At 72.5% G+C, this 56,100-nt stretch carries 53 protein-coding genes (1 of these 53 only partly in view); 22 read left to right on the top strand and 31 right to left on the bottom strand.

Translation table 11 applies throughout. The features are described from left to right. Positions 1-3,055: the 5' portion of a GAF domain-containing protein gene (locus tag D3272_RS28270; protein ID WP_129217073.1), read on the bottom strand. Its footprint begins 17 nt before the window's first position; the window shows 3,055 of its 3,072 coding nt (coding positions 1-3,055); it begins with the start codon at positions 3,053-3,055; its stop codon lies off the left edge, out of view. A gap of 268 nt (positions 3,056-3,323) precedes the next feature. On the opposite strand from D3272_RS28270, the gene D3272_RS00260 reads away from it, so the two are divergent. Further along, positions 3,324-3,719: a DUF3303 domain-containing protein gene (locus D3272_RS00260; RefSeq protein ID WP_129217072.1), complete on the top strand. Its 396-nt coding sequence runs from the start codon at positions 3,324-3,326 to the stop codon at positions 3,717-3,719. Here the strand turns inward: D3272_RS00260 and D3272_RS00255 are convergent. The 3 genes from D3272_RS00255 to D3272_RS00245 all read right to left on the bottom strand — a co-directional run bounded on the left by D3272_RS00255 (position 3,701) and on the right by D3272_RS00245 (position 5,913). Beyond that, entirely contained in the window at positions 3,701-4,675 is a 975-nt protein-coding gene (locus D3272_RS00255) for a hypothetical protein (RefSeq protein WP_129217071.1), read from the bottom strand. The two genes, D3272_RS00260 and D3272_RS00255, sit on opposite strands and share 19 nt — an antisense overlap. A 133-nt stretch (positions 4,676-4,808) precedes the next feature. Then, the gene (locus D3272_RS00250) at positions 4,809-5,216 is read right to left on the bottom strand and encodes a DUF6481 family protein (RefSeq protein WP_129217070.1); all 408 of its coding nucleotides are present in this window, start codon (positions 5,214-5,216) and stop codon (positions 4,809-4,811) included. 193 nt (positions 5,217-5,409) lie between these two features. Next, the gene (locus tag D3272_RS00245) at positions 5,410-5,913 is read right to left on the bottom strand and encodes a DUF983 domain-containing protein (protein WP_129217069.1); all 504 of its coding nucleotides are present in this window, start codon (positions 5,911-5,913) and stop codon (positions 5,410-5,412) included. Positions 5,914-6,125: 212 nt separating this feature from the next. Here D3272_RS00245 and folE point away from each other — a divergent pair, with 212 nt between their 5' ends. The 3 genes from folE (at position 6,126) to D3272_RS00230 (ending at position 9,762) form a co-directional block, all read left to right on the top strand. Continuing rightward, positions 6,126-6,797: a GTP cyclohydrolase I gene (gene folE / locus D3272_RS00240; protein WP_129217068.1), complete on the top strand. Its 672-nt coding sequence runs from the start codon at positions 6,126-6,128 to the stop codon at positions 6,795-6,797. A 5-nt stretch (positions 6,798-6,802) separates the two neighbouring features. Continuing rightward, entirely contained in the window at positions 6,803-7,270 is a 468-nt protein-coding gene (locus D3272_RS00235; RefSeq protein ID WP_129217067.1) for a 6-pyruvoyl trahydropterin synthase family protein, read from the top strand. 62 nt (positions 7,271-7,332) lie between these two features. Continuing rightward, entirely contained in the window at positions 7,333-9,762 is a 2,430-nt protein-coding gene (locus tag D3272_RS00230) for a putative bifunctional diguanylate cyclase/phosphodiesterase (protein ID WP_129217066.1), read from the top strand. A 4-nt stretch (positions 9,763-9,766) separates the two neighbouring features. Here the strand turns inward: D3272_RS00230 and D3272_RS00225 are convergent, their stop codons facing one another. Then, positions 9,767-10,183, bottom strand: a complete 417-nt coding sequence (locus D3272_RS00225; RefSeq protein WP_129217065.1) for a DUF4174 domain-containing protein — start codon at positions 10,181-10,183, stop codon at positions 9,767-9,769. 116 nt (positions 10,184-10,299) lie between these two features. On the opposite strand from D3272_RS00225, the gene D3272_RS00220 reads away from it, so the two are divergent. Together D3272_RS00220 and D3272_RS00215 are read left to right on the top strand one after the other, a co-directional pair. Continuing rightward, positions 10,300-11,319, top strand: coding sequence for an MBL fold metallo-hydrolase (locus D3272_RS00220; RefSeq protein ID WP_129217064.1), 1,020 nt, complete (start codon positions 10,300-10,302; stop codon positions 11,317-11,319). A 271-nt stretch (positions 11,320-11,590) separates the two neighbouring features. Further along, the gene (locus D3272_RS00215; protein ID WP_129217063.1) at positions 11,591-11,923 is read left to right on the top strand and encodes a hypothetical protein; all 333 of its coding nucleotides are present in this window, start codon (positions 11,591-11,593) and stop codon (positions 11,921-11,923) included. Positions 11,924-12,018: 95 nt separating this feature from the next. Here the strand turns inward: D3272_RS00215 and D3272_RS00210 are convergent, their stop codons facing one another. The 4 genes from D3272_RS00210 to mutS all read right to left on the bottom strand — a co-directional run bounded on the left by D3272_RS00210 (position 12,019) and on the right by mutS (position 17,075). Further along, on the bottom strand, positions 12,019-13,053 hold the full coding sequence (locus D3272_RS00210; protein ID WP_129217062.1) for a response regulator: 1,035 nt from the start codon (positions 13,051-13,053) through the stop codon (positions 12,019-12,021). A gap of 114 nt (positions 13,054-13,167) precedes the next feature. Beyond that, positions 13,168-13,746 carry a uracil-DNA glycosylase gene (locus D3272_RS00205; RefSeq protein WP_245496297.1) on the bottom strand — a complete coding sequence of 193 codons (579 nt, stop codon included), beginning with the start codon at positions 13,744-13,746 and terminating at the stop codon, positions 13,168-13,170. A gap of 174 nt (positions 13,747-13,920) precedes the next feature. Further along, a complete protein-coding gene (locus tag D3272_RS00200) occupies positions 13,921-14,172 on the bottom strand; it encodes a DUF3297 family protein (protein WP_129217061.1) in 252 nt (83 codons plus the stop codon). A gap of 71 nt (positions 14,173-14,243) precedes the next feature. Beyond that, positions 14,244-17,075 (bottom strand): DNA mismatch repair protein MutS, encoded by a 2,832-nt coding sequence (gene mutS, locus D3272_RS00195; RefSeq protein WP_129217060.1) that lies wholly within the window; start codon positions 17,073-17,075, stop codon positions 14,244-14,246. 165 nt (positions 17,076-17,240) lie between these two features. Between mutS and D3272_RS00190 the strand changes: the two genes are divergently transcribed. Both D3272_RS00190 and D3272_RS00185 read left to right on the top strand, forming a co-directional pair. Next, entirely contained in the window at positions 17,241-18,296 is a 1,056-nt protein-coding gene (locus D3272_RS00190) for a histone deacetylase family protein (RefSeq protein ID WP_129217059.1), read from the top strand. Then, a complete protein-coding gene (locus D3272_RS00185; protein WP_129217058.1) occupies positions 18,293-19,459 on the top strand; it encodes an aminotransferase in 1,167 nt (388 codons plus the stop codon). Before D3272_RS00190 ends, D3272_RS00185 begins: the two co-directional genes overlap by 4 nt. A 44-nt stretch (positions 19,460-19,503) precedes the next feature. On the opposite strand, the gene phnN is transcribed toward D3272_RS00185, so the two are convergent. Genes phnN through phnG form a run of 10 tightly spaced genes read right to left on the bottom strand, consistent with a single transcriptional unit; the run spans position 19,504 to position 27,201 of the window. Further along, positions 19,504-20,076, bottom strand: coding sequence for a phosphonate metabolism protein/1,5-bisphosphokinase (PRPP-forming) PhnN (gene phnN, locus D3272_RS00180; protein ID WP_129217057.1), 573 nt, complete (start codon positions 20,074-20,076; stop codon positions 19,504-19,506). Further along, positions 20,066-21,205 (bottom strand): alpha-D-ribose 1-methylphosphonate 5-triphosphate diphosphatase, encoded by a 1,140-nt coding sequence (locus D3272_RS00175; RefSeq protein WP_207210100.1) that lies wholly within the window; start codon positions 21,203-21,205, stop codon positions 20,066-20,068. Before D3272_RS00175 ends, phnN begins: the two co-directional genes overlap by 11 nt. Positions 21,206-21,243: 38 nt before the next feature. Then, the gene (locus tag D3272_RS00170; protein WP_129217055.1) at positions 21,244-21,939 is read right to left on the bottom strand and encodes a DUF1045 domain-containing protein; all 696 of its coding nucleotides are present in this window, start codon (positions 21,937-21,939) and stop codon (positions 21,244-21,246) included. Then, the gene (locus D3272_RS00165) at positions 21,939-22,562 is read right to left on the bottom strand and encodes a DapH/DapD/GlmU-related protein (protein ID WP_129217432.1); all 624 of its coding nucleotides are present in this window, start codon (positions 22,560-22,562) and stop codon (positions 21,939-21,941) included. Before D3272_RS00165 ends, D3272_RS00170 begins: the two co-directional genes overlap by 1 nt. A gap of 22 nt (positions 22,563-22,584) precedes the next feature. Next, a complete protein-coding gene (gene phnL, locus D3272_RS00160; RefSeq protein WP_129217054.1) occupies positions 22,585-23,337 on the bottom strand; it encodes a phosphonate C-P lyase system protein PhnL in 753 nt (250 codons plus the stop codon). Positions 23,338-23,339: 2 nt separating this feature from the next. Continuing rightward, positions 23,340-24,155 (bottom strand): phosphonate C-P lyase system protein PhnK, encoded by an 816-nt coding sequence (gene phnK / locus D3272_RS00155; RefSeq protein WP_129217053.1) that lies wholly within the window; start codon positions 24,153-24,155, stop codon positions 23,340-23,342. Then, the gene (locus D3272_RS00150; protein WP_129217431.1) at positions 24,152-25,009 is read right to left on the bottom strand and encodes an alpha-D-ribose 1-methylphosphonate 5-phosphate C-P-lyase PhnJ; all 858 of its coding nucleotides are present in this window, start codon (positions 25,007-25,009) and stop codon (positions 24,152-24,154) included. The genes phnK and D3272_RS00150 overlap by 4 nt, the downstream gene beginning before the upstream one ends. 11 nt (positions 25,010-25,020) lie before the next feature. Continuing rightward, the gene (locus D3272_RS00145; RefSeq protein WP_129217052.1) at positions 25,021-26,115 is read right to left on the bottom strand and encodes a carbon-phosphorus lyase complex subunit; all 1,095 of its coding nucleotides are present in this window, start codon (positions 26,113-26,115) and stop codon (positions 25,021-25,023) included. A gap of 4 nt (positions 26,116-26,119) precedes the next feature. Then, positions 26,120-26,743: a phosphonate C-P lyase system protein PhnH gene (gene phnH / locus D3272_RS00140; RefSeq protein WP_129217051.1), complete on the bottom strand. Its 624-nt coding sequence runs from the start codon at positions 26,741-26,743 to the stop codon at positions 26,120-26,122. After that, the gene (gene phnG / locus D3272_RS00135) at positions 26,743-27,201 is read right to left on the bottom strand and encodes a phosphonate C-P lyase system protein PhnG (RefSeq protein WP_245496296.1); all 459 of its coding nucleotides are present in this window, start codon (positions 27,199-27,201) and stop codon (positions 26,743-26,745) included. Before phnG ends, phnH begins: the two co-directional genes overlap by 1 nt. Before the next feature lie 43 nt (positions 27,202-27,244). On the opposite strand from phnG, the gene phnF reads away from it, so the two are divergent. After that, positions 27,245-28,030 carry a phosphonate metabolism transcriptional regulator PhnF gene (phnF, locus tag D3272_RS00130; RefSeq protein WP_245496295.1) on the top strand — a complete coding sequence of 262 codons (786 nt, stop codon included), beginning with the start codon at positions 27,245-27,247 and terminating at the stop codon, positions 28,028-28,030. A 48-nt stretch (positions 28,031-28,078) separates the two neighbouring features. Here phnF and phnE (D3272_RS00125) read toward each other — a convergent pair whose 3' ends face one another. From phnE (D3272_RS00125) to D3272_RS00105, 5 genes are all read right to left on the bottom strand, one after another. After that, entirely contained in the window at positions 28,079-28,855 is a 777-nt protein-coding gene (gene phnE, locus D3272_RS00125; protein WP_129217428.1) for a phosphonate ABC transporter, permease protein PhnE, read from the bottom strand. A 59-nt stretch (positions 28,856-28,914) separates the two neighbouring features. Next, positions 28,915-29,823 carry a phosphonate ABC transporter, permease protein PhnE gene (phnE, locus tag D3272_RS00120; protein ID WP_129217050.1) on the bottom strand — a complete coding sequence of 303 codons (909 nt, stop codon included), beginning with the start codon at positions 29,821-29,823 and terminating at the stop codon, positions 28,915-28,917. 7 nt (positions 29,824-29,830) lie between these two features. Beyond that, positions 29,831-30,772 carry a phosphonate ABC transporter substrate-binding protein gene (phnD, locus tag D3272_RS00115; protein WP_129217049.1) on the bottom strand — a complete coding sequence of 314 codons (942 nt, stop codon included), beginning with the start codon at positions 30,770-30,772 and terminating at the stop codon, positions 29,831-29,833. Between the two features lie 40 nt (positions 30,773-30,812). Next, a complete protein-coding gene (gene phnC, locus D3272_RS00110; protein ID WP_129217048.1) occupies positions 30,813-31,616 on the bottom strand; it encodes a phosphonate ABC transporter ATP-binding protein in 804 nt (267 codons plus the stop codon). Positions 31,617-31,803: 187 nt separating this feature from the next. Then, complete coding sequence (locus tag D3272_RS00105) at positions 31,804-34,512, bottom strand: GMC family oxidoreductase (protein ID WP_129217047.1); 2,709 nt, start codon at positions 34,510-34,512, stop codon at positions 31,804-31,806. 455 nt (positions 34,513-34,967) lie between these two features. On the opposite strand from D3272_RS00105, the gene D3272_RS00100 reads away from it, so the two are divergent. Continuing rightward, positions 34,968-35,189, top strand: a complete 222-nt coding sequence (locus D3272_RS00100) for a DUF6894 family protein (RefSeq protein ID WP_129217046.1) — start codon at positions 34,968-34,970, stop codon at positions 35,187-35,189. 77 nt (positions 35,190-35,266) lie between these two features. On the opposite strand, the gene D3272_RS00095 is transcribed toward D3272_RS00100, so the two are convergent. Next, positions 35,267-35,581 carry a hypothetical protein gene (locus D3272_RS00095; RefSeq protein ID WP_129217045.1) on the bottom strand — a complete coding sequence of 105 codons (315 nt, stop codon included), beginning with the start codon at positions 35,579-35,581 and terminating at the stop codon, positions 35,267-35,269. Positions 35,582-36,065: 484 nt separating this feature from the next. Between D3272_RS00095 and D3272_RS00090 the strand changes: the two genes are divergently transcribed. From D3272_RS00090 to D3272_RS00080, 3 genes are all read left to right on the top strand, one after another. After that, the gene (locus D3272_RS00090) at positions 36,066-36,791 is read left to right on the top strand and encodes a hypothetical protein (protein ID WP_129217044.1); all 726 of its coding nucleotides are present in this window, start codon (positions 36,066-36,068) and stop codon (positions 36,789-36,791) included. A gap of 80 nt (positions 36,792-36,871) precedes the next feature. Further along, entirely contained in the window at positions 36,872-38,347 is a 1,476-nt protein-coding gene (locus D3272_RS00085) for a mannose-1-phosphate guanylyltransferase/mannose-6-phosphate isomerase (RefSeq protein ID WP_129217043.1), read from the top strand. A gap of 33 nt (positions 38,348-38,380) precedes the next feature. Further along, on the top strand, positions 38,381-39,805 hold the full coding sequence (locus tag D3272_RS00080; RefSeq protein WP_129217042.1) for a hypothetical protein: 1,425 nt from the start codon (positions 38,381-38,383) through the stop codon (positions 39,803-39,805). Positions 39,806-39,937: 132 nt separating this feature from the next. Here D3272_RS00080 and D3272_RS00075 read toward each other — a convergent pair whose 3' ends face one another. Then, complete coding sequence (locus D3272_RS00075; protein WP_129217041.1) at positions 39,938-41,035, bottom strand: glycosyltransferase; 1,098 nt, start codon at positions 41,033-41,035, stop codon at positions 39,938-39,940. A 296-nt stretch (positions 41,036-41,331) separates the two neighbouring features. Here D3272_RS00075 and D3272_RS00070 point away from each other — a divergent pair, with 296 nt between their 5' ends. From D3272_RS00070 to D3272_RS00045, 6 genes are all read left to right on the top strand, one after another. After that, positions 41,332-42,024, top strand: coding sequence for a sugar transferase (locus tag D3272_RS00070; RefSeq protein WP_245496294.1), 693 nt, complete (start codon positions 41,332-41,334; stop codon positions 42,022-42,024). Then, positions 42,024-42,872: a hypothetical protein gene (locus D3272_RS00065; protein ID WP_129217040.1), complete on the top strand. Its 849-nt coding sequence runs from the start codon at positions 42,024-42,026 to the stop codon at positions 42,870-42,872. Before D3272_RS00070 ends, D3272_RS00065 begins: the two co-directional genes overlap by 1 nt. Continuing rightward, positions 42,869-43,951, top strand: coding sequence for a glycosyltransferase family 4 protein (locus D3272_RS00060; RefSeq protein WP_245496293.1), 1,083 nt, complete (start codon positions 42,869-42,871; stop codon positions 43,949-43,951). The genes D3272_RS00065 and D3272_RS00060 overlap by 4 nt, the downstream gene beginning before the upstream one ends. Before the next feature lie 62 nt (positions 43,952-44,013). Further along, the gene (locus D3272_RS00055) at positions 44,014-45,147 is read left to right on the top strand and encodes a glycosyltransferase family 4 protein (protein ID WP_129217039.1); all 1,134 of its coding nucleotides are present in this window, start codon (positions 44,014-44,016) and stop codon (positions 45,145-45,147) included. A gap of 26 nt (positions 45,148-45,173) precedes the next feature. Beyond that, the gene (locus D3272_RS00050; protein ID WP_245496292.1) at positions 45,174-46,058 is read left to right on the top strand and encodes a glycosyltransferase family 2 protein; all 885 of its coding nucleotides are present in this window, start codon (positions 45,174-45,176) and stop codon (positions 46,056-46,058) included. Continuing rightward, the gene (locus tag D3272_RS00045; RefSeq protein ID WP_129217037.1) at positions 46,055-47,788 is read left to right on the top strand and encodes a tyrosine-protein kinase domain-containing protein; all 1,734 of its coding nucleotides are present in this window, start codon (positions 46,055-46,057) and stop codon (positions 47,786-47,788) included. The genes D3272_RS00050 and D3272_RS00045 overlap by 4 nt, the downstream gene beginning before the upstream one ends. Positions 47,789-47,830: 42 nt before the next feature. Here the strand turns inward: D3272_RS00045 and folD are convergent, their stop codons facing one another. From folD to D3272_RS00020, 5 genes are all read right to left on the bottom strand, one after another. Beyond that, positions 47,831-48,718 (bottom strand): bifunctional methylenetetrahydrofolate dehydrogenase/methenyltetrahydrofolate cyclohydrolase FolD, encoded by an 888-nt coding sequence (gene folD / locus D3272_RS00040; RefSeq protein WP_129217036.1) that lies wholly within the window; start codon positions 48,716-48,718, stop codon positions 47,831-47,833. Between the two features lie 2 nt (positions 48,719-48,720). After that, positions 48,721-49,620: a formyltetrahydrofolate deformylase gene (purU, locus tag D3272_RS00035; RefSeq protein ID WP_129217035.1), complete on the bottom strand. Its 900-nt coding sequence runs from the start codon at positions 49,618-49,620 to the stop codon at positions 48,721-48,723. A gap of 178 nt (positions 49,621-49,798) precedes the next feature. Next, the gene (locus D3272_RS00030) at positions 49,799-50,005 is read right to left on the bottom strand and encodes a hypothetical protein (protein WP_129217034.1); all 207 of its coding nucleotides are present in this window, start codon (positions 50,003-50,005) and stop codon (positions 49,799-49,801) included. A 117-nt stretch (positions 50,006-50,122) separates the two neighbouring features. Then, complete coding sequence (locus tag D3272_RS00025; RefSeq protein ID WP_129217033.1) at positions 50,123-50,872, bottom strand: hypothetical protein; 750 nt, start codon at positions 50,870-50,872, stop codon at positions 50,123-50,125. 201 nt (positions 50,873-51,073) lie between these two features. Then, positions 51,074-52,759: a sensor histidine kinase gene (locus D3272_RS00020; protein WP_129217032.1), complete on the bottom strand. Its 1,686-nt coding sequence runs from the start codon at positions 52,757-52,759 to the stop codon at positions 51,074-51,076. A 398-nt stretch (positions 52,760-53,157) separates the two neighbouring features. On the opposite strand from D3272_RS00020, the gene D3272_RS00015 reads away from it, so the two are divergent. From D3272_RS00015 to D3272_RS00005, 3 genes are all read left to right on the top strand, one after another. After that, positions 53,158-54,489 (top strand): MFS transporter, encoded by a 1,332-nt coding sequence (locus D3272_RS00015; RefSeq protein ID WP_129217031.1) that lies wholly within the window; start codon positions 53,158-53,160, stop codon positions 54,487-54,489. 417 nt (positions 54,490-54,906) lie between these two features. After that, positions 54,907-55,413, top strand: a complete 507-nt coding sequence (locus tag D3272_RS00010; protein WP_129217030.1) for a Panacea domain-containing protein — start codon at positions 54,907-54,909, stop codon at positions 55,411-55,413. A gap of 10 nt (positions 55,414-55,423) precedes the next feature. Further along, positions 55,424-56,100 (top strand): hypothetical protein (locus tag D3272_RS00005; RefSeq protein ID WP_207210091.1); only part of this gene is annotated, 677 nt, incomplete at its 3' end.

Genomic DNA, 56,100 nt, shown 5'->3' with positions numbered 1-56,100 from the left:
CCGGCTCCGCTTCGGCCGGTCGCAGCGTGGGCAGGCGCAGCGTGAAGCTGGTGCCGGCGCCGAACCGGCTCTCGACCGCCACGGTGCCGCCGAGCAGCACGGCGAGGGCGCGGGTGAGGGCGAGGCCGAGGCCCGTGCCGCCGAACCTGCGCGTCGTGGTCTCGTCGGCCTGGGCGAAGCGTTGGAACAGGCGTCCGACCTGCTCCTCCGTCATGCCGATGCCGGTGTCGGAGACGCGGAACACCACGGCGTCGTCCTGGCGCGTCACCCCCAGCGTGATGCGCCCCGCTTCGGTGAACTTCGCGGCATTGCCGAGGAGGTTCAGCAGGCACTGACGGATCTTGACGCCGTCCGAGCGCAGCAGGCCGGCATCCGCCGCGACGTCGAGGTCGAGCCGATTCCCCTTGCGGTGCACGAGCGTCGCCACCGTTTCGGCCACGTCGCGGGCCAGCGCCGCGGCATCCACCTCCTCGTCGACGACGTCCATGCGGCCGGCCTCGACCTTGCTGAGGTCGAGCACGTCGTTGATGAGGCCGAGCAGGTGGCGGGCATTGGACTTGATCTTGCCGAGGTCGCCCAGCATCTCGCGGTGGCCGAGGTCGTCGAGGTCTTCTTCCAGCATCTCGCTGTAGCCGATGACGGCCGAGAGCGGCGTGCGCAGCTCGTGGCTCATGTTGGCCAGGAAGGCGCTCTTGGCGCGGTTGGCCCCCTCGGCCGCCTCCTTGGCGGCGGACAGCTCGATCTCGGCGAGCTTGCGCTCGGTGATGTCCTGCACCACGCCGACGAGGCGCGGGGCCAGCCCGCCGCCGTCGAACCGCCGGGCGACCCGGCGGATCCAGCGCTGGGCCCCGTCGTCGGCGCGGCGGATGCGGTATTCCGCTATCGGGGGCGCCGACGGGTTGCGGCGGGTTTCGGGCGTGTGCACGAGGGCGCGGTCCGCCTCCGCCACGAGGTCGGTGAAGGTGGCGGTGGAGCAGGACCGGGTGTCGGGCAGGCCGAACAGGCGGAACATGCCGGCGGAGGCTTCCACCTCGTCGCGCTCGAAATCCACCTCGAAGGTGCCGATGCCGCCGACCTCCTGGGCGAGGAGCAGCCGCGTTTCGCTCTGCCGCAGCGCCACCTCGGCCCGGGCCCGGTCCATGGCGTCCTGGGTGCGGGTGGCGACCTCCTTCATCAGTCGCATCTCGTGGGCGCCCCACCGGCGCGGCACCTCCGCCTGCGCCAGCGCCACGGCGAGCAGCCGCCCGCCTTCGGTGACGGGTACGGCCAGCATGGCCCGGATTCCGACCGCGGCATGGGCCGAAGCGGTCGCGGCCCCGGCGCGCGGGTCTGCGGCGACGTCGTCCGACACCAGCATCCGTCCGGCCCGCAACTCGCCGCTCCACGCGGGACCGAGATCGTCGAGCCCGAACCGCAGCGGGCCGCCGGAGGGGGCGCCGTCCCGCTCCCACCGGCCCGCCGGTGCCGGGGACGTGCCGTCCCCGGCGATCTCGGCGAAGACGACGCGCATGGCGTCGAGCTCCCGGCCCAGCGCTTCCGCGGCGGCCGCCCCGACGGCGCCGGGCTCCTCGAGGCCGCGGAACCGGTCGTCGAGCTCGAGCAGCAGGTTGCGGCGGATCTCCTCCCACCGCCGTTCGGACACGTCCTGGACGATGCCGATGAGGTCCGTTGCCGTCCCCGACGCGTCGCGGACATAGTCGGCACTGCGGGCGATCCAGCGCAACTCGCCGGTATCGGCCCGGCGGATGCGGTATTCGACGTGGGCGGCTTCCGGCGTGTCCTCGCCGCGCAGGTGGCCGGTCGAGCGGTCGCGGTCGCCGTCGACCACCAGGCTCTCCCACAGCGCGACCGGCGACTCGGCCCGGGGCTCGAGGCCGAGGAGGCGGTAGAAGCCGTCCGACGCCACGGTGATGCGCCGGGTGAGGTCCGTCGAGAAGGTGCCGATGGCGGCGGCCTCCTGGGCGCGCCGCAGCATGGCCTCGCTGGTCCTGAGGTCGCGGATCGAGCGCGTCTCGGCGACATCGCCGAAGCCGGCCGCGACGGCTGCCGCCAGCTGCTCGACGGAGCGGATGTCCTGCGCGGCGAAGGCGTCGATCCGGCCGGACTGCACCTTGAGCACGCCCACGACGTCGCCGAGCCGGGCGATGGGCGCCACCACCATGGAGCGGATGCCGAGCTTCCGGGCGAGGGCGGGGTCGACGCGCGGGTCCCGCTCGGCATCGCCGGTCGACAGGGTGCGGCCTTCGCCGAGGCTCCGCCCGGAAAGGCTTTCGGCGATCGCGATCCGCAGGCCCTGGAAGGGTGAAAGCCTGCCGGCCGTCGCGGCATAGACCAGCGCGTCGCCGTCGCGCATCTCGACGACCGCGCCCTCGCTGTTCGCCACCGTCCGCATGGCGGCCGTGACGGTGGCGTCGAGGATGGCGGAAAGGTCGCCGCCCGCCGCCCCGATGCGGCCCTGGAGGGCCAGCAGGGCGCCGTGCCGCTCGACCTCGCGCTGCAGCATGGCTTCGGCGGCACCCCGGGTCGCCAGGGAGGCGTCGCGCTCGGAGATGGCGCGCCGCAGCTCCAGCTGCGCCACGACCTGCCGGGCCAGTGCCCGAAGCGCATCGCGTTGTCGGTCCGTCAGCCCGTCGGCGCGGGGCACGTGGTCGATGACGCAGAGCGAGCCGAAGGCGATGCCGGCCGGGGTCTTCAGCACGGCGCCCGCGTAGAACCGCAGGTGCGGCTCGCCCGTCACCAGCGGGTTGCCGCAGGTGCGCGGGTCGGCCGACAGGTCGGGGATCTCGAGGATGTCGTCCTGGGCGAGCGCATGGACGCAGACGGAGCGGGACATGTCGGTCTCGCCGGGGGCGAAGCCGCGCCGCGCCTTGAACCACTGCCGCTCGCGGTCGACGAGGCTGACCAGCGCCACGGGCGCCTCGCAGACCTGGCAGGCCAGCGTCACGACATCGTCGAACCCCGCTTCCGGCGGCGTGTCGAGGACCGCATAGGCTTCGAGGACCGCCAGCCTCTCGGCTTCGGCGTCCTCCGCCACCGTCCCGTGCGACGTCACCATCGTGCTTCGCGTCTCCCGCCGTCCCCGTCACCCACTGATCTAGGGTCCGCGACCCTGTTGCCGAGGGACGCGGGCCCGAAAATAAGGACCTGTACACAGGCCTGGGTTGAAGCGCCGGTCCGGCGGCGACCAGGCCGGCCCGACGGTGCGGGGCGCCCCGGCGCCCCGGCGCTCCCACTGCCCCGGCGCCCCGGCACCGGCCGCGCCGCGTTGATCGCGACGGACGATCGTGCGCTATGGTGGGTCGAGGCCTTGCGGGAGTGATGGAATGAAGTTCTTGGTGACCTATCGGGAGCGGCGCGCCGATTTCGATCCGGCGGCGGCCCAGCGCCGCGCCGCGCGCCTCCTGACGGAGCGCGCCATGCCGGCGGGACTCAAGGTCCACGAGCTGCTGTCGCGCATCGGCGGGGGCGGCGGCTATGCCGTGGTGGAGACGGCCGAGGCCGAGGACCTCCAGCACCTCGCCGGCCTGTTCTCGGCCTACGACTGCCGGATCGAGCCCGTGCAGGACATCGCCTTCAACGGCGCCGGGTCCCAAGCGCCGGACGAGGCCGAGGCATCGCCGCCGGCCGGGCCGGCGCGCTCCCGGCTGCCCGCCATGCCGGCGTCCGAGCCGCACGAGGGCGCCTTCTCGGACGACGACGTCTACGACACGGAGGACTGAGACACGGAGGACTGAGGCGGGGCACGCTCGCCGCGGCGCGGGATGTTCTCGACGCCGACCCGGGCCACCTCCTGGCGGGCAGCCGCCAAGGCGTCGAGCGCCGCGCCCGCCGCCCCGAGGCCGGCGCCGGCCGCCATCAGCATCAGCGACATCAGCGTGGCGGGGCCGAATGGCAGCGTCCCCCGCCAGCGATAGATGGTGAGCGGCGGCAGCGCCGTGGCGATGCCGGCCGCCACGATGGCGAGGCCGAGGAGCCCGAGCACGCGGCGCGGCCGCTCTTCCACCAGGAGCCGCCAGACGAGATGCAGGAGGCCGAGCCAGCCGGCGATCGTGCGGGCCGGCGGCGGGCCGCTGGACGGCGCGCGGCCGGCCGACAGCGCCGTCATGCGGCCGACGGGCAGCCGCAGTCGCAAAGCATGCAGCGACAGGTCGAGGGCGGAGGCGCGCTCGGGGCCGGCCGCGGCGACCCGGTAGGAGCGGGCGAAGCGCCGGGAACAGGCCTTGAAGTCGGAGGACAGCATGTCGCCGCCCTGGCCGAAGAGGAAATCCACCGCGCGCGACAGGAGGCGGTCTCCGGCATCGCCGCCCGCACCGGCGGCGAGCCGCGACACGTCCACGAGGTCGCGGGCGTTGCCGTCGATTTCGGCCACGATCAGCGGCGCCAGGCACACGTCCTCGGGTCCGACGCCGTGGGCCAGGATGTAGATGTCGGCGTCGACGTCGGCCAGCATGCGCCGCACCTGCGCGCGGCGGCTGCCGGACGTCGCGCCGCGCAGGATGCCGCCCGCCGTCCCGACCTCGGCCACGGCGGCGGGCGTGAGGCCGTCGTCGTAGACCAGGACGGTCGCGCGGGGCAGGAGCGTGCGGAAGCCGCGGATCGTCGCGGCGAGGGCATCGCATCCGGTGAGCAGGATGGCCACGTCCGGCCCGGGGTCGGCCACGGTCGCCCAGGCCACGGGTCGGGCGGCACGGGAGGGGTGCGGGGGAGCACCCCGCGATGCCGACAGGACAGGATGGGGCACCGTTCACCTCGCCGAAAGACGAGGCCGACGGTAGTGCCGCGACCTTAACGAAACCGGTCGGTGCCGGTCAGGTGCCGCGCACGCGTGCCTTGCGGGCCGCGTAACGGGCGTCGCGCGCCGCCTTGCGGTCGGCTTCGTCCGCCAGGATGCGGGCGGCGCGTTCGAGGCGTGCAGCCTCGGCGGCGGCCTTCTCCTGCTCCTGCAGGGCCTGGCGCTCCGCCTCGGCGGCGGCGTCGGCGGCCGCGCGGGCGGACTTCTCCTCGGCTTCCTGCAACGCCTGCTGGCGGCGCTGCTCTTCCTTTTCCGCCTGGCGCTTGGCGCGCGCCTCGGCGATGGCCTGGCGCTCGGCGGCCTTGCGCAGGACTTCGGGGTCGTCTTCGGCCGGCTTGGACTTCAGCTTCTCGACCAGGGCCTGCTTGGCGGCGGAGGTGGAGCTGATACGGTCGGCGAAATTGGCGTTGTTGAATCTACCCACTGGTCGTCCATGTTCGAGTGCGGCCGGGCCCGGTCGCGGTCCCCGCAGGAGCGCGGCCTGCGCCACGCGGCCGACGGGCGCCGCCCTGATATAAGGGCGCTACCCGGCGCTGAAAAGCTCCGGAGGGCCCGCGAAGGGCCGACATGCGCTGAAATCGTCGTCGCGCATCGCCGGGCGCGAGACCGCGGTCCCGTCAGGGCCGCGACGGTCCCGCGCTGCCGAACAGGGCCGGATGGGTGTCGGGCACGTCCGGCGTCCCGCCGAAGCCATGCATCCGCAACGCCCATTGCAGCCCCACGAGGGCCCCCTTGGCACTGGGCAGGAACGCCAGGCAGAGCGCCACCGTGACGGGGAACCAGACGGCGGCGTGGAGCCACATCGGCCAGGCATAGGCCATGTCGACGGCGAGCACCGCCGCCACGACGAGGTGGCCGACGACGAAGATCGTGACATAGGGCGGCGCATCGTCGGCCCGCTGGTGGTGGAGGTCCTCGCCGCAGTCCGGGCAGGCGTCGGCCACCTTGAGAAAGGCCCGGAACAGCGGCCCGCGGCCGCAGGCGGGACAGCGGTGCAACGCCCCGCGCAGCATGGCCCGGGGCACGTCGCGGCCTGCCGGCCCGTCGTCCCCGCCATAGCGGCGCGCGCCGGGCGACCCGCCCCGCGTTTCATCCCCGAACCCGCCCTTGCTCCCGTCCATGACGTCGATCCCGCATCGCGCCCCGGCCACACCCGCGACGCCAACCCCCTATATAAGGGGGGATCGGCGCCACCGCGAGGTGCCGGCGCGCACCGGTGCCCCGCCTTGCAAGGGGGGGTGCGCGGCGCGCGCGAAGGGACTAGACCCGCGGCCGGTGGCGCCCCGGCGCGCGCCGAGGCGGCCCGGTTTTCGGACACCGCGTGGAGATCAACATGAACAAGGTCGTCGATCCCCGAATCGCGCCGGGCTTCGGAAACCAGACCGTGCCGGGCCTGCTGGGCGAGGCCGAGCGGGCCGCCATGACGGAGGCGGCCGCCCGCAAGATCGAGGAATTGTTCGACGTCCTGAGGGTCGATCACCGCAACGACCACAATACTCGGGACACGCCCGCCCGCGTGGCCCGGATGATGGTGGAAGAAACGTTGCGCGGTCGTTACACGGCGCCGCCCAAGATCACCGACTTCGACAACGTCGAGCGCTGCGACCAGCTGATCGTCACGGGACCGATCGAGGTCCGGTCCACCTGCGCCCACCACCTCATGCCGATCTACGGCCATGCCGTGATCGGCATCCTGCCGGCGCCGGACGGCAAGATCATCGGCCTGTCGAAATACGACCGCATCGTCGACTATTTCTCGTCGCGCCTGCAGATCCAGGAGGAGCTGGCGAAGCAGATCGAGCGCTTCCTCGTCCAGAACACCGCGCCGCGCGGCCTCGCCGTGCGGATCAGCGCCGTGCACATGTGCAAGACCCACCGCGGCGTCCGGGCGTCCCATGCGAGCCGCATGGTCAACACCACCTATCACGGCGCGCTGGGCAGCGACCCGCAACTGAAGGCCGAGTTCCTCCAGGAATGCGCCATGCTCGAACGCCACGCGTCCTGACCGGCATGGTCGCGCAAGCCCCGGGACTCTACCGGTCCACCAAGTTCTACGACCACAGCGAGGGCCTGTCCTGCTGCTTCCGGCAGTGGCGGGCGGGCCATTCCCATTGCCGCCTGCTGCACGGCTACGCCCTGGCCTTCCGCTTCACCTTCGCGACGCGCGAGCTCGACGAGCGGAACTGGTGCTTCGACTTCGGCGGGCTGAAGCCGGTGCGGCGATGGCTGCACGAGATGTTCGACCACACGCTGGTGGTGGCGGAGGACGACCCCGAGCGCGACAGGCTCGAAGCGCTCGGCGCGGCCGGCCTCGCCGACATCCGCGTGCTGCCGGCCGTCGGATGCGAGGCGACGGCGCGTTTCGTTTACCTCCACGTCAGCGGAATGGTCTATGGAGAGACGGACGGCCGCGTCTGGTTGGAGTCTGTCGAGGTGGCGGAACACGGCGGCAACTCCGCCCTCTACTCCCCCGCCTGACCCGCTCCCCGCCGCCCGTCGACGGAGGCCGCCGTCCCGGCTGCCAGGCAGGGACGCAGGCCGTGTTGTCGTTGAAGGCGGGCAAGATCGTCGTCCTGGGCGCCACCTGCGGCTTCCTCGCCGCCGCCATCCAGGTATCGGTCCTCATCGGCGCCCGCCAGGCCGAACTGGCGCCGGCGGCCCGCTGCGACGCATGCCTGGCGACGAGCCAGGTCGAGATCGAGTTCGCCCGCCTGGAGCAGCGCATCGCCGCCGCCCTGGTGCCCGGCACCGCGGTGGGGCCGGCGGACGTGCGGCTGCGCTTCGATGCGCTGGCGACGCGCGCCGCCGCCCTCGACCTGCCCGCCATCCGGACCGTGCTCGACCAGGACACCGCGGCCGCCGCCACCAGGGAGCGGCTCGCCGGCGCGCTGCGGGCGCTCGGCCCCGACATCGCGCGCATCGACCAGCCCGGGATCGGCGAGGCCGCCCTCGCGGCCCTGGCGCCGCTCGACTTCGACCTGTCGCGGCTGTCGGCAGCGGCGGACCGGGCCGGCCTGGCCCGGGCGGCCGCGGCGGAGGCCGAACTGGCGCGGCTCCACCGCATCCTCACCGCCGTCCTGGCCTGCCTCTTCGCCTTGGGGGCTGTGCTGCTGGCGCTGCTCGGCTGGCACAACCGCCAGCTCGGCCTCGCCCGGGACGGACAGCAGCGCTCCTCCGAGAAGCTGCGGGCGGCCTCGGCGCGCCTCGCCGCCGCCACCGCCGAAGTGTCCACCGTCAACGCGCAGCTCCAGGCCCGCAATGCCGTCCTGGACCGGCGCGACCGCGAACTGGGGTTGCAGAACCAGCGGTTCGACGCCGCATTGAACAACATGGCGGTGGCGCTCTGCATGGTGGACGGCAACGACCGGCTCGTGGTGTACAACCGGCGCTTCGCCGAGCTGTTCGGGCTGGCCCTCGCCCCGATCCCGGGCCTGCTCTTCGCCGATCTCCTCGGCATGGCGACCGGCCCGCAGCTGGAACAGGTGCATGCCCGCCAGCGGGCCCTCTCGGCCGAGGCCGGCGATACCAATTTCATCCAGGAGATCGCGCCCCCGGCCGCGGCGCCGCACGAGGGCGGGCCCCGCACCGTGTCGGTGTCGCACCGGCCGATGCGCGACGGCGGCTGGCTCGCCACCTACGAGGACGTGACGGAGCGCCGGCAGGCCGAAAGCCGCATCGCCTTCCTGGCCCGGCACGATCCGCTGACCGGCCTGTGCAACCGCGCGTTCTTCGCCGAGCAGCTCGATGCCGTGTTGGCGGAGGCCCGGCGACGCGGCACGCCGCTCGCCGTCATCGCGCTCGACGTGGACGGCTTCAAGGACGTCAACGAGGGCCACGGGCCGGCGGCCGGCGACGCCCTGCTGCGCGAGGTGGGACGGCGCATCGTCCGGGCGGCCGGGGACGGCGTCGTGGCGCGGCTGGGCGGGGACGAGTTCGCCGTCATCGCGCCGGGCGCCGCCGCCCCCGGCGCCCTGGCGACGCGGCTCGCCGAGGCGGTCGGCGGACCCTTCGCGGCGGGCGGCGCCGCCCTCGCCCCGACGGTGAGCGTCGGCTATGCCTCCTGGCCGGCCGACGCCAGCTCCGCCGAAGCCCTCACCCGCCACGCCGAATCCGCGCTCGCCGCCGCGAAGGGTGCCGGCGGCGGCGCCATCCGGGCCTTCGCGCCGGACCGGGACGCGGCGCGCCGCGCCCGTCGGGCCCTCGAGGCCGACCTCCGCCAGGCGCTGGCGAACCGCGAGTTCACCCTCGCGTTCCAGCCGCTCGTCGACACGCGCCGCGTGGCCATCACGGGCTTCGAGGCGCTGCTGCGCTGGCACCACCCGGGGCGCGGGGCGGTGTCGCCGGCGGATTTCGTGCCGCTGGCGGAGGAGATCGGCCTCATCGGCGAGATCGGCAATTGGGTGCTGGGCGAAGCCTGTGCCCAGGCGGCGCGCTGGCCCGGCGACTTCACCGTGGCGGTGAACCTGTCGCCCGCCCAGTTCGGCCTCATGGACGTGGTGTCGAGCGCCGACGAGGCGCTGGCCCGCTCCGGCCTCGGGGCGGCGCGGCTCGAACTCGAGATCACCGAAACGGTGCTGCTCGACGACGGGGAGCACATGCTGGAGATCCTGCACGCCCTGCGCGCCCGCGGCATCCGCATCGCCATGGACGACTTCGGCACCGGCCATTCGTCGTTGAGCTACCTGCGCCGCTTTCCCTTCGACAAGATCAAGATCGACCAGTCCTTCGTGCGCGACATGGCCACCCGGCCGGACTGCATCACCATCGTGCGGTCCATGGCGGCGCTGGGGGCGAGCCTCGGCATGACGACGACGGCCGAGGGCGTGGAGACGCCCGAACAGTTCGCCCAGCTCCAGGCGGCGGGCTGCGACCAGGCGCAGGGCTACCTCTTCGGTCGCCCCCAGCCGCCCGCCCAGATGAGCTTCGCGCTCGGAGCCGACTGGGCTTCCCGGGGCGTCGCGGCGGCCTGACGGATCAGCGCCGGCCCGCCATCTCGTCCCGGCGCATCGGCATGGCGTCGATGAGCGGGAACAGGGCATCGGCGCCGAGCGGCACGGCGGCGCCGAGCTTCTCGCCCCCGTCCTTGCCGACCAGCACGGCGCGGAAGCCCGCCCCGCCGAAGCGTCGGCGCAGCGCGTCGCCGGCGGGCGTGCCGTCCGTGGCCTCGACGAGGACGAGGTCCCGCTCGCGGCCCGCCGCGCCGAGCCCGGAGAAGATGCGGCGCTGCGCGGCGAGCGCGGGGTCGGCGGTGGAGGGCGCCAGCGCCACGAGCACGCGGCTCCTCCAGCGATAGGGCGCGAGCGGGTCCCCGGCGGCGAGGGCCGGCACGGCGAGCGGGACGGCCATTGCGGCGGCGGCGGCCAGCAGGGCAGGGCGGGACAGGATGGACATCCGGGGCTCCTCGGCGATGCCCGTCAACGCGCGCCCGGATGGGTCGGGTCCGCTGCAAGCTCCGCAGCAAGCTCCGCCCCCGCTTTCGCCGCAAAGCCCGGATCATCTCGCGGGCGATGAGCGCACCGACATCCCCCGACTTCCCGATCTCCGACCATTGCGACGGCCGGCTGTTCTTCAACCCCGGCGTCGACACCGATCGCAGCCTCGCCGACCTTTGGCGGTGGCGGCGGTCCGGGCGGCGCGTCCCCTGGCCCGCCCGCGTCCCCGCCGCGCCGGCCCCGCCGCCGCCGCGCGAGGCCGGGCCCGGCGAGGTGCTGCTGACCCTCGTGGGCCAGAGCACCGTCCTGATCCAGGTCGAGGGCTGCAACATGCTGACGGACCCGATCTGGTCCGAGCGCGCCAGCCCCGTCTCCTTCGCGGGGCCGCGCCGGGTGCGCCCGCCCGGGATCGCCTTCGACGACCTGCCGCGCATCGACCTCGTGCTGTTGAGCCACAACCACTACGACCATCTCGACGTGGCGACGTTGAAGCGCCTCCACGCGCGCTCGGCGCCCCGGATCGTCACGGGGCTGGGCAACGGGCGCGTCCTGGCGCGCCACGGCCTCGGCCGGGCGGTGGAACTCGACTGGTGGCAGTGCTGCACGCCGGCGCGGGGCGTCGACGTCACCTACCTGCCGGCCCAGCACTGGTCGAGCCGCACGGGACGCGACCGGCGGCGGGCGCTGTGGGGCGGCCATGCCGTGCAGGCGGGCGGCGCCTGCGTGTATTTCGCCGGGGACAGCGGCTACGGCCCGCATTTCGCCGCCATCGGCCGTGCCTTCGCACCCGACCTGGCGCTGCTGCCGATCGGCGCCTACGAGCCGCGATGGTTCATGCAGGCGCAGCACATGGACCCGTTCGACGCCGTGCAGGCGCATCGCGACCTCGCGGCCGGCCTCAGCCTCGGCATCCACTGGGGCACGTTCCAGCTCACCGACGAGGCGATCGACGCCCCGCTCGAGGCCCTGGCGCGCGCCAAGGCCGAGGCCGGGCTCGATGCGGGCGCCTTTCTGGCGCCGGACTTCGGCACGACGCTGGTTTGGCGGTCCCGGCCGCTCCCGGCCGAGGCGCAGGGGGCCGGTGGCTCGTCCTGAGCCGGCGGGCCCGCGCCGCCTCGGAGCCTGTGGAGGATCGGACGCGTGCCCGAAGGCCCTCGAAAACCGTCGAGAACGTGTCGTGGTTTTTCGGGGAAGGGCGTTCGCTCAAAGAGCCTCAGGGCAGGCGGCGGCCGTCGACCGGGAGGGCGACGCCCGTGATGGAGCAGGCGGCGTCGCTCGCCAGGAACTTGACGGCCGGGCCAACCGGGAGAACAAGCACCGGCAGATCCGGCGCGGGGACCGATCCCGCTGTATGGGAGGACGAGACATGCGTGTTCTGTCGATCGCCGCGGCGGCGCTGCTCCTGGCCATGACGGCGGCGGGCGCCCAGACCCAGTCGACGAGCCCGTCCAAGTCGGGCTGCGACGCCGCCCCCGCCACGCCGGCGACGCCCGAGGCGAAGGGAGCGGCCTCCGGCACGGCGCCGGGCAACAGCGGCAGCACGGGCTTCTCGGGCGCCGGCCTCGGCGGCGCCTTCACCGGCACGACGCAGAACGGCGCGGTCCCCAGCTCGCCGAGCGTCCAGCCCGCCACCGCCAAGGGGCTCGATCCCATCGCGGGGCCGCGCAAGCCCGTCCCCGGGACCGGGGCGGCGTGCTGAGCCGTCGGCGGCGGTGAACCTGCCGGCTCCGTGCCGGGACGCCCGGCGACAGCCGTCGCGGCGTCATCGGCATGACGGGCCTTCGTCCACGCGGTTCAGCGGTAGCGCCGCCGTGCCGGCGCCGCCACGACCGGGGCGCCGGTGAGGCAGGCCACGGCCGAAGGCGTGAGGGTGAAGCGGGGCGGGGCGAAGAGCTGGTCCTCGTCGAGGCTTTCGCGCAGCATCATGCCGAGGTGGACCAGCTTCTCGGCCGTGTCGCGCACGCGCCGGATGGGGAAGAAGCCCGGATAGGTCGGGGTCCATTCGTCGGCGTCGAGATCGAGCGGCACGAGATCCCGGCCCGACACGAAGACGTAGGCCAGCAACTTGTCGGGCAGGGTGGTGGCGGACAGGAACCGCGTCGCCAGCTGGGCGCGCCGCGCCGAGAAGCCCCGCGCCACCGTCGCCACCTCGTCCCACCCCGCCGGGTCCTCGATGTCGAAGCCGGCATCGGCCAGCCGGCCCCAGCGGCCCGCCACATCCACCATGGGCAGGGTGAAGAGGTTGCCGTCGGTGCGCAGCTCGGCGAGTTCGGCGGCCCGCACCTCCTCGGTCACCAGCACGACATCGGGGTTCCCGGGGCGCGACAGGTCGAAGGCGCGGCCGAGGCGCAGGGTCCAGTCGCGGCCGGGTTCGCCGGCGAAGCGGGCGCGGGGCCGCCGTTCGAAGCCGCAACGGCCCCAGGCCGCCAGAATGTCGCGCTCGGCGGCGGCGCGGCGCAGCGCCGCCAGGCAGGTCTCCACCGTCTCGACGAAGGCGGCGCGGTTCAGGGGCTTCTGCACGATGGCGTCGAAGACGATGCCGTCCGCGTCCCGCATCTCCAGCCCGGCGGGATCGGCCGTGACGCCGATGAACCGCGTCCCGGCCGCGGGGCCGCCGTCGCGGCAGATGCGTTGCGCCGCCGTGGCGCCGTCGATCAGGGGCAGGTGGTCGTCGAGCACCGCGACGGCGAAGCGCCCCCGCCTCAGCCAGGCCAGGGCGGCGACGCCGTCCACCGCCACCGTCACGGCATGGCCGCGGTCCGACAGGACGTGGGCCATCACGTCGCGCGCGATCTCGTCGTCGTCGGCGATGAGGATCTGCGCTGCCATGGACCCGTGGCCTCCTGGGCTCGCCTTCTTCAAGCGCGAGCCCGTCGCCGGGGCGGCCTGGGCTCAGGCGGGAAGAGTGGCACGCGGATGGTAAAGGCTTCCCTGCGCGGCGCCTCAGGCCGGTCGGGCCAGCAGGTCGGCGGCGGTCCGCAGCGCCGCCCGGATCCGCGCCGCGATTGCCGGGGCCGTGCAGACGATGGTGGGGCTCGGGTGCGGCATCTCCACCACCGGCAGCGCCGGCCGTGCCCGGGCCAGCGCCGGCCCGGCCGCGGCGGCGACGCGCCCCGCCAGAACCGCGACGGCGAGGTCCGGCAGGAGGGCGAGGAGGCCCGGCAGTTCCGCCAGTCCCGCCGCGACCTCGCCCCGGCGCGGCGCCCGGTTGCGGGCGCCGGGCGCGTGGATGACCCAGGGCACGGCGTTCCAGATCAGCGTGTCGGCGCGGGCGATGCCGGCCTCGGCCGTGAAACGCCGGATGTTGGCGGCGGTGCCGGTGGGATTGTCCCGCGACACGAAGCGCAGCGGCGCCGCTCCGGGCCCCGGCGTTTCGAGCAGCAGCAGGAGCCGCGCGCCCGTGCCGCCGTCCGCCGGATCGACGTCCGGCACGGCGCCGTGGCGGGCGCGCAGCCCCGCCACGTAGCCGCCGAGCGCCGCCACGTGGGGCGCCCCGCGTGCGGCCGCGCGACCTGCCAGCACGTCGGGGTCGGCGAGCGTGCCGCGGAGGCGGGGGGCGAGGGCGTTCAGGGCGGGTCCTCCCGTCGACCGTCCCGTGGTCCGGGCCGGGCGGCGGAGCACCTCCCCGGCGGCGAAGGGTCCGGCGTCGGCTCTACGGTCGTCCGGTCGGCGCTCCCGTGGTCAGCTCACGCCCGCTCAGGCGTCGGCTTCCGCGCTGCGGATGTAGGGTTCGACGACGCCGCGCAGCCGGATCGTCATGGGGCGGCCGAAACGGTCCTTGGCGGTGCCGGCGGCGACTTTGATCCAGCCCTCGCTGATGCAATATTCCTCGACGTTGGTCTTTTCCTTGCCGTCGAAGCGGATGCCGACGTCCTGCGACAGGACCGCCTCGTCGTAATGCGGGCTGTTGGGGTCGACGGACAGGCGGTCGGGGAACTGGACGCTCAATTTCAGGCTCTCCGTAGCGGGACGTGGCGCTTCCTAACCGCCTCGGCAGCGGAATCCAAGCGCGAGGCCGCTCAGGCCACGGCGGCGGCCCGCTTCAGCGCGTAGAGGGCTTCGAGGGCGGCCTTGGGCGTCAGCTCGTCGGGGTCGATCCCGGCGAGGGCGTCGCGCAGGGCATCGGCGGCCGGGGGCGAAGGCGGGGTCGGCGGCGGAGATGACGCCGGAGGCGGCGGTGTTTGGGCGTCGAGGTGGGCGAAGAGCGGCAGGTCGCCGAGCAGGCGCTCCACCGGCGAGGAGCGCGCGCCCTTCTCGAGCTCGGCCAGGATGGTGCGGGCCCGCTCGACCGCGCTCGCCGGCAGGCCCGCCAGCTTGGCGACCTGGATGCCGTAGGACCGGTCGGCCGCGCCCGCCACGACCTCGTGCAGGAACACCACGTCGCCCTGCCAGTCCGTGACCCGCATCGTGAGGTTGGTCAGCCGGGGGAGCTTCTTGCCGAGCTGCGTCAGCTCGTGGAAGTGGGTGGCGAAGAGCCCGCGCGACTTGTTGCGGTCGTGCAGGTGTTCCATGGCGGCCCAGGCGATCGACAGGCCGTCGAAGGTGGCGGTGCCGCGGCCGATCTCGTCGAGGATGACGAGCGAGCGGCCCGTGGCCTGGTTCAGGATGGCGGCGGTCTCGACCATCTCGACCATGAAGGTGGAGCGACCCCGGGCGAGGTCGTCGGCGGCGCCGACGCGCGAGAACAGCCGGTCCACCACCCCGATATGGGCCTCGGCGGCCGGCACGAAGGCGCCGGCCTGGGCCAGGATGGCGATGAGGGCGTTCTGGCGCAGGAAGGTCGATTTGCCCGCCATGTTGGGGCCCGTGACCACCGCGATGCGCCCGCCCGTAGCCCTGTGGCGCGCCGGTCCCTCGGTGCCGGACAGGTCGCAGCCGTTGGCGACGAAGTCCACACCCTTGCCCTTCAGCGCCGCCTCCACGACAGGGTGCCGCCCGGCCACGATGCGGAAGGCCAGCGAGCCGTCGACGGTGGGGCGGACCCAGCCGCGCGTCTCCGCCACCTCGCCGAGCCCGAAGGCGACGTCGATGGCGGCGAGGGCCTCGCCGGCCGCCCGGATGGCGTCGGCCTCGGCGGCGACGGCCGCCAGCAGTCCCTCGAACAAAGCCTTCTCGATGGCGAGGGCCCGGTCGGCGGCGGTGGCGATGCGGCTTTCCAGCTCGGCCAGCTCCGTCGTCGAGAAGCGCATGGCGCCCGCCATGGTCTGGCGATGGATGAATAGCGCGTTGTGCGGCGGCACCCGCCAGGTTTCGCCGACCTGGGCCGTGACCTCGATGTAGAAGCCGAGAAAGTTGTTGTGCTTGATCTTGAGGGTGCGGACCTCGGTGTGGCTGATGTAGCGCGCCTGCAGCGCCGCCACGACCCGCCGCGTGTCGTCGCGCAGCTCGCGCGCCTCGTCGAGCGCGAGGTCGTGGCCGGCGCGGATGAAGCCGCCGTCGCGCGCCAGCAGCGGCAGGTCGTCGGCGAGGGCGGCGCCGAGCATGGCGCCGAGGCCGGCGTCGATGCGGCCGGCCGCCGCCGCCGCCTCGGCGAGTTCGGCCGGCAGCGCGGGCTCCTCCAGCAGGCGCGACGCCAGGGCGGCGGCGGCGATGAGGCCGTCGCGCAAGGCCGCGAGGTCGCGCGGGCCGCCGCGCCCGAGGGCCAGCCGCGACAGGGCGCGCGCCATGTCGGGCGCCCGCTTGAGGATGCCGCGGATCTCGGCGCGGCGGCGCCGGTCGGCGGCGGCGAAGTCCACGGCGTCGAGGCGCGCCGCGATGCGGGCGGGGTCGGTCAGCGGGCCGGCGAGGCGCCAGGCCAGCAGGCGCGAGCCCGCCGGCGTGACGGTGGCGTCGACCGCATGGAGCAGCGAGCCCTGCCGCTCGCCGGCGAGCGTGCGCGTCATCTCGAGGTTGGCGCGGGTCGACGCGTCGATCTCGACCGTGAGGCCGCGCTCCGCCCGGGCCGGTGGCTGCAGGGTGGGGCGGGCGTCGATCTGGGTGCGGGCGATGTAGCCGAGGGCGGTGGCGGCGGCGGCGAGTTCCGCCCGGGTGAAGCTGCCGAAGCCGTCGAGCGTCGCCACCCCGTACCATTCGGCGATGCGGCGTTCGGCGGCGACGGGGTCGGCCGCTTCGCGGGCGACGCGCGTCACGGCGCCCGGCGCCTCGGCCAGCACGGCCCGCAGCGCGGGCTCGTCGGCCAGGGCGTCGGGCACCACGATCTCGCGCGGTTCGATCCTGGCGAGATGGGCGGCGAGGCCCGCCTCGGGCACCTCGGCGACGGTGAAGCTGCCGGTCGAGATGTCGACGGCGGCGACGCCGAAGACCGCCCCCGCCTCGTCGGCCCGCACCCGCGCCAGCGCGGCGAGGAGGTTGGCGCGGCCGGGCTCCAGCAGCCGCTCCTCCGTGATGGTGCCGGGCGTGACGATGCGCACCACGGCCCGGCGCACGACGGACTTGCCGCCCCGCTTCCTGGCCTCGGCCGGGTCCTCGGTCTGCTCGCACACCGCCACCGTGTGGCCGCGCGCGATCAGCGTGTGGAGGTAGTCGTCCGAACGGTCGATCGGCACCCCGCACATGGGGATGTCCTCGCCCTCGTGCTTGCCGCGCCGGGTCAGCACGATGCCGAGCACCGAGGCCGCCACCACGGCATCGTCGAGGAACAGCTCGTAGAAGTCGCCCATGCGGTAGAACAGCAGGGCGTCGGGATGCTGGGCCTTGATGCCGAGATATTGCGCCATCATCGGGGTGACGCGCGCCTCGGCGGCGGGCCCGGGCGACGCCGGCTGCGACGCCGGGATCGACGCCTCTGCGGGCCCGGGCGACGCCGCGGAGTCTCGCGGGGCGGGGTGGTCGGTGAAGCGGATGGCGGCCATGGCGCCACCATAGCGCAGGACGGCGGCGCGCGCAGCGCGGGCCGGGCCCCCGTCCACCGCCGTCGACGCGGCGGGACGCGCCGTATCGGGCGGGCCTCGGCCGGCCTACACTGGCGCCTTGCCGGAGCTCGTCCGGCGGTCCGGCCTTCGACGCCAGGAGGGTCCATGCGCGCCTTCTACCACCCCGACCAGGCGCGCCACGCGCCGCAGCAATACATGCGGTTCGGCAGGCTCGTGCCCGTCAAGGACCTACCGGTCCGGACCGAGCGCCTGCTCGGCACCCTCGCCCGCCACGGCATCGCGCCCGAGCCTCCCGCCGCGCTCGGCACGGCGCCGGCGCTCGCCGTTCACACGCCCGCCTTCCTGCGCTTCCTCGAGACGGCCTGGGAGCGCTGGACCCGGCTGCCCGACCACGGGCCCGAGGTGTGGCCCAACACCTTCCCGTATTGGAGCGGGCGCCCGGAGGACCCGGCCCGGCCGGACTGCCCGGCGGGGGGCCTCGTCGGCCAGGCCGGCTGGTATCTCGGCGACCTGTCGGTGCCGCTGGGCCCGGACAGCTGGGGGTCGATCCTCCGCTCCTCCGAGACGGCCGCCTCCGCCGCCGATGCCGTGCTGGCGGGCGCCCGGGCCGTCTACGCGCTCTGCCGCCCGTCCGGCCACCACGCCCGCGCCGACCGCGCCTCGGGCTTCTGCTACCTCAACAACACCGCCATCGCGGCGCAGCGGCTGCGCGGGCGCTTCGGCCGCATCGCGGTCGTCGACGTCGACGCCCACCACGGCGACGGTACCCAGCAGATCTTCTACGGCCGCGCCGACGTGCTGACGGTGTCGATCCACGCCGACCCCGACGACTATTACCCCTTCTACACCGGCCGGCCGGAGGAGACGGGGCACGGCGCGGGCCTGGGCTTCAACCTCAACCTGCCCTTGCCGCACGGGGCCGGCGGGGACGCGATGCTGGCGGCGCTCGATACGGCGGCGGCGCGGGTGGCCGGCTTCGGCGCGGAGGTGCTGGTGGTGGCGCTCGGCTACGACGCCCACCGCGACGACCCGATCGGCGTGCTCGGGCTCGGCACGGAGGATTTCGGCGCCGTCGGGCGGCGGCTCGGGGCCATGGGCCTGCCGACGCTCGTGGTGCAGGAGGGCGGCTATGCCGTCGACGCCATCGGCGGCTGCCTCGACGCCTTCCTGTCGGGCTTCGACGAAGGGGCGCGGCGGTGAGGCTCAACCCGCGCCTCCTCGCCACCGACGCGCCCCCCATCCCGGCGGCGGCGGCCTGGCGGGCCGCCTATGACGGGCGCCACGGGCCGCTGCTGGACCTCGCCCAGGCGGTGCCGGGCCTGCCCCCGCCCGACGCCCTGCTGGAACGGCTGGCCCGGGCGGCGCGCGACCCCGCCAGCGCCACCTACGGTCCCATCACGGGCGACGCGGCGCTGCGCGACGCGCTGGCGGCCGACATCGCCGCCACCTACGGCGCCGCCGTGACGCCGGCCGAGGTCGCCATCACGTCCGGCTGCAACGAGGCCTTCACGGTGACGGCCCTGGCGCTGGCGGGCCCGGGCGACGCCGTGATGCTGCCGGCACCCTGGTACTTCAACCACAAGATGACGCTCGACATGATGGGAGTGGCGGCGGTGCCGCTGCCCTGCCGGGCCGAGGCGGGCTTCGTGCCGTCGGTGGACGAGGCGCGGGCGCTCCTCACGCCCGCGACCCGCGCCATCGTGCTCGTGTCGCCCAACAACCCGACCGGCGCCACCTACCCGGCGGCCGTGCTGGCGGCCTTCGCCGCGCTGGCGCGCGAGGCCGGCATCGCGCTGGTGGTGGACGAGACCTACCGGGACTTCCTCCCCGACGGCCACGGGCGCCCGCACGGGCTCTTCGCCGACCCGGCGTGGCGCGACACGGTGATCCAGCTCTATTCCTTCTCGAAGAGCTACGCGGTCCCGGGCCACCGGCTCGGCGCCGTCGTGGCCGGCGCGGCGGTGCTGGCCGAGATCGCCAAGGTGCTCGACTGCGTCACCATCTGCCCGCCGCGCGTCGCCCAGGCGGCCGTCGCCTGGGCGGTGGAGGGCACGCGGGCTTGGCGGGCCGAGGTGCGAGCGGCGGTCAACCGCCGGGCCGCTCTCTTCGCCGAGGTCGTGGCGGCCTCGCCCGGCTGGTCGGTCTCGGCCATGGGCGCCTATTTCGCCTTCGTGCGTCACCCCTTCGCGGCGCCGGGCCTCGCCGTGGCCGAGCGGCTGGCCCGCGAGGCCGGCGTCGTGGCGCTCCCCGGCAGCTTCTTCGGCCCCGGGCAGGACGACCACCTGCGCTTCGCCTTCGCCAATGCGGGGGAAGGGCAGATCGCGGCCGTGGCGGCGCGGCTGGCGGTGCTGGGGGCGGGTTGACGGGGCTCGGCGTCCCCTTGGAGGGCCGCCACCACCCGCCGGCGTCAGCTCCCGAGCCCGTTGAGGTAGTCCACCAGCCGGTCCGTCGCGGCCGCGACGTCGCCGGAATTGTCGACGCGGAGGTGGCCAGCGGCCTCGGGCGGCACGGCGGTGGCGACCTGCCGGGCGAGGCGGTCGCGGATCGTCGCCTCGGGCTCGCGGCCCCGGGCCGAGAGCCGGGCCAGGAGGACGGCCGGATCCGCCGTGACCTCGACCACATGCAGCGTGCCGAACGCCGCCGCGGCCTCGGCGAGCGAGCGCCGCGACAGGTTCGCCACGACGGTCCGCCCCGCCAGGATCTCGCGGCGCACCGCCACCGGCAGGCCGTAGCGCAGCCCATGCGCGGCCCAGACCAGCGCGAAGGCCCCCTCGGCCTCGGCCCGGGCGAAGCCTGCCTCGTCGAGGCTGTCGTGGTCCTCGGAGGCCACCAGCGCCTGCCGGGTGACGACGCGGCGGGCGAAGCCGATGCCGGGGTCGAGCGCCGGGTGGGCGGCAGCCCGGATCATCAGCGTGTCCTTGCCGGCGCCGCTCGGCCCCACCACGGCGACGAGCGCGCCGCGGGCGCGCTCAGGCGACACGCCGCCCCTCCCGCCACACGCCCGCCACCAGCGGGGGCAGGCCCGGCTCGGCCCGCACGCGGACGAGGTCGGCCCGGAGCCCCGGCGCGATGGCGCCGCGGTCGTTGAGCTGGGCCGCCGCTGCCGGGTTGGCGGAGGCGAGCCGCACGGCGGCGGGCAGGTCGAGCGTGCCGGCTTCCACCAGGGCGAAGACCGACTGCAGCAGGCTGAAGGGCACGTAGTCGGAGGACAGGACGTCGAGCAGCCCGCGTCCCAGCAGGTCCGCCGCCGACACGTTGCCCGAATGGGAGCCGCCGCGCACGATGTTGGGCGCCCCCATCAGCACGAGCAGGCCGGCCGCGTGCGAGGCCTGTGCCGCCGCGACCGTGGTGGGGAATTCGGCCAGCGCCACGCCGAGCTCCAGCGCCTCGTCGACATGGGCCAGCGTCGCGTCGTCGTGGGACGCGATGCTGATGCCGGCGCCCCGGCACACCTCGGCGATGGCGCGGCGGTTCGGCCCGGCATGGGTCTCGGACTGGGCGATGCGGCGGTCGCAGAAGGTGCGGAACGCGGCATCGGTGAGGTTCATCTTGCGCTGGTAGTAGGAGCGGTAGGTGTCGAGGTCGACGAACTGCCGCTGCCCCGGCGCATGGTCCATCAGCGACACCAGCCGCACCAGCGGGTTCTCGGCGAAGGTCTCGAAATGGTCGAGGACGTCGGGGGCCGAGACTTCGCAGCGCAGGTGGATGTGGTGGTCGGCCCGCAGCCGCCCGCCGCGCGCGCCCGCTGCGATGGTGTCGGCCATGGCCAGCATGTCGGCCGAGGTGAGGAGCGCGTCCTCGTCCATGCCGACCCGCAGCGCGTCGAGCACGGTGGTGATGCCCGAGGCCGCCACCTGCGCGTCGTGGGCCTGGAGCGCCGCCATCATGTTCCAGCGCACCTTGGGTCGCGGCAGGTAGTGGCCCTCGATGTGGTCGGTGTGGAGCTCGACGAGGCCGGGGAGGAGGAAATCGCCGCCGAAATCCTCGCCGGCCGCGGCGGCACCTGGGACGATGTCGGCGATGCGGCCGTCCGTGATGGCGAGGCTGCCGTGCACCACCTCGTCGCCGAGCACGATGCGGGCGTTGCGGAAGACCTGTCGGCCGGCAATCTCTTGGCCGAACACTTCCTGATCGACGACCTGTTGGCTCATGGCGTCCCTGCCGGCTGGATGGGCGCGATGGCCCTGAAGGGGTGGAAGCTGTGCACGCGGAAGGGCGCGCCGGGCGTGGGCTCGACGAAGAGCCCCAGGCCGTCGAGCGGCAGCGGCCGCCCCAGCACGGCGCCGAACTGCGCCTCGATGTCGGCCCGCAGCGCGTCGGCCGGGCCCGGCACCGGGCCGGTCAGCGTCATGTGGAAGCGGAAGTCCTCGCGGACGAAGGGGTAGCCCCAGCGCTCCAGATGGTCCCGCTGGCGTTCGGTCAGCCGCTCGGGCCGGCGGCGGGCGACCTCCTCGGGGCGGAGTTCCGCCCGGTAGGGCTCGAAGGCCTCCAGCACGTCGCCTTCGAGTTCCGCGATGCCGGGCTCGGGCACGGCCGGCACCAGGGCGAAGAAGTCGCCGAGCCGCGCCAGCACGAGGCTGCCGATGACCGGCGCGGACCGCCCGGCGCAGAAGGCTCCGAGCCGGTCGACCAGGGTGCCGAGATCCGTGCCGGGCTTCGGCGTGAAGGGCGCCCGCAGGGTCGCGTGGAAGCCGTAGCGGGCCGGCTCGGCGACGAGCGGGTCGCGCGCCGGGTCCGCCGGCCGGGTCGGCCGCCCCGAGAAGGCGTCGCGGCCCAGCCAGGCGGCGGCGAGGCGGTTCAGCGGGCTCTCGGGAGCCGGCGTGGCATAGACGGCGGCGCGCATCAGCGGTCCCCCTCGTAGCGGTCGAGGAAGGCTTCCGCGTCGAGGCTGCGGAAATCCTGCAGGGCCGCGAACAGCGCCTCGTGCGGCCAGTCCCACCAGGCGAGGCGCCGGAACCTGTCGGCGACGGCGGCGGGAAAGCGCTCGCGGATGAGCTTCGCCGGCACCCCGCCCACGACCGTGTAGGGGGCGACGTCGCGCGTCACGACCGCGCCCGCCCCCACGACGGCGCCATCCCCCACCGTGACGCCCGGCAGCACGGTGGCGCCATGACCGATCCACGTGTCGTGGCCGACCGTGACGGCCTTGGCGCGGCGTGCGGCGAAGAAGTCCGCCTCGTTCGCCTCGCCCTCGAAATAGTCGCCGGCCCGATAGGTGAAGTGGTGCAGCGTCGCCCGCTCGATCGGGTGGTTGGTGGCGTTGATGCGGACCGAGGCCGCGATGTTGGCGAACTTGCCGATGCGGGCGCACCAGATCATGCAGTCCTGCATGACGTAGGAATAGTCGCCGAGCGTCGTCTCGGACAGCCTGGAGCCGGCCTCGACCTCCGTGTAGCGGCCGAAGGAGCAGCCCTCCACCGTGGCGGTGGGGTGGATCGACGGCACGTCGGGTTTGAGCTTGGGCATCATGCGGTCTCCTCGAGCCTGTTCACGGGCTCGCGTGCCGAGCTTCGCGGGTGTCGGCGACAGGCCGACCCCGGCCCGCCGAGAAGGACGCGACGTCGACGATGCGGGTCGCGACCCGGTCGCGCACGCCCTCGTCGTGGAAGATGCCGAGGATGGCGGTGCCGCCGTCCAGCTTCTCGCGGATCATCGCCACGACGACGTCGCGGTTCTCGGCGTCGAGGGAGGCGGTGGGCTCGTCGAGGAGCAGCACCGGGTGGTCGGTGAGGAAGCCGCGGGCGATGTTGACGCGCTGCTTCTCACCGCCCGAGAAGGTGGCGGGCGGCAGCCCGTGCAGCGCCGCGGGCAGGTTCAGCCGGTGCAGCATGGCGGCGGCGCGCGCCTGCGCCTCGGCCCGGGCGATGCCGCGGCCCAGCAGCGGCTCCGCCACGACGTCGAGCGCCGGGACGCGCGGCACGGCGCGCAGGAACTGGCTCACATAGGCGATGGAGCCGCGCCGCAGCCCGATCACGGCGCGCGGGTCGCCGGCGCCGAGGTCGCGCAGCGCGCCGGTTTCGCGCTCCCGCACCAGGATGGCGCCGGCGTCGACGCCGTAGTTGCCGTAGACCATGCGCAGGATCGACGACTTGCCGACCCCCGAGGGGCCGCCCAGCACCACGCATTCGCCCGGCGCCACCGCGAAGGACACGTCGCGCACCACGGGCAGTTCGAGCCCGCCGCGCAGGTGCATGCGGAAGGCCTTGGCGACGCTGCGGACGTCGAGGAGGGGGGCGTTCATCCTCAGGACTCCGGGATCGAGGCGACGAGGAGCTGGGTGTAGGGATGGCGCGGGTCGTCGAGGACGCGGTCGGTCAGCCCTTCCTCCACCACGGTGCCGTCCTTCATCACGACGATGCGCTGCGACAGCAGACGCGCCACCGCGAGGTCGTGGGTGACGATGACGACGGCGAGGCCGAGATCGGCCACGAGGCCGCGCAGGAGGTCGAGCACCCGCGCCTGCACCGACACGTCGAGCCCCCCGGTCGGCTCGTCCATGAAGACGAGGCGCGGGTGGGTGACGAGGTTGCGGGCGATCTGCAGGCGCTGGCGCATGCCGCCCGAGAAGGCCGTCGGCTGGTCGTCGATGCGGTCGGCCGGGATCTCGACGCGGGCCAGCCAGTCCGCCGCGGTGGCGCGGATGCGGCCGTAGTTGCGGTCGCCGACCGCCATGAGCCGTTCCCCGACGTTGGCGCCGGCCGAAACCCGCATGCGCAGCCCGTCGATGGGGTTCTGGTGCACGAAGCCCCAGTCGGTCCGCATCAGCACGCGCCGCTCCGCCTCGCCCAGCGCCGCGAGGTCGCGCGTGACGCCGTCGCGCATGCGGTACGAGACCGTGCCGGCCGAGGGGGCGCGGCGGGCCGAGATGCAGTTGAGCAGCGTGGTCTTGCCCGAGCCGGACTCTCCGACGATGGCCAGGACTTCGCCGGGCCACAGGTCGAAGGACACGTCCGTGCAGCCGATCCGCTCGCCGTAGCGCTTCTCGAGCCCGCGCACCGACAGGATGGGGTCGGCCGCGTCGGGGCTGGCGGCGCCGGGGAAGGTGGCGTCGGCGTTCATGGCGTCGCCTCCGCCCGGCGCGTCCCGCAATGGTCGGTGTCGGAGCAGACGAACATGCGCCCGCCCCGGTCGTCGGTGACGACCTCGTCGAGGTAGACGTTCCGCGCCCCGCAGACCGCGCAGGGCTCGGTGAAGCTTTGCACGGTGAAGGGATGGTCCTCGAAGTCGAGGCTCCTGACGTCCGTGTAGGGCGGCAGCGCGTAGATGCGCTTCTCGCGGCCGGCGCCGAAGAGCTGCAGGGCCGGGGAGCGGTGCATCTTGGGATTGTCGAACTTCGGCAGGGGCGAGGGATCCATCACGTAGCGGCCCTCGACCTTCACGGGATAGGCGTAGGTGGTGGCGATATGGCCGTGGCGGGCGATGTCCTCGTAGAGCTTGACGTGCATGAGGCCGTATTCTTCGAGCGCATGCATGGTTCGGGTCTCGGTCTCGCGCGGCTCGAGGAAGCGCAGCGGCTCGGGGATGGGCACCTGGTAGACGATGATCTGGCCCGCCGCGAGCGGCGTCTCGGGGATGCGGTGGCGGGTCTGCACGATCGTCGCCTCGACCGTGCGGGTCGTGGTGGCGATCCCGGCGGTCTTGCGGAAGAACGCCCGGATCGACACCGCGTTGGTGGTGTCGTCGGCGCCCTGGTCGATCACCTTCAGCACGTCCGCCGGCCCGAGGATCGCGGCCGTCACCTGCACGCCGCCCGTGCCCCAGCCGTAGGGCATGGGCATCTCGCGCGACGCGAAGGGCACCTGGTAGCCCGGCACCGCGATGCCCTTGAGGATGGCCCGGCGGATCATCCGCTTCGTGCCCTCGTCGAGATAGGCGAAGTTATAGGCGGGGCCGGGGGTCGCCGCCGCCGTCATAGCCGTCGTCCTCATCGCGTTTCCTCCCCGCGCTCGGCCCGGCGCTGCCCGGCCTCGGCGCGCAGGCGCCGGACGAGGTCGAGCTCGGCCTGGAAATCGACGTAATGGGGCAGCTTCAGGTGCTCGACGAAGCCCGTCGCCTGGACGTTGTCGCCGTGTTCGAGCACGAATTCCTCGTCCTGGGCGGGGGCGCGGCGCTCCTCGCCGAACTCGTCGGCCCTGAGCGCCCGGTCGACGAGGCTCATCGCCATGGCCTTGCGCTCGGACTGGCCGAAGACGAGGCCGTAGCCGCGGGTGAAGCGCGCCGGCTCCTCGGCGCTGCCCTTGAACTGCGCCACCATCTGGCATTCCGTGAGCCGCACGGCGCCGATGCGGACCGTGAAGCCGAGGTCGGGGATCTCGACCTCGACGTCGACGAGCCCGATGCGGACCTCGCCCACGAAGGGGTGGACGCGGCCGTAGCCGCGCTGCGTCGAATAGCCGAGCGCCAGGGTGAAGCCCTCGTCGGCCCGCGCCAGCGCCTGGAGGCGGAGGTCGCGCCCGACCGGGTAGGAGACGGGGTCGCGGGTCAGGTCCCCCGGCTCGCCCGCGGGGTCTCCGTCGCCTTCGATCAGGCCCTCGCGGTCGAGGATGTCGATCACCCGCGGGCAGTCCTCGACGGCGGCGAGCGCCCGCCGCTCGGGCGCCTCGACCGGGGCGTCGCCGGCGAGGGCCGGGTCGAGCAGCCGGTGGGTGTAGTCGAAGGTCGGGCCGAGCAGCTGCCCGCCCGGCAGGTCCTTGTAGGTGGCCGACACGCGGCGCTCGATGCGCATGCGGCCCGTGTCGACCGGCGCCGCATAGCCGAAGCGCGGCAGGGTGGTGCGATAGGCGCGCAGCAGGAAGATGGCCTCGATGAGGTCGCCCCGGGCCTGGCGCACCGCCAGGGCGGCGAGGTCCGGGTCGTAGAGCGAGCCTTCCGCCATGACGCGGTCGACGGCGAGCGACAGCTGCCCGGCGATCTGCTCCAGCGTCAGGGCCGGCACGTCCCGGTCGCCGCGGCGGCGGTCGGCCAGGAGCCGGTGGGCGTTGGCGATGGCGGCTTCCCCGCCCTTCACGGCCACATACATGGGCTCAGCCCTCCCGGACGCGCGTCGAGCGCGGCAGGGCGAGGACCGCCGTGCCGCAGACGAGGACGATGTCGACGCCGAGCGGGAAGCCGGCGCGGTTGGCCGCCAGGGCGGCGGCGAAGCCCTCCGGCAGGCCCGCGGGGGCGACGCGCCGCTCCGCCGCGATGCCGGGTCCGGCGAGGACGAGGCCGTCCCCGCCCGCGAAGTCCCGCACCGGCAGCAGCAGCGTCGCCGAGCGGTCCGGATAGTCGGAGGTGCCGCGCGGGAAGGAGGCCCAGCCCACCGGGTCGTGGCGCTCGGGCAGGAGAGCGAACGTCGCCGCCGCCCGGTCCTCCGTGATGGGCGCGCCGGTCTGGAAGCGCAGCCAGCGGGCCGCGGCCTCGCCGGCGCCCGCCGGATCGGCCATCCACACCGGCGTATCGCCGTCGGCCAGCGCCGCCAGCAGAGCGGCGGCCGCCGGCACCAGCGGGGCGGGCGCGGCGACACGGGCGCCGAGATCCGCGACCGTGCCGGGCTCGGCCATGGCGCCCATCAGCAGGCGGAAGACGGCCTGGGCGTCGAAGACCGGGTCGGCGAAGCCGCCCGCGACGGCCGCCGTGGCGAGGGCGGTGGTGGCGAAGGCACCCATCAGTCCTCCCCCCGCACCAGCGTGAAGAAGTCGACGCGCGTCGCCTCCGTCTCCTCGGCCCGGTCCAGCACCGCCTCGTCCTCGGCGGCGAGGCCGGGCGCGACGACCTCGGCCTCGATGCGGACCCGCCAGTCCGGGCACTGCCAGAGCGCGTCGAGATGGGCCGCCATGCGGGCGCGGCCGGTGTCGCGCCCGAGGATCACGGCATGGCCCACCTCGCCGGAACCGAGCCTGACGGTGGCCCGCACCACGCTGGCCTCGCCGAGGTTGAAGGGGGCACCGCCGCCCCCGGCGCGGCCCCGCAGCATCACCAGGCCGACCTCGGGGCCGCGCACCGCCAGGGCGGGCGGGGCCGAGGCCGTGACCTCGGCGTACCGTTGGGCGAGAAGCCCTGCCGGCATGCAGGCGAGGGCGCCCATGGCCCGCCGCCGCCCCTCAGTTTCCATCTCGTCGATCATCGCGCCCTCGCTTGTCTAATTGTCTAGACAACCGGATATGTCTGTGCTGTTCTACATCGCAAAGCGTGACCGGATCATGACGCCGGCGCGGCTTTGGAGCCTGGGCGGGATGGATGCTGTCGGCGACGGGGTGACGCGGTGGCGGCGCGTGGCAGATGGCATCCGGGCCGCCATCGGCGACGGCACCGTGGCCGATCGCCTGCCGCCGGAGGCCGAACTGGCCGAACGGTTCGGCGTGAACCGCCACACCGTGCGGCGGGCCATCGCGGCCCTGGCGGCCGACGGTCTGGTGCGGGCGGAGCGCGGGCGCGGAACCTTCGTCAGCGGCGGGGCGCCTCGCCTCGCCTACGAAATCGGTCCCCGCACCCGGTTCAGCGAAAACCTGCTGGCGCAGGCGCGCCGGCCCGGCGGGCGGATGCTGCGCGCCGCCATCGTGCCGGCCGATGCCGAGACGGCAGCGCTTCTCGACTGCGCGCCGGGGACGGACCTGCATCGGGTGGAGTCGATTCGGGAAGCCGACGGCGTGCCGCTGTCGGTGGCCACGGCGTGGTACCCGGCCGCCCGCTTCCCCGGCCTCGTCGCCGCCCTGGTCGAAACGGGCTCGGTGACCGAGGCCCTGCGGCGCGAGGGCCTCGCCGACTACCGTCGGCGCGAGACCCGGGTGACGGCCGAGCGCCTTTCCGCCGCCGATGCCGAACACCTGTCGTCCTCGGCGGACGGGCTGGTGCTGGTGGCGCGGGCCGTCAACGTCGACCTGTCGGGCCGCCCGGTCCAGGCCCTGGTGACGCGGTTCCACGCCGACCGGACCGAACTCGTCTTCCGGTCCTGAGCGGGGGCGGGTGTCGACCTGCCGACGAGCGGAACCGATCCCGACCCCTCACCCCCGCATGGCGGCGCGCAGGCGGGACGACACCGTGTCGATCAGCGCCACCGACACCAGGACCATGAGCACCAGGAACGACACTTCCCGCCATTCCAGCGTGCGGATCGCCTCGTAGAGGTGGAGGCCGATGCCGCCCGCGCCGACGATGCCGATGATGGCGGCGGCGCGCACGTTGGATTCGAAGAAGTAGAGGGCCTGGCCGGCGATCACCGGCAGCACCTGCGGCAGCAGGCCGAAGCGCACCTCGTCGATGGCCCCGCCGCCGGCGGCCCGCACGCCCTCGCGGGCGCGGTGGCCCGTGGTCTCCACGGTCTCGGAGAAGAGCTTGCCGAGGGCGCCGAAGTCCGAACACGCGATGGCGAGGACGCCCGCGAAGGGGCCGAGCCCGACGACCCCGATCCACACCAGCGCCCAGACCAGCACGTCGATGGAGCGGATCACGTCGAAGATGCGGCGGGCGACGTGATGGATCACCGGGTTCGCCACGACGTTGCGGGACGCGACGAGCCCCGCCGGGAAGGCCAGCACGGCCGCCGTCAGCGTGCCGAGCAGCGAGATCGCCAGCGTCTCGCCGAGCGCCTGGACGAACAGCACCGCGTGGCCGAGCGGGTCCGGCGGGACCATCAGGGCCAGGAACCGCACCAGCGTCACCGTCCCGCCGGCGAGACGCGCCGGCGAGATGTCGAGGTCCCACAGGCCGAAGACGAAGAGGCCGAGCAGCGCCAGGGCGAGGATCGGGCCGCCGACGCGGTCGCGCAGCGCGGGGCGCATCAGCGCCGGATGGCGCGCCGCGAGGCCGGCGACCTCCTCGGCCGTGAGGTCGAGCCCCTTCACCGCGCCTCTCCCGGGAACAGCCGGCCGCGCAGGCGCTCGGTCATGAGGTCGAGCGCGACGACCGTGAGCACGATGAGCACCAGCATGGCGCTGACGTCGCTGTAGTAGAAGCGCCGGATGGCGACCAGCAGCTCCTCGCCGATGCCGCCCGCGCCGACGAAGCCCATCACGGTCGCGTCGCGCAGGTTGATCTCGAAGCGGAGCAGCGTGTAGGAGGCGAAGCTCGACAGGACCTGCGGCAGGACGCCGAAGCGGATCGCCTGGATGCCGCTGCCGCCCGAGGCCCGCACGCCCTCGGCGGGGTTGCCGTCGGCATTCTCCACCACCTCGGTGAAGAGCTTGCCGAGCGAGCCAGCCGTGTGGACGGCGAGCGCCAGCACGCCCGGCAGGGCCCCGAGGCCGAAGGCCACGACGAAGATCAGCGCGAAGACCAGCACCGGGACGGTGCGGCAGAATTCGAGGAAGCGCAGCGCGGCGAAGCGGACCCGGCCGTCGCGGCGGGTGGTGCGGCTCGCCGCGAAACACAGCACGGCGGCGAAGACCGCTCCCCAAAGCGTGCCGACATAGGCCATCAGCAGGGTCTGGCCGAGCAGCAGCGACCATTTCTTGAGGCCCCAGAACCACTCGACGGGGTCGGTCCACACGCGGGCGCCGCTGTCCAGCGTCGCCAGCCGGTCGAAGTAGCTCGTGAAGCCGCCGAACTTCAGCCACATGGTGACGGGGTCGATCTCGGCGATGCGCGCCGAGACCCCGGCGAGCAGGACCAGCACGGCGAGGCCCGCCAGCAGCTTGAGCCGGCGGCGGTTTCCGACGGCATCGTAGCCGCGCCGCAGTGCTCCCAGCCGGTCGTCCGGCAGGAGCACCACGGCGGAGGGCGACGCCGGGGCGTCGCGCCCGGGGGTCATGGGCGGGTCAGCCCTTCTTCTTGAGGTTGTCGACGAACTTGATGAGCTTGATGGTGTCGTCGTAGTCGGCGTTGGTCGTGGGTGCGAAGGGCTTGTTCTTGCCGTCGCTGAGCTTGGCGAAGGCTTCCGGCGCCTTGGCGGCGGAGTCGAAGAAGGCTTGGCGGATGGCGGCCTTCATGTCCTCGGGCAGGGCGTCGAGATAGGCGGTCGGGTCGTTGATGATGAGATCCGACTTCAGCACGATGCGGAAATCGCTCTCCTTCATGGGCGAGCCGTCGGGCTTCTTCAGCATGCCCTTGTTAAGCATGCGGGTGAGGTTGGAATCGCCCGGTGCCATCCAGAAATTCGCGGCCGCCTGCACCTGCCCGCTGCTGAGCGCGATGACGGCGTTCTCGTGGCTGCCGGTGAGCACGACGTTGGAGAAGAAGGTCTTGGGGTCGATGCCCATCTTGTTCAGGGCGAACAGCGGCATGTTGTAGCCCGAGGTCGAGTTCGGGTCGACGAGGCCGAGCGCCTTGCCCTTGAGGTCCTCGACGGTCTTGTAGGGCGAATCGGCCAGGACGTAGAAGACCGAGTAGTAGCCCTTCGAGCCGTCGTTGTTGACGTCGATGGCGAAGGCCGTGACCTTCACGCCCGTGACCAGCGCGCGGGCGAAGGAGGCCGGGCCGTAATAGGCGACCTGGATGTTGCCGGCACGCTGGCCCTCGATCAGGGCCGCATAGTCGTTGGCGATGCGCAGCGTCACCTTCACGCCGAGCTGCTTCGACAGGTATTCGACGAAGGGCGCGTAGCGGTCGGTGACGCCGGACGCGTTCTCGGCCGGCACGACGGCGAAGACGATCTCGGGGAACTGCGTCCGCCAGTCGTCGGCGGCGCGGGCGGCGGAAGCGAAGGGGGCCGTGGCGGCGGCCGCGAGGGCGGTGCCGAGGACGTGGCGGCGGGTCAGCATCGAGTGCTCCGTTGATGGATCGAGGGAAGGGGTCGGCCCGTCAGGCGAGGGCGGCGGCCCGGAAAGTGTCGACGGGGGTGCGGGGCGGGGCGACGTCGAGCACCTCGTCGGCTTCCATGCCGTAGAGGTCCCGCGCCGCCGCGGGCGTGAAGGCCGCCGCGGGGCCGTCGAAGGCGACGCGCCCGCCCGCCATGCCGACGAGCCTGTCGCAATAGCCGCGGGCGAGGTCGAGCGAGTGCAGGTTGCACAGCACCGTGATCCCGTAGTGGCGGTTGATGCGCTGCAGGGCGTCCATGACGATGCGGGTGTTGCGCGGGTCGAGCGAGGCGATCGGCTCGTCGGCGAGGATCAGGCTCGGCCGCTGCACGAGGGCGCGGGCGATGGCGACGCGCTGCTGCTGGCCGCCCGACAGGCTGTCGGCGCGCTGCGACGCGAGGGCGGCGATGTCGAACTGTTCCAGCGCCGACAGCGCCACGGCGACGTCGGCCGGCCGCCACAGCCTGAGCAGAGAGCGCGCCGTCGGCATCTCGCTGAGCCGCCCGACCAGCACGTTGTTGAGCACGTCGAGCTGGCCGACGAGGTTGAACTGCTGGAAGATCATGGCGCAGCGGGCCCGCCACTCGCGCAGGCCCCTGCCGCGCAGCGCCGTGACGTCGAGCCCGCCGAAGCTGATCGAGCCCGTGCTGGGCTCGACGAGGCGGTTGACCATGCGCAGCAGCGTGGACTTTCCGGCGCCCGAGCGGCCCACGATGCCGACGAAGCTGCCCTGGGGGATCTCGAGCGAGACGTCGTCCACGGCGGTCTTGGTGCCGAAACGGCGGCTCACGTCCTTGATGATCAGCATCGGTCCATCCGGCCAAGTCCGATGACGGGACGGAAGCGCTTCCGCCGTCGGCGAACTCACTCCGGCTCAGGATCAAGAGCAGTTTCATCGGATCGGAGTCGAGAAATCGATCCCAACTCACATGCCGCTGATCTAGGCCGTGCCTGCGAAGGTTTCGTGACGAGATGCCGGGGCGATGCTGGCCCGCTCAGACGCCGCGCGTCGCCGCGCCGGACGACAGGTCCTCCGGCCGTGCCGGCGCCGCGCCGGTGGCGGCCCGCCCTTGGCGGGCGTCCTCGCGGATGGCGTCGAGCGCCAGCGCATAGGCGCGGGCCATGCCGTAGCGGTGGCGATAGCCGGCCGCCGCCAGCGCGTCCCCGGGGAAGCGCATGCGCCAGCCCGGGTTGCGCAGCGGCAGCGTGCGGAACCGCATGAAGTCGCGCAGCCAATCGGCCGGCCAGGGCACGGGCGGTACCTTGAAGCGCGGGTCGCCGCTCACCGCATAGGCCTTGCGCAGGAAGGCGGCGTGGGTGGGGTCCGGCACGTCCTCCTCCGACAGGTTGAAGGTTTCGATGCTGCCCGGGGCGCCCGTCCCGGCGAGGGCGCGCTCCATGGACCAGATGATGGCGTCGGCGACGTCGCCGACGTAGACGTGGTGGGCGTGCCGATGCGCCGCGAGCGTGCGCTTGACGCGGGTCCATTCCCGGATCTCGACGATCTGGGCGACGCTGACGACCACGGCGGGGCGCAGGATGACGTAGCGGACCGCCTTGGCCCGCGCGCGCAGCGCCACCTCGCCGCCGAGCTTGGTGCGGCCGTAGGCGCGCGTCTGGTCGACGGCCCAGTATTCGTTGCGGATGTCGCGGTCGTGGGTGAGGACGGGCGCCCCCTCGTGCATGACGCGGGTGCGGCCGCTGCCGTAGACGGCGATCGAACTCGTGTAGCAGAAGGCGCCGATCCCGGCCCGCTCGGCGGCGTCGGCGAGCCAGCCCGTGGCTTCGACGTTGGCGCGCTGCATGCGGGCCGGTTCGGCCATCTCGGCCGCGATATGCAGCACGGCCTGACAGCCGGCCACGAGGCCGTCGTAGTCGGTGTCGGTCTGGAGATCGAACCGCCGCCATTCCAGCGCCGCGCCCGGCGCCACCGGGGGAAGCTCGGCCCTGGAGGTGATGGCCCGCACCGCATAGCCGCGGGACAGCAGGTCCTCGACCACCACGTGGCCGATGCGGCCCGTGGCTCCGGTGACGAGCACCCGTGTCGCGGCTTCGCCCATGCGGGCCTCCGCCGCCACCCCCTGTCCCGCCCGTGCCGGGACCGCCGCCGTCGCCTTGATGCGGTCGGCGAGGCGGATCGCCAGGGCCACGATCATCTGGGTCGGGTTGCAATGGCTCAGCGTCGGAAAGACCGAGCTTCCGGCGAGGTAGAGGCCCGAAACGCCGTGCACCTCGCAGTGCGCGTCGACGACGCCCTTGGCGGGATCCGACGCCATGCGGGTCGTGCCGGAAGGATGGGCGACGTCCCTGAACTCCTCCGGATAACCCGCACCCTCGCGCACCCAGGGCGACAGGGTCGGCGCCGGCAGGCCCATGCGGGGGAGCTGCTCGGCCACGAGTTCCGCCAGGCGCCGCACGGTGCGGGCCTCCTCCGGGTGGACGCGCCAGTCGACCCGGGGCAGGCGCATGCCGAACCGGTCGTGCCGGTCCGACAGGGTGACGCGGCTGTCGCGGTCGGGGCGCTGGTCGCCCATGCAGTCGAGCGTCAGGGACTCGAGCTTGCGCGGCACGCCGCTGCGCTCGACGAAATAATCCTTGAAGCCGCGCAGGTACAGGCCGGCATTGGCCGCCACCGCCTTCGCGTCGGCGGGCAGCTCCGGCCTGCCGTCGAGGATGCGCTTCAGGGCGTTCCAGGGGTCGTCCGGCGCCACCACCTCGCCGAGCCAGGCGGCGCAGTTCAGCAGCCCTTCCTGGCGCTGGATCTCGGGGCTGAGCCTCAGGCCGGCGCGGAACAGGTGGCCGCGCAGGTTGTGGCGCCCGAAGCGTTTCTGCAGCGCGCCCGAGCCCGCGAGCGCGAAGGTGCCGACCGGGCCGCGCAGGTGATCCATGAAGTAGCGCCCGACCGTGTCGTGCCGGTTGCCGAGCCCCCCGGCCACGACCGTGTCGGAGGCGAGCAGGATGCGGGCATTCTCGATCCCGCCCGCGCAGACCACCACGGTCCGGGCCGCGAGCGACACGACGCGACCATCGGGCGCCGCGACCGCGACGGACCGGACGGCCCGGCCCGAATCGACCGGGTCGATGCGCAGCACCGTCGCGCCCGTCACCAGCGTGACGTTGGCCCCGACCCGCTCGGCGAGCTTGCGCCCGACCCGCATGTGCTCGAACGGGTAGGTTTCGTCCCGGTCGCGGCTGAACTGCCAGAAGAAGGGCAGCAGCACGTCGGGGTCCGGCACGCTGCGTGGCGATCGGCCGCCGGCCAGGGCCCAGAAGCGCTCGTCGCTGAAGCCGCTGCCGACCGCGAGCCCGAGATGGGGCGCCGACCGGTCGAGATAGGGGGCGAGGTCAGCGATGGAGAAGGGCCAGCCGGACTCCGGCACCCAGGACCTTGTCTCGAGATCGATGGCGTCGAAGGGCGCGCAGCGCCCGCCCCAGGTGTGGGACGTGCCCCCGAGGATCCGGTTGCGGACCGCCCATTGGTCGGCGAGGCGCGGATAGCCCACGTTCTCGACGTCGTTGAGCGCGTCGGCGTCGGGGTCGCGCAACGTGCCGCCGCTTTCGAGCAGCGTCACCCGCAGGGCCGTGCCGGACAACTCCCGCGCGATCGTGCTGCCGGCCGGCCCCGAGCCGATGATGCAGACGTCGCAGTCCTGGAGCGGGGCCGCGCCGTCGTTGTCCACCGCCCGCATATCGATAATCGGCATGCCACCCGCGCCCTGTAGCTTTCCGGAACACATCCGTCCCCAGCCGCATCGCCCTTCATACACGCGTGCGGGCGAGGCCTGGAAATTAATTCAACCAACAATTCTGATGCCGCGTAGACTAGCTTTCGCCGTCGTCCCACGGCTGCCCGGAGAGATGCTGTATAGTTACGCCCAGTGTCGCCGACTGCGCCATCCGCGTAGCTTTCGTGGTAAAAATCGAGGTCGGCGGGCAGTCCGCAGCTGTGGCGGTCGGAAAAACCGGGCGCGATCCAATCTATGATATTGCGCTGGTCCGCGCCGGACTTGCTTAGTAGCGCGCTTAACGTGGCGTGACGCGGATCCGGCAATCCGCGTGTGGGGCGCCCTGGCGAGACGGCCGCCGGCACCCATCCGAAGCGCGGGCACGGCCGGGCGGACGGGCGCAGGGGCCACGCAGACGATCGGAGGCGGCCTCGATGCCCCGTTTTTTCTTCGACGTGACCGATGGCCTGGCCGAGTTCAGGGACGAGGCCGGCATCGAACTCGCCCAGCACGAGATCGTCGGGGAGGTGCACAACCTGTTGCGCCTTCTCGCCCACGAGCGCCTGGCCGAAAGGCCGGTCGGCATCATCGTGACGGACGTCCGCAACGAGGCGGGCCGGATCGTCTTCCGGTCATCGACCCTCGGCTGGACCTGAACGGGCCGGCGGACCCCTCCGGCTCCCCCCGACGATGCCGTTCGGGCGCCCGCCGGGCACCCGGTGCCGCATCGCCGTCAGCGGGGCTCGTTGCCGGTGCGGAGCGGCCGGGCCGGATGGGCGGCGGGCTTGTCGCCGGCCGGGCTTCGGCCGAGCGTCAGGACGTGGCCGACCAGCGCCACGGCCGCGAGGCCGAGCCCGTAGCCGACCTGGCTCACGAACAGGATGGCGAGGGCCGAAAGGCCCGTGTGCAGGAAAGCGCCGCCGGTGACGATCGCCGAGGCGGCGCCGATGAGGATCGCGACGAGGACGGCACAGGCGAAAGCCAGGAAGGGAAGGGCCAGGGCCGCGGCGAAACCGGCGAGGAGAGCGCCTAGACAGAGAATGGCCATCGTCGCCTCCCGCACAGTCCGCCCGTCGACCCGAAGTCCGGGGCTGTGCCACTCCGGACCGGACCGCTCTGTCATCCACTGCCACGGGTTACGGTCGTCTTTCAGCGCGACGATTTTCCGTCCCCGTCACGCCTGTATATCATCGTCCCGACGTGGCCGAACAGGGCCGGCTCCCGTCTTTGTGAAGGCGGCGTGACGGCAGTCGCGCCGCGCCCGGGCCGCTTCCGCCGCCATCGCGTTGCCGCAGCGGCGCCGCAGGTCCGATGCGTGTCTGCGGTATTGGCATCGTTCTGGCATGTGCAGGCCGCGATCCAGGACGACATGCCGGAGCGTCGGCACTGTCTCTCCCTGGTACGGTCGGAGTTATCATCGAAGTTTTTCAATCACGCCCTCGCCCGCTGTCGAAGGGTGCGGAGGGTGGGCATGGCCCGGCACGGGCCGCACCCGTCCGACGTTGGTTTTGCGCAGAATCCTGGAGATGGCCGTGAGCCAGACCATGACGGCCGTCGCCGATGACGACATCGCCCGCATCGTTCTCGACACGGGCCGGCGGGGACGCGGCTGCCTGCCCGGCCTCATCGCCGCGCCGGACCTCGCCGCCATGCGGGCCTCCGTCGGCTCGGCGGTCGAGCGCTCGCAAGGCAGCCACGTCGGCTTCACGGGCCCGGACGCCGTCGCGGGATCCCGCCTCGACGCCCTCGCGGCCTCGCCGGACTTCCGGGACCTCATCCGGAGCATCTACGATCGCGGCACGGGGCGGCCCGCGCCGGCGGAGGATTTCCACCAGGTCCCGCGCTGCCTCGCGGGCAGCGGCATGGACCGGCACTCGCTGCGCTTCCACTGCGATTCCTCCGGGACGACGGCGCTGGTCCCGGTCGAGATCCCCGGCACCGGCCGCACGGGCGACCTCGTCATGCTGCCCAACATCCGCCGGAGCCGCGCCTCCTACTTCGCCGACCTCGTCGACAAGGTGCTGCTCGACAATGCCGCGACGCAACTCGCCCTGCGCGTGCTGCTGAAGTTGCGGTTGCTTCCATTGGTGCGTATCAAGCCGAGGCCCGGCGACATCTACTTCTTCTGGAGATATCGTTCGATCCATACCAACGAAGCCTGCGACCCCGACAAGGTGCGGGCGACGGCGCTGTTCCACGACGCCGACCCGCATGCCGCGAACCGCTGGAAGCGGAGTGCGGGGCGGGCGGCGGCCTGACCAGGGGTGCTCCGGGGGCTGCCCCGTCGCGCCGACCATCCTCCAACCCGACCGGCCCGGCCGCGACACAGGACACCGACATGAGCCCGAGCTTCGACACTCCCGCCGACCAGCGGCCCGGCCGGGCCACGCCCGACGGCGCCTCCGCCTCCTCAGCCATTGTCCCCGTCATCATGTGCGGCGGCTCGGGGACGCGCCTGTGGCCGGCGTCGCGCGAAAGCATGCCGAAGCAGTTCATCCCGCTGCTCGAGGACCTGTCGAACTTCCAGGTCACCGCCAAGCGATTCGCCGACCCGGCCTTCGCCAAGCCCCTGGTGCTGGCTTCGAGCGACGTGCGCTTCATCGCCGCCGAACAGCTCCAGGCCGTCGAGGTCGAGGCCGAGATCGTGCTCGAGCCGATGCGGCGCGACTCGGCCGCCGCCGTGGCGGTGGCGACCTGCCTGGCGCAGCGGCAGGGGCCCGAAACGGTGGCGCTGGTGGTGGCGGCCGACCACCTCATCGCCGACACCGAGGCCTTCGTGGCCGCCTGCCTGGCGGCGGCCGAGGGCGCCCGCGCCGGCCTCATTATGACGCTGGGCGTCGCCCCCACGGCGCCCGCCACCGGCTACGGCTACATTCAGCCCGGCGCCCCGGTGGGCGCCGCAGGGGCCCGGCGGGTCGAGCGCTTCGTCGAGAAGCCCGATGCCGAGACGGCGGCCCGCTACATCGAACAGGGCTACCTGTGGAACAGCGGCAACTTCCTGTTCCGCGCCGACGTGATGGCGGCCGAGCTGGCGCGCCACGCCCCGGACGTGCTGGCGGCGGCGCGCGCCGCCGTGGCGGCCGCCGCCTCCGACCTCGACTTCCTGCGCCTCGATGCCGACGCCTTCGCCAAGGCGCCCAAAATTTCCATCGACTATGCCGTGATGGAGTGCACGGAGGCGGCGGGCGTGCTGCCCGTGTCCTTCGCCTGGTCCGACATCGGCACCTGGGGCGCCATCTGGGAAGCTTCGGCGCAGGACCGGGACGGCAACGCCTTCAAGGGCAAGGTCGAGGCCGTGGCGACGCGCAACAGCCTCGTCCACAGCGACGGGGTGCTCACCACCGTGGTGGGGCTCGACGACGTCGTGGTGGTGTCGACCCCCGATGCCGTGCTGGTGGCGGCGCGCGAGCGCTCCGACAGCGTCAAGGACCTCGTGGCCAAGATGAAGGCGGGGCGCCGGGGCGAGGTGGACGAGCACCTGCGCATGTACCGGCCCTGGGGCTCCTACCAGCGGATCGACGCGGGCGCGCGCTTCCAGGTGAAGCGCATCACCGTCAAGCCCGGCCAGCGCCTGTCGCTGCAGAAGCACTTCCACCGCGCCGAGCATTGGGTGGTGGTGCGGGGCACCGCCGAGGTGACGATCGACGACCAGGTGATCCTGCGCCACGAGAACGAGGCCGCCTACCTGCCGATCGGCTCGGTCCATCGCCTCGCCAACCCCGGCAAGATCGACCTCGAGCTCATCGAGGTCCAGGTGGGCTCCTATACGGGGGAGGACGACATCGTCAGGTTCGAGGACGTGTATGGGCGCTGACGCTCCCCGGTCCCGCGCGCCGGAGCCCCGCCGGTGAGCGTCCCGGCCATCGGCCTCATCACCCTGGCGATCGGCCTCCTGGCCCTGTTCCGGGGTGCCGACATGGCGCTGCTGTGCTTCATGCCCATGGCGCTGCTCGGTTCGGCGGGAGCCGTGCTGCTCGGGGGGGCCGGCACGATCCAGCCGGCCCATCTCATGCTCGGCTTCGTGCTGCTGGCGGTCTTCGTCAAGCCGGCCCGTTTCGCCGTCCCGCTGCGCAGCGCCACCTTTCCGCGCGAAGGGTTCTGGCTCATCCTCGTCGTCGTCTACGGCGTCGTGGGGGCGATGCTGCTGCCGCGCGTCTTCGCGGGCACGACGGGCGTCAACGCGATCGGGGCGACCGACTATGGCCCCTCGGTGCTGCTGGTGCCGCTCGGCCCCACGTCGGGCAATATCACGCAGTCGGTCTACATCGTGGCCGACGGCCTGTGCTTCATGACGGTGCTGACCTACGGGTCGACGGCGCGCGGCTTCGCCGTCGTGGTGCGGGCGATCCTCGCCTATTGCATCGCCGACATCGTCTTCGCGGCCATCGACATGGCGACCTCCGCCACCAACACGGGCGACCTCCTGGGCTTCATCCGCAACGCCGACTACCAGCTCCACCTCGACGAGGTCACGGGCGGCATGAAGCGGATCGTCGGCTCCTTCACGGAAGCCTCCGCCTTCTCCTACGCGACCGTGGGCATCCTGGGCTTCACCGCGCGCCTATGGCTCGCCGGACGCTGGCCGCGGCTCACCGGCGGCATCAGCTTCCTGTCGCTCGGGCTCCTGGCCTTCTCGACCTCGTCCACCGCCTATGTGGCGACGCCCGGGCTCGCCGCCGTCGTCTATGCCGGCGCGGTGCTGCGCGTCATCCGCCGCGGCGCGGCGGCGCCGGTGAGCTTCGCCTTCCTGGCCCTCACCCCCGTCGCCCTCCTGGCCATCGTGGCGGCGATCGCGCTCAGCCCCTCGGCGTCGGCCACGATGTGGGACTTCATCTCGGTCACGCTGCTCGACAAGTCCACGAGCCAGTCGGGCATCGAGCGTGCCCAGTGGAACCTCACGGCCTGGCGCAATTTCCAGGACACTCTGGGGCTCGGCGGCGGCCTCGGCAGCATCCGGGCGTCGAGCTTCCCGCTCGCCGTGCTGTCGAACCTCGGCGTCGTGGGGGCGGTGGGCTTCGCGGGCTTCTTCGCGTCGGTCTTCTGGGCCGACCGCGGCGACGTTCCGCATTCGCTCGATGCCGACCTGAGGTCGGCCGCCCGCACCGCCTGCGCCGGCCTGCTGATCGGGGCCGCCGTGTCGGGCGCCCTGGTCGACCTCGGCCTGCCCTTCTACGTCTTCGCGGGCCTCGCCTGCGCGATGCCGCGGCCCGAGCGGGCGGAAGCCCGCATCCTCCCGCGGCCCGAGTCGGTCCCGGTGGCGCTCCGGGGCTGATGCCCGGCGCCCCGGTCGGGTCCCGTGGCGCTCCCTCGCGGGGTGGCGCCCCGGTCGGGTCCGGTGGCGCTCCCTCGCAGGGTGGCGCCGCCGTCAGTTCCGGTGGCGCTCCCTCGCGAAGTGGCGCCGCCGTCAGTTCCGGTGGCGCTCCAGGGCTGCATCGATGAAGCCGCGCATCTCGGTCATGAACCGTTCGGTGCCGAAACCGGCGGCATGGGCGACGGCGTCTTCGGGCCGGAGGTCCATCCGCTCGCAGCGGTCCACGGCTTCCAGCAGCGCCTCCACGGTCTGCTCCCGGAAGAAGGTGCCGGTCACCCCTTCCACGACGGTTTCGGTCGCCCCGCCCCGGCCGTAGGCCACCACGGGCCGTCCGCTCGCCATGGCTTCGAGCGGCACGATGCCGAAATCCTCCTCGCCGGGAAAGATCAGGGCGCGGCAATGGGCATAATGGTGGCGCAGGACGTCGAAGGGCTGTGAACCCATCATGGTGACGGTGGGGCCCGCCATGGCGCGGAGTTCCGCCAGCATCTCGCCCCCGCCGATCACCACCAGCCGGCGGCCCGTGCGGTTGAAGGCCTGGACGGCGAGTTCGGGCCGCTTGTAGCGCACGAGTTCGCCCACCATGAGATGGTAGTCCTCCAACTCATCGGTCGGCACGGCGGCGAAGGCGGCGGTGTCGACCGGAGGATGGATGACGGTCGAGTCGCGCCGGTAGTAGGTCCTCAGCCGCTGCGCCACCGTGCGGGAGTTGGCCACGAACTCGTGCACGCGGTTGGCCGACACCGCGTCCCAGTTCCGGATGTAGTGGGACAGCGGCGGCATCAGTATGCGTTTTAGCAGACCTGTCCTGTCGCGATAGTCATGGAACATATTCCAGACGTAGCGCATAGGAGAGTGGCAATAGCACACATGGACGGCGCCGGCCGGGGGGATGATTCCCTTGCTGGGGCCGGACTCACTGCTGATCACGAGGTCGTAGCCTCGAAGGTCCAGCTGCTCGAGCGCCATGGGCATGAGCGGGAGATAGGACTTGTAGCTGCGGGCCGGTCGTGGAAGCCGGGATATGAACGAGGTGGTCACCTTGTGGGACGCGATCGTTTCCGAAACGGCATCCCGCACGTAGACGTGAGTGAAGATGTCGGCCTCCGGATACATCCGGCACAAGGCCTCGATGACTTTTTCGCCGCCGCGCATCCCGACGAGCCAGTAGTGGATGATGGCGACCTTCATCGCGTTAACTCTTTCCTGTCCGTGCCAGAGTCGGTCAAGCTGCACATAGCTGTCGTCTTTCCCTTAGGGCTGCATCATACGCTACTGTCGCTTCTCTTAGCATCGTCTGCTCTGATATGGCACACGTGAATAATTTTTTGCCTCATTGCAGCCCACATGTGTCAAAGTTTACGAATTACTGCTGAAAATATGATTGTCTGACTTTATATTGGTTGATTTTCCCTTAACGTTGCGTCAAGTTCCGCCCGTGACGCCATGACGCTCATGCGTCGGGCTGTGATCGGAGTGTTCGCGTCGTGCCACGAAATCTGACCACCTCCCTGACGGTGACGTCGAAGTGGAGCAAGCTCCAGGTCGGAGCGCCTGCGACGGCCCGTGAGCCGTCTGAGCGCCTGAAGCGCTCGTTCGACGTGGCGGCTGCGGCCGCCATGTTCCTGATGTTCCTGCCGCTGTTCGGCCTCATCTGCTTCATCCTGCTCACCCAGGGCCGTCCCCTGATGATCCGTCACCGGCGGGTCGGCCGGGGCGGGGCCACCTTCCCCTGCCTCAAGTTCCGCACCATGGTGGTCGATTCGGACGCCGTGCTGCAGCGCCATCTCGCCAGCGATCCGGCGGCGCGCGAGGAGTGGGAAGCCAGCCGCAAGCTCAAGAACGACCCGCGCGTCACGGCCCTCGGCCGCGTTCTGCGCAAGACCAGCATCGACGAGCTGCCCCAGCTCCTCAACGTCCTTCGCGGCGAGATGAGCTTGGTCGGCCCGCGCCCGATCGTGCCCGCCGAGGTGATCCACTACGGCATCCACATCGAGCGTTACCACGAGGTTCGCCCGGGTCTCACCGGGGCCTGGCAGATCAGCGGCCGCAGCGACGTGAGCTACGAGCAGCGGGTCGCGCTGGACTGCGCCTACGTGGCGGAGCGGAGCTTCCGCCGCGACCTCGGCATCCTGGTGAAGACGGTGCCGGCCGTGCTGAAGTCCAAGGGCAGCTACTGATGTCGGCGCCCCGTCTCGCTCCCCCGCTGCCGCTCACAGGCCCGATCCCGGCCGCCGCGGCCCTCTGGGGCGACGGCTTTTCGGACGATGGTCTGCACGACCTTTGGGCGGTGCGGGACTGGGACGGCTGCTCCAGCGACGAATATATCCTGCTGTTCCCCCGCCTGATCCCGCGGGCGGGAGAGGTTCCGCCGGCTCTGCGGACCCATGTCGAGACCTGCGTGGCGGTCCGGGCCTGGCGCCTGTCCCGGCTCGAGGACCGTGGCGTGCCGACCTTCCGCTCGCGCCTGCCCGAGCTCGACGATGCGGGGCGGCGACACGCCGACTGGTTCGCCGACGACAATGCCGTGACGTGCCTGTTGCGGCGGGTCGGGCTGCTGCGCACCGCGCCCGAGCGCGTCGCGGCGGAGCGGGCCATCCTCCATGGCCTCGACGCCCTGCTGGCCGAGCTCCAGGCCGACCGCGTTCCGGCTTGGGACGAGGATGTCGGTCTGCTGCTGGCCTTCGGTGCCGGGATCCATCCCGCCTATCTTTGGCCCGAAGCCGCCGCCATGCCGGCACGCGGCGTCGCGGCGGGGTGGCTCGGCCATCTCGACCGCGGCCGGACCGCCCTCATGCCATTGGTGGTGGCCGAATACGTCCTCGACGCCTTCGGGGACGGGACGGCGGACCGGCAGCTGCTCGATTTGACCGGCGGCACCGCCAATCTCGCGACCCTGTTGCGCGCCGCGCGGCGCCGGGTCGCCGGCCACGACCCGGCGGTTCGGCTCTCGCCCGACACCACGACCCTCGCCGACTTCTTCGCCGGTCGCACGCGGCGTCCCTTGGCGCTCGGGCTCGAAACGTGAGCATCGCCGGGGCGACCGACGACGGCTTCGCCATCAACGGTCGGTTCTTCGGCCAGCCCACCACCGGTGTGCAGCGCTACGCCCGCGAGGTCGTGGGTGCCATCGACGGCCTCCTGTCGGCCGCAGGCCGGCACGGCACCGTGCTGGCGCCGCATGGAGGCGACATCCCGGCCATGCGGGCCATCGCCGTGCGGCGAGCCGGGCCGTCCGGCGGTCACCTGTGGGAACAGGCCGTGCTGCCGTCGCGCTGGCGCGGGCCGCTCCTCAATCTGTGCAACACCGCGCCCGTCGTCCGCAGCCACCAGGTGGTCTGCATGCACGATGCCAACGTGTTCCGCATGCCGGAAAGTTACGGGCGCAGCTTTCGCGCGCTCTACCGCACGCTTCAGCCCCTCCTGGCCCGCCGCTCGTCGCGCATCGCCACCGTGTCGCGCGATGCGGCGCGCCAGCTCGCCAGCCACCTGCCGATTCGGGCCGAGGACGTCGCCGTGCTGCCGAACGGCCACGAGCACGCCCTCCGCTGGAACGCCGCTGCCGCCACCGTCTTCGACGGCCGGCCCCAGGAGCGCCCTTTCGTGCTCCTGCTCGGGAGCCGCGCCCGCCACAAGAACGCGGGCCTGATTCTCGGCCTGGCCGGGGCGCTCGACGACCTCGGCCTCGACCTGCTGGTGGCGGGCGGCGGGGCCGGGATCTTCGCGGCCGACCGGCTCGGCGACGGGCCCAACGTGCGTTGGCTCGGCAAGGTGTCCGACGACGATCTGGCGCTGCTGTTCTCCCGCGCGCTGTGCCTCGCCTTCCCGTCCTTTACGGAAGGCTTCGGGCTGCCGATCCTCGAAGCCATGGCGCTGGGCTGTCCCGTCATCTCGTCGGACCGGGCCAGCATGCCGGAAGTGTGCGGCGACGCCGCCCTCATGGCCGCCCCGGACGACCCGGCGGCCTGGTTGGCCCATGTGGCGGCCTTGGCGTCGTCGGAGTCGTTGCGGGACGAACTTCGTGTCCGTGGCCGGCACCAGGCGGCGTTGTTTTCCTGGACGGCGACTGCCCGGGGCTATCTCGACCTCTTCGAGGCCGCCCGCTAATTCGCCGCGGTCCGAGGCGGCTCTCGGCCGCGGCGCCTCGCCAGGACCAAAGGAGGGATGAGTTGCGCGTACTGCACGTCCTCAATCACACGTACCGGCTCAACGGACACGTCCATGCTGCCGTCGATCTCGCCTGCGCGCAGGCGGCCCTCGGCCACGAGGTCGCGGTCTGCAGCGCCGGCGGCAGCTTCGACGCCCTGCTCGAGGCTCACGGCGTCGAGACGATCGTTCTCGACCAGGAGCGCCGGCCCGGCACGGCCCTGAAGGCCATCAGGGCCCTCATCGGCCATGTGCGCCGGCGGCGGTTCGACGTGGTCCACGCCCATATGATGACGAGCGCGCTCCTGGCCTGGCCGGCGTGCCGGCTGGCCGGCATCCCCCTCGTCACGACGGTCCACAACGAATTCCAGAAAAGCTCGATCCTCATGGGGATCGGCACCCGCGTGATCGCCGTGAGCGGCGCCGTCGGGCGCTCGATGGGGCGGCGCGGTGTTCCCGCGTCCCGCCTTCGGGTGGTGCTCAACGGCACCATCGGAGCGGCGCGGTTCGCGGGCGCGGACGCGACGCCGCGGCGCCTGGCGTCGCCCTCCGTCCTGTTCGTCGGGGGGCTGCATCCCCGCAAGGGCCTGTCGGACCTCGTCGCCGCCTTCGCCATCGTGCACCGGAGCAACCCGGCCGCGCACCTGACGATCGTCGGGGAGGGCCCGCACCGGGCCGATTACGAGGCCGCCGCGGCGGCGTCGGGCGCCGGGGCGGCCATCACCTTCACGGGTGCCCAGGAGAACCCGCGCGCCTACCTGCTCGGCGCCGACATCTTCGTGCTGCCGTCCCACGCCGACCCGGCGCCGCTCGTCCTGTCCGAGGCGCGCGAAGCGGGATGCGCCATCGTGGCGACCGATGTCGACGGCATTCCCGAACTGCTCGAGGGCGGCACCGCGGGCATTCTGGTGCCGCCGCACGATCCCGAACGTCTCGCGGCCGCCATCCTGTCGCTTGTCGAAGATCCGGCAGTCCTTGCGACATGGCGTCGCAACAGCCAATACAACATCGACCACATGAAGATCGAACGCGTAGCTCACGATACGCTCGCCATCTACGCCGAATGCTGCGGCGCGCGCGGACGTGAGGCGGGCAGGGTGCCGACGCGGCACTCTGGCGACGTCGCCATGCGGCATCCCGCAAAAGGGGAGGTTTGACCATGAATCCGGACCGATCCCGCCCGATGCCCGAACCCGTCAGTGCCAACGTCTGCCTCGTCTACGCCACGCTGGGGCGCGCTGAGGTGCTGTCGCGCACCTACGACGCCGTGGCGCGCCAGACCCTGGCGCCGTCATCCATCATCGTATCGACCCCCACGGCGGCCGATGCCGGGCGCCTGGCCGATGCGCCGGGCGTGACCTTGCTGCTCGGTCCCGCCGGCTCGGCACACCAGCGCAACCGCGCCCTGCGGAACCTGCCGGAGGGGACCGAATTCATCGTCTTCTTCGATGACGACTTCGTGCCCCACCCGCGCTGGATCGAGGAGGCGGTCGCCGTGTTCCGCAGCCGGCCGGAGGTCGGGGCCGTCACCGGCAATGTGCTCGTCGACGGCATCAAGGGGCCGGGCCTGTCCGTGGACGAGGCCATGGCGCTCGTCGAGGCTCCGGTGCCGGGCGACATCGACTGGGTGGAGGAGCCCTACAGCCCCTACGGCTGCAACATGGCGTTCCGGGTCGATATGGTCGGCGATCTCGTCTTCGACGAGCGGCTGGTGCTCTACGGCTGGCTCGAGGACCGCGACTTCGGCGCCGCCCTGGCGCGGCGCGGCGCCAAGCTCGTCAAGGCCGGGCGTGCCCTCGGCGTCCACATGGGCGTCAAGCGCGGCCGCGTGTCGGGCGTGAAGCTCGGCTATTCCCAGATCGTCAACCCCGTCTACCTCAATCGAAAGGGCACGATGCGGGTGCATCAGGTCGTCGACCACATCTTCCGCAACATGGCCAGCAACCTCGCCAAGAGCGCCAGCCCGGAGCCCTACATCGACCGGCTCGGGCGTCTGCAGGGCAATGTCGTCGGGATGTTCGACGTGCTGCGCGGGCGGCTGACGCCCGAGAAGGCGGCCCGGCTATGAACCGCCAGCAGCTCCCCACCGACGATTGGGCCCGTCCCCTCCAGGCCGCGGCGCCCGCCGACGCACCCCACCGCATGGACGAGCCGCCGCTCACGACGCTGGGCGACATGGTGGCGACGGTGTGGCAGCACCGTCGCCCCCTCGGCATCTGGCTCGCCGCCTGCCTGGCGGTGGCGGCATGGTACCTCCACGTCACCCCGCCCGAGTTCAGCGCCTCCGCCACCGTGATCCTGGAGGCGCGCCGCCAAAGCGCCTCTGCCCAGGACGGTGCCGCCACCTCCTATCCGCCGACGCTGGACAGCGCCCAGGCCGAAAGCCAGATCCAGGTCATCAAGTCGGAGCGCATCCTCGCCAACGTCTTCGACGTGCTCGACATGCGCAACGCCCCCGAGTTCGCGCCGCGCGGCCCGAGCCTCCGGGAACGGCTGATGATGGAACTCGGGCTGTCGGCGAAGCCGGACGTGGTCGGGCCCGACCAAGCCGAAGCCGACGCCCGTGCCCGTGCCTTCCAGGCCTTCTCGGATCGGGTCGGCGTCCGCCGCGTGGGCCAGTCCTACGTGCTCGAAGTGTCGTACCGGGCCGATACCGCCGCCCAGGCGGCCCGCATCGCCAATGCGGTGACGTCGGCCTACATCCTGTCGCAGATCGACCAGAAGGCCGCGGCCGCCCACAACGGCGCCGAGTACCTGCAGGGTCGCATCTCGGACATCAAGACCGAGCAGGAGGCGGCGCTCGACGGCGTTCGCCAGGGCCGTATTCCCACCGTCCAGTTCCCCGACGCGGATGCGCGGGTGATCGGTGCCGCGCTGCGCCCGCTCAGCAAGGCTTCACCCCAGACGGCGCTCGTCGTCGCCTTCGCGCTCAGCTTCGGCCTGCTCACGGGGCTGCTCGTCGTCGCGGTGCGCCACGCCCTCGACCGGACCCTGAAGACCCGGGCGCAGATCCGCCACGCGCTCGGCGTCGAATGCCTCGGCATCCTGCCGGACGTGGGCCGCACCCGGGAGATGCGCGGCGCGCGGCGGCCCGGCGCCCTCACCCGCGCCGTGATGACGGACCCGGAATCCCGCTTCGCCCAATCGGTCCGGGCGACGCGGACGGCCGTGCTCCTGTCGACGCCGGGGCGCGAAGGCCGGGCCATCGGCCTCGTCTCCTGGTCGCACGGCGAGGGCCGCACCACGCTGAGCAGCAACCTCGCCCACCTCATGTCGGTGTCGGGCACGCCGGTCGAACTCATCGACGGCGACCTGCGCAACCCGACGCTGACCAACCTGCTGGCACCGCGCAGCGCCTCCGGCCTCAACGAGGCGCTGCTCGACCACGACGGCATGACCCGGCTGTCGACCGTGCGCCTGTCCGAATCGCTCGGCTTCGTCCCCGCGGTGGCGTCGGGCCGCATCAGCGAGCCCAACCTCTACCTCGGTTCGCCCGAGATGGTGGCGCTGCTGTCCCGCCTGACCACGGCCCGCGACGTGGTGGTCGACCTGCCGCCGCTCGGCACCTCCTGCGATGCCCTGGCGCTGAGCCCCGTGCTCGACGGCGTGGTGCTGGTGGTGGAGGCGGGCCGCACCACCGTCGAGGAGGCGTTGGACGCCCTCCGGGTGTTGCGGACCGCGCAGGCCAAGGTGCTCGGCGTCGTGTTGAACCGCGCCCGACCCGCCGGCAGCCGTCCGCGCCGGCGCAAGAACGCCCCGGCCCGTCTCGGCAACTCCGTGGTGTCGGCGGAAGTCTGACGCGATCGGTGGCCGCACCCGCGGCGGGTCGTGGCCCCGGCGTCAGGTGCGGTCCGCGGCCCGGGTCGCCGCCACCAATGTGTTCTCCATCAGCATCGCGATGGTCATGGGCCCGACGCCGCCCGGCACCGGCGTGACGGCCGCCGCCGTCGCCGCCACGGCGGCGAGATCGACGTCGCCCACGAGGCGGGTCTTGCCCTCGCCCTTGTCGGGCGCCGCGACCCGGTTGATGCCGACGTCGATCACGACGGCGCCGGGCTTGACCCAGTCCCCCTTCACCATCTCGGGCCGGCCCACCGCCGCCACCAGGATGTCGGCGCTCCGGCACAGGCCGGGCAGGTCGGCGGTGCGGGAATGCGCCACCGTCACGGTGCAGTCGGCGGCGAGCAGCAGCGCCGCCACGGGCTTGCCGACGAGGTTGGAGCGGCCGATGACCACCGCGTGCCGGCCGGCGAGGTCAGGCACGGCCGAGCGGATCAGCACCATGGCGCCGGCCGGCGTGCAGGGCACGAAGGCGCGGCCGAAGTCGCCGAGCGCCACCCGGCCGGCATTGACCTCGTTCAGCCCGTCGACGTCCTTCTCGGGCGCGATGGTGCGGATGACCGGCAGGGGATCGAGCGGCTTCGGCAGGGGCAGCTGCAGCAGGATGCCGTGGATGGTCGGGTCGGCGTTGAGGGACGCGACCAGCGCCAGCAGGTCGGCCTCGGCCGTGTCGGCGGGCAGGCGATGCGTGACGGACTTGAAGCCGCAGCTTTCCGCCATGCGCCCCTTCGACGCCACGTAGACCTGGCTGGCGGCATCCTCGCCGACGATCACCACGGCGAGGCCGGGCCTGATGCCGGAGCGGGCCACGAGCGCCGCCGCCCCGGCCTTGACGCCCTCGATGACGGCCGCCGCCGCCAGCTTGCCGTCGATCACCGTCGCCGCCATGGTCAGAACACCACCGTCTTGTGGCCGTTGAGCAGCACGCGCCGCTCGAGGTGCAGCTTGACGCCGCGCGCCAGCACGCGCGCCTCGACGTCGCGGCCCACCGCCACGAGGTCGTCGGCCGAGAGCGCGTGGGTCACGCGTTCGGTTTCCTGCTCGATGATCGGACCCTCGTCGAGGTCCGGCGTGACGTAATGGGCGGTGGCGCCGATCAGCTTGACGCCGCGCTCGTGCGCCTGGTGGTAGGGCTTGGCGCCCTTGAACGACGGCAGGAACGAGTGGTGGATGTTGATGGCGTGGCCCTGCAGCGCCGTCGACAGCCCGTTCGACAGGACCTGCATGTAGCGCGCCAGCACGACGAGGTCGGCGCCGCTGTCCCGATAAAGCTCGAGCAGCCTGGCTTCCTGTTCGGGCTTGGTGTCGCGCGTGACGGGCAGGTGGTGGAAGGGCAGGCGATGCTGCTCGGCGATGGTTCGGGCGTCCTCGTGGTTCGACACGATGCCCCGCACCTCGGCCCGCAGCCAGCCGACGCGGATCTGGTAGAGCAGGTTCAGCAGGCAATGGTCGAACCGCGACACCAGCACCAGGATGCCGGGCACCCGGTCGCCGTCCGTCAGGCTGAACGTCATGCCGAAGCCGTCGATGGCGCTCCTCAGCGCCCCGTGGATGACGGCGTGGTTCACCTCGCGCGGCGTGGTGAACAGGATCCGCATGAAGAACCGGTCGGTCGAGCGGTCCCAGTACTGGGCGCTTTCCGCGATGTTGCCGCCGACCGCCGCGATGGAGGTGGTGACGCGCGCCACGATGCCGGGGCGGTCGGTGCAGGACAGGTTGAGGATGTGGGTCCGGTCCGGCGCGGCGGCTTCGCCCGGCGCCGTCGAGGTCGTGGTGTCGGCCGCGGTCATGCGTTGCGTCGCCCCCTGGGTGGTCCGTCCTGTCCTGCTTCAAACCGCGGCGCGGGGCAATGGATGGCATGGGCCGGACGCGAAAAAGCCCGGCACGGGGCCGGGCTGGGTCGCTGATGGCCGATGATGGCCGATGATGGCCGATGATGCAGGCGGGCTGCTCGCCGCCGCCCATCCGTCACTCGGCGGCGGTGAGGCCGCGCGGCGTCTCGGTCTCGAAATGGCCGCACCAGTCCTTCTCGGACACGACGGGCCACAGGCCGTGGGCGTCGGGGGCGGGCTGCGACACGGGCGGGTTGAACCGGCACAGCCCGTCATGGGCGGCCTGTTCGGCGCGGGCGTGGTCGAAGAAGGCGCAGGCGCCGCAGGATGCCGACTGGTTCATGGTGCTGTTCTCCGCGCAGGGCCGGCATGACCGGCCTTCCACAGATTGGAACGGTTCAAGTTTGAAATGGTTCCAGACTGCAGGTCGGATCGAGACCGGGCCGCCGCCGGCGCTGCCTCAGGACGCAGCCGAGGCGTCCTCGACGCGGCGCAGCTCGATGTAGATCGCCGTGGTGCCCACCGCCCCTCCCAGCGTCACGGCGGCGGAGGCGGCGGCCGATGCGAGCGTCAGGAGGCCGGACCCCGATCCGCTCGCCCACAGGCCGGACAGGAGGAGGCCGGCGCCGAGGGTGAAGGACAGGCCGGTGGCGACGGCATAGATGGCGCACAATCCGAAAATGGGCCAGCGATGGCCCGCCGTGATGCGCCGGCTTCGCCCGAAGGCCGCGAACATCCCGGGCCGCTCCGCCATGTAGGCCGGTGCCGCGACGATCCAGGCGCAGACCAGCATGATGCCCGGCACGACGAGCAGGAGGGAGGCGAGGCCGATGCCGAGGGCGCCGAGGAGGGCGATGCCGAGCAGGGGCGGGTAGAGCTGCAGCGCCGCCAGCAGGGCCGCCTTGGCGTCCGGGCGTTCGCCCCGCATCTCGGCGAAGGCCGTGGCGAAGACGAAGCCGTTGAACAGGATCTGGGTCAGGAAGAGCAGGACGCCCCCGCCGTTGGACGACGACACGTGGAAGGAGCCCGTGACGGTGCCGTCGGCTCCGTCGAGGGACGCCTCGCCGCCCGTGCCGCCGAGCGACGTCAGGAGGGTCGGCAGGGCCACCAGCAGGGCGGCCGCGGTCGCCAGCCTGGCGCCGTGGCGATCCAGCAGGGCGCAGCTCCGCCACAGGACATTGCCGACCGTGAAGCCTTGGTGGGCCGCCATGCGCTCGTCCCCGTCCCGGCGGGCTCGCCGGCCCTCCGGGCGGCAGTTTCGCCCGGCACCGCCCCTGTGTGGGGGAGGCCGCACGGGTCGTCAACCGGACGGGTGGCCAAGCGGCCGGCCCGGCAGGCCAGGGCTCCGCGTGCAGGTCGAGGCGGAACCGTCGGGAGCGGCACCGTCGACGTCGTTCGGAGCCCCGCGACGTCAGGCGGCCGGCCGCGTTTCCTCCAGGGCGTCCTGCCGCTCGGCGATCGGGAACAGCAGCGTGAAGGTCGTGCCGGTGCCGACGTCGCTCGCCACCGTCACGTCGCCCCCGATGCGGCGCATGAAGCCGTAGACCTGGGCGAGCCCGAGGCCGGTGCCGATGTCGGCCTTGGTGGTGAAGAAGGGCTCGAAGATGCGCCGGATGTCCTGCGGGGCGATGCCCGAGCCGGTGTCGGACACCACGAGGGCGACGCCCCGCGCCCCGTCCATCCGGGTCGCGATCGTCACGCGGCCGCCCTCCGGCATGGCCTGGCGGGCGTTGACGACGAGGTTCATCAGCGCGGCGTCGAACTGGGTCTGGTCCGCCTTGCACAGCGGCAGCCCCTCGGCCTTGTCGATCACCAGCGTGACGCCGGGGCCGGCGGCGTGGCGCAGCACCTCGGCGACGCCGTCGAGCAGGGCGTCGAGGCTGGCGGGCGCCACCACCATCTCGTTGCGCTTGGAGAAGGCGAGCAGCTGGGTGATGAGCCGCGCCCCGCGCTCCACCGCCTCCTCGGCGGCGCGCAGCACGGCCTCGTCGGGGCCGCGCTTGCGCACGAGCCGCAGCGTGGAGGTCATCACGGCGAGCAGGTTGCGGAAGTCGTGCGACACGCTGGCGGTCATCTGCCCCAGCGCTTCCAGCTTCTGCATGGTGATGGCGCGGTTGCGGGCGAGGCGGCGCTCGGCGAGGCGGCGCGTCGCCAGCGTCGCCAGCGCCGCCGCCATGACGGCCATGGCGGCGAGCGCCGCCAGCGTGGGGCCGGCGACCCGCCACCAGCGGAGCCGGAGGTCGGCGAGGTCGATCCCCACCGCCACCACCAGCGGATAGGCGCCGGCGCGGTGGAAGGCGACGAGCCGCTGGTCGGCCTCGGCGCCGGGCGAGCGGAAGTTGCCCAGCGTGGAGGCGAGGTCGAACGTCGGGGCCCAGGCCAGGGCCGGCACGGCGGCGGCCGGCACGTCGTCGCTGGTGGAGGCCAGCAGGATGGAGCCGTTGTCCTGGTAGAGGTCGACGGAGCCGCGCCGGCCGAGGTCGAGGTTGCGGTAGAAGTCGCTGAAGTAGCGCGGCTCGACGCTGGCCACGATCATGCCGTCGAAGCTCCCGCCCGGGCCGGTGAGGCGCCGCATGACCGGGATGGCGCTGAGCTGGCCGGGCCGCTCGAAGATGGGCTGGCCGATCAGGAACTTCAGCCCCGGGTCGCGGGCGAAGGCGGCGAAATACTGCTTGGCGACGGCTTCCGGCACCACGTCGCGCACCGGCCCGGAGGCCTGGGTGAGGCGGCCCGCCGCATCCACCACGTAGAGCGCGTGGATGAAGTCGAGCTCCGACACCCGCTGGGCCAGCAGCTTGCAGAAGGCGGGCGCCTGGTCGGCCAGCGGCGCGGCCTCGAAGACGGGCTCGAGCCCCGCCAGCGTGAGGTCCACGGCCTGGAAGGTGCGGGTCGTCTGCTCGGCGAGCAGGAAGGCGAGCGTGCCGGAGCGCTGCTGGGCGTCCTTGTAGAGGCTCGACCAATAGCCCCAGAGCACGCCCCCCACGGTCAGCGCCAGCAGCAGCAGCAGGGCCGCGGTGGCGCGGTGGACGAAGCTGCGCGAGCCCGCCCTCAGGGCCTGGACGATGGCGGTGGTTCGGTCCCGCAGGCGGATCTTCATGGCGTCAACACGCCCGTGGCCAGGACCGGCCACCCGGCGAGCTTATGGGGGCAGGGCGCACCGTTCCACCTCATTCTGCAACCGCGGGGCCGCTTCGGCCCGCCGGGACGCGCGGCGCTCCAGTGGGGGTGCCGCATCCACGATGCCGTGTCCATGGCGCCGCGTCCAGGACGCCGCATGATTGACGCCCCACGGTGGCCGATCTTGGGCGTTGCCGTGTCGGGCCGGGCGACGTCCCGCCATCGCGGCGGGCGCTGGACCGCGGGCGGCGACGGCGTGACAATGCCGGAGGGAGGACGGGCCACACCCGCACGATGGTTGGGATCGCGCGGCGCCGACGCCGCCCGCCCCCGCCCGCCCGTCGCGGCCCCGCCCCGCCCCGGAGGAGGATTCCAACGATGACCGACGCCGCCCGGCATGAGCCGCGGAACGCCGCCCTCGAGGCCGTCACCCGCAAGGTGACGTGGCGCATCCTGCCGTTCCTGATGCTGTGCTACTTCGTGGCCTTCGTCGACCGCGTCAACGCCGGCTTCGCGGCGCTGCAGATGAACCACGACGTCGGCCTGTCGCCCTCGGCCTTCGGGCTCGGCGGCGGCCTCTTCTACATCAGCTACGTGCTCTGCGAGGTGCCCAGCAACCTCGCCATGGAGAAGGTGGGGGCCCGGCTGTGGATCGCCCGCATCATGATCTCCTGGGGGCTGGTGTCGGGGTTGATGGCGGCCGTGGTGGGGCCGAACTCCTTCTACGCCGTGCGGCTGCTGCTCGGCGCCGCCGAGGCCGGCTTCTTCCCCGGCGTCATCCTCTACCTCACCTACTGGTTCCCGGCCGAGACGCGCGGGCGCATCGTCGCGGTCTTCATGGTGGCGATCCCCATCTCGTCCTTCCTGGGCTCGCCGCTGTCGGCGGCGCTGCTCGGCACGGACGGCTGGCTGGGCCTGCACGGCTGGCAGTGGCTGTTCATCCTCGAAGCCGTGCCGGCCGTGCTGCTCGGCCTCGTGTCGCTGGTCGTCCTGCCGGACGGCCCGCGCGACGCCGCCTGGCTGTCGCCCGCCGAGCGCGACCTCCTGGAATCGCGCCTCGCCCAGGGCAACGGGCGGCCGAAGCCGGCCGGCCGCCACCTCTCGGTGTGGCGCACCCTGGCGAACCCCTACGTGCTGGCGGCCTCGCTGATCTACGCCGGCGCCTCCGGCGCCAGCCAGTGCCTGTCGCTCTGGCAGCCGCAGATCATCAAGTCCTTCGGGCTCTCGGTGGCGGCCACGGGCTGGCTCAACGCCCTGCCGTTCGGCATCGCCTCGGTGCTGATGATCCTGTGGGGCGGCAACTCGGACCGGACGCGCGAGCGCGTGTGGCACACGGCCGTGCCGCTGGCGCTGCTGGCGGCCAGCCTCTGCGCCGCCCTGCTCACCGGCGCGCTGCTGCCCACCATGGTGCTGCTCTGCATCGCGGTGACGGCCACCTACATCGTCAAGGGCCCGTTCTGGGCGCTGTCGACCGAATGGCTGGCGGCGGGCTCGGCGGCGGCCGGCATCGCCCAGATCAACGCCATGGGCAATGTCGGGGGATTTTTGGGGACGACCCTGCTCGGGGCCATCAAGGAGGCGACGGGGTCCTACGCGATGGGGCTGATGCCGATCGCGGCGCTGTCGGTGGCGGGGTGCGGGGTGGTGCTGGCGTTGGGGCGGGGGACGCGGGGGAGAGCCGGGACGGAGGTGGGGGCAGGGGGGCGGTGAGGGGAGGGGCGAGGAGTAGATCTCCGAACAGGTGGCGGGCTAAGGCCCCCGACGCTCCATTGCGCTCGGCCCAAAACACGGTGACAATGATGATGTATCTGTCGCGCGCATGGCCGGTGACCCGCAGCACGCTTGCCTTCGTGCGTAGTCCCGTAGCCAGTATGGCGGCGAGTAACAACACTTGCGCTTGCAGCTAGGAGCGCTGGACGAAGAGCGGCGCGAAGGTGATGACCAGAGTGACGAAGCGGGCGGAAAAAATTGGCATGGGCGAGGAAGCAGTCAGCCTTCTTGCTTTGTCCACCAAATTCAATCCGACCGCCGATTGGCTAAAGTCGAGCTAAATCAGAGCCAGCGCCATGCCGACCGTTGCCGGCGGCCGCCAAACGAGCAAAAATAGCTTGTGGAACAGAGAGCATTATGACGACGGCTCAAGACGGTCGCGCGGTTGCGAACTTCATCCTCGACTATTGCGATGGGCGAGGTAGGAAAGTCACCAACCTCTCTCTGCAGAAGATCATCTATTTCTGCCATGTCTGGTCGTTGATCGAGCTTAACGGGCCGCTGGTGCGGCACAAATTCGAGGCCTGGGAGTTCGGGCCGGTCCTTCCCTACCTGTACCGCGCTTTTCGCAACTACGATCGCGCGCCGATTCTGGGCCGCGCGACCTACATCGACCCTGTCGATGGCGTACAGCGAGTTGCCGAGTATGAATTCAATTTTGAGATAGAGTCGCTGCTGCGGGAAACCGTTGAGTTCTACAGCCGCCTGCGTGCAGGCGATCTCGTAGAACTCAGTCACGTTGAGGGCGGGCCATGGCACTCGGTCTGGAATCATATGGGGAATGTCAACCCCGGCATGATGATTGATGACACGCGCATCCTAAAGTTCTATTCTAAAGTACGAGCACCCTTCGCGATCCAATGACGAGCTTTGCATGGCAGAACTCCGCGTTCCTTCGGTACAGCATCTCGCTCGCAACTGGCGGGACGAGCCGGCGGCAATTGCCCGGCTGCTGGTGCGGCTTGCTCTGAACCCTCCCCGCTTCAACTACAACCCGCTCCTTCTCGCAGTCCGTGATTTGCTGGTGCTTCAAGTGCCCTACGAGCAGGTTGCGGAGGGGATCAGGCGCGCCGTCAAGCGCGAGCAGGTCCGCAATAATCTTCTTAGCGTCTTGCCGCTGATCCGGGATCATTTTTCGGGTTTGTCCACGGATTTCTACCAGGTGGTGGATAGACGATACTACCCGGTCGGGCGCGGGCTCATGGTGCCATTCGATCCGCCGATGATCTATGGGATCGGCGGGCAAATTTATTTCCCCTGGTTCAGCTTCTGGCGGCAGAATCCCCTCGCACGCGAGCGCCTTTCGCTGTTCGTAACGCTCGTCGACGAAGTGTTAATGCAAGACCCCGATCTCGAAGCTGCGCGCTTCGAGATACTCGATTTCAGCTGCACCGGGCCGAAGCAGCCGCGGACTCTGACGGTGCTGGATGCGCGCGACATCCCACGCCTGGGTTCGGAGCGCAAAACCGCGATGCTAGCAGCCTGTCGGAGTGGGGTCGACGGTGATGCGTTTGCGGTGGGCTGCGCGCTGGTTTTAGATGATCGGGTCTG

It is taken from the genome of Lichenibacterium ramalinae (assembly GCF_004137085.1).
Lineage (GTDB): Bacteria > Pseudomonadota > Alphaproteobacteria > Rhizobiales > Beijerinckiaceae > Lichenihabitans > Lichenihabitans ramalinae.
Note: the sequence above shows the minus strand (reverse complement) of the source record. Positions and strands in the feature narration are given on the sequence as shown.

Coding starts and splice junctions, on each gene's coding strand:
- D3272_RS00260 (WP_129217072.1), top strand. CDS start 3,324: ATGAAGTTCTTGGTGACCTATCGGGAGCGGCGCGCCGATTTCGATCCG.
- D3272_RS00245 (WP_129217069.1), bottom strand. CDS start 5,913: ATGGACGGGAGCAAGGGCGGGTTCGGGGATGAAACGCGGGGCGGGTCG.
- folE (WP_129217068.1), top strand. CDS start 6,126: ATGAACAAGGTCGTCGATCCCCGAATCGCGCCGGGCTTCGGAAACCAG.
- D3272_RS00235 (WP_129217067.1), top strand. CDS start 6,803: ATGGTCGCGCAAGCCCCGGGACTCTACCGGTCCACCAAGTTCTACGAC.
- D3272_RS00225 (WP_129217065.1), bottom strand. CDS start 10,183: ATGTCCATCCTGTCCCGCCCTGCCCTGCTGGCCGCCGCCGCCGCAATG.
- D3272_RS00220 (WP_129217064.1), top strand. CDS start 10,300: ATGAGCGCACCGACATCCCCCGACTTCCCGATCTCCGACCATTGCGAC.
- D3272_RS00215 (WP_129217063.1), top strand. CDS start 11,591: ATGCGTGTTCTGTCGATCGCCGCGGCGGCGCTGCTCCTGGCCATGACG.
- D3272_RS00210 (WP_129217062.1), bottom strand. CDS start 13,053: ATGGCAGCGCAGATCCTCATCGCCGACGACGACGAGATCGCGCGCGAC.
- mutS (WP_129217060.1), bottom strand. CDS start 17,075: ATGGCCGCCATCCGCTTCACCGACCACCCCGCCCCGCGAGACTCCGCG.
- D3272_RS00190 (WP_129217059.1), top strand. CDS start 17,241: ATGCGCGCCTTCTACCACCCCGACCAGGCGCGCCACGCGCCGCAGCAA.
- D3272_RS00170 (WP_129217055.1), bottom strand. CDS start 21,939: ATGCGCGCCGCCGTCTATGCCACGCCGGCTCCCGAGAGCCCGCTGAAC.
- D3272_RS00165 (WP_129217432.1), bottom strand. CDS start 22,562: ATGCCCAAGCTCAAACCCGACGTGCCGTCGATCCACCCCACCGCCACG.
- phnL (WP_129217054.1), bottom strand. CDS start 23,337: ATGAACGCCCCCCTCCTCGACGTCCGCAGCGTCGCCAAGGCCTTCCGC.
- phnK (WP_129217053.1), bottom strand. CDS start 24,155: ATGAACGCCGACGCCACCTTCCCCGGCGCCGCCAGCCCCGACGCGGCC.
- D3272_RS00150 (WP_129217431.1), bottom strand. CDS start 25,009: ATGACGGCGGCGGCGACCCCCGGCCCCGCCTATAACTTCGCCTATCTC.
- D3272_RS00145 (WP_129217052.1), bottom strand. CDS start 26,115: ATGTATGTGGCCGTGAAGGGCGGGGAAGCCGCCATCGCCAACGCCCAC.
- phnH (WP_129217051.1), bottom strand. CDS start 26,743: ATGGGTGCCTTCGCCACCACCGCCCTCGCCACGGCGGCCGTCGCGGGC.
- phnG (WP_245496296.1), bottom strand. CDS start 27,201: ATGATCGACGAGATGGAAACTGAGGGGCGGCGGCGGGCCATGGGCGCC.
- phnE (WP_129217428.1), bottom strand. CDS start 28,855: ATGCGCCCCGCGCTGCGCGACCGCGTCGGCGGCCCGATCCTCGCCCTG.
- phnE (WP_129217050.1), bottom strand. CDS start 29,823: ATGACCCCCGGGCGCGACGCCCCGGCGTCGCCCTCCGCCGTGGTGCTC.
- phnD (WP_129217049.1), bottom strand. CDS start 30,772: ATGCTGACCCGCCGCCACGTCCTCGGCACCGCCCTCGCGGCCGCCGCC.
- phnC (WP_129217048.1), bottom strand. CDS start 31,616: ATGCTGATCATCAAGGACGTGAGCCGCCGTTTCGGCACCAAGACCGCC.
- D3272_RS00105 (WP_129217047.1), bottom strand. CDS start 34,512: ATGCCGATTATCGATATGCGGGCGGTGGACAACGACGGCGCGGCCCCG.
- D3272_RS00100 (WP_129217046.1), top strand. CDS start 34,968: ATGCCCCGTTTTTTCTTCGACGTGACCGATGGCCTGGCCGAGTTCAGG.
- D3272_RS00095 (WP_129217045.1), bottom strand. CDS start 35,581: ATGGCCATTCTCTGTCTAGGCGCTCTCCTCGCCGGTTTCGCCGCGGCC.
- D3272_RS00085 (WP_129217043.1), top strand. CDS start 36,872: ATGAGCCCGAGCTTCGACACTCCCGCCGACCAGCGGCCCGGCCGGGCC.
- D3272_RS00075 (WP_129217041.1), bottom strand. CDS start 41,035: ATGAAGGTCGCCATCATCCACTACTGGCTCGTCGGGATGCGCGGCGGC.
- D3272_RS00065 (WP_129217040.1), top strand. CDS start 42,024: ATGTCGGCGCCCCGTCTCGCTCCCCCGCTGCCGCTCACAGGCCCGATC.
- D3272_RS00050 (WP_245496292.1), top strand. CDS start 45,174: ATGCCCGAACCCGTCAGTGCCAACGTCTGCCTCGTCTACGCCACGCTG.
- D3272_RS00045 (WP_129217037.1), top strand. CDS start 46,055: ATGAACCGCCAGCAGCTCCCCACCGACGATTGGGCCCGTCCCCTCCAG.
- folD (WP_129217036.1), bottom strand. CDS start 48,718: ATGGCGGCGACGGTGATCGACGGCAAGCTGGCGGCGGCGGCCGTCATC.
- purU (WP_129217035.1), bottom strand. CDS start 49,620: ATGACCGCGGCCGACACCACGACCTCGACGGCGCCGGGCGAAGCCGCC.
- D3272_RS00030 (WP_129217034.1), bottom strand. CDS start 50,005: ATGAACCAGTCGGCATCCTGCGGCGCCTGCGCCTTCTTCGACCACGCC.
- D3272_RS00025 (WP_129217033.1), bottom strand. CDS start 50,872: ATGGCGGCCCACCAAGGCTTCACGGTCGGCAATGTCCTGTGGCGGAGC.
- D3272_RS00020 (WP_129217032.1), bottom strand. CDS start 52,759: ATGAAGATCCGCCTGCGGGACCGAACCACCGCCATCGTCCAGGCCCTG.
- D3272_RS00015 (WP_129217031.1), top strand. CDS start 53,158: ATGACCGACGCCGCCCGGCATGAGCCGCGGAACGCCGCCCTCGAGGCC.
- D3272_RS00010 (WP_129217030.1), top strand. CDS start 54,907: ATGACGACGGCTCAAGACGGTCGCGCGGTTGCGAACTTCATCCTCGAC.